Here is a 57,671-nt window from a genome sequence, read left to right as displayed (position 1 = left end):
GTGCGGCCGAGGCAATGGAAGACGTCCGCCTCGCCGATCTGGAAGCGACAATCGTGTCGATCACCGCCGACAGGCTCAATTTCTGCCCGGACCCGCCCTTCGACTTCGGCCTCGTCCAGTTCGATAACGGTGCGAGAGTTCTCATGGAAATGGTCAACCGCCCGGCCGACGGCTTTCGCGTGGGCGACCGTGTGCGGATGCGGCTGCGGATCAAGTCCCACAATCGCAGTCTGGGTTTTCGCACTTACTTCTGGAAGGCGGCGCCGCTGGCGCGGCCCCTGCTTGGAGACGCCTGATGGCTACGGGTATTCGCGACAAGGTCGCCATCGTCGGCATGGGCTGCACGCGCTTCGGCGAGCGCTGGGACATGGGTGCGGACGGACTGATGGTCGAAGCCTTCACCGAAGCGCTGGCCGATGCCGGGATCGAGCGCGCGCGAATCGAGGCTGCGTGGGTCGGCAATGCGCTCGACGATATCAACGTCGGCAACAGCGCGCTGCCTGCGGCCCATGCCCTGCGGCTTGACAAGGTGCCGGTCACCCGCGTCGAGAACATGTGCGCCACGGGAACCGAGGCGCTGCGCGGCGCGGCCTATGCCGTGGCGTCCGGCGCGGTGGATGTGGCGCTCGCCATCGGTGCCGAGAAGCTGAAGGACACCGGCTACGGCGGGCTGCCGCTGCGCACCAAGGGCATGCAGAACGATCTGTGGATGCCCTATGGTTCGGCCCCCGGCACGTTCGCGCAGCTCGCGGGGGCCTATGCCGCGCGACACGGTATCGCTCCCGCCGATCTGAAACGCGCGATGGCGCATGTTTCGTGGAAGAGCCACCAGAACGGCGCGCTTTCGCCCAAGGCGCACCTGCGCGGCGCGGTCGATATGGACAAGATCCTCAATGCGCCGCTGATCGCCGATCCGCTGGGGCTGTTCGATTGCTGCGGCGTTTCGGACGGCGCAGCGGCGGCCATCGTGACGACGCCGGAAATCGCCCGCGCGCTCGGCAAGGCCGATCCGGTCATGATCAAGGCGATCCAGCTTTCGGCGAGCAATGGCTGGGAAATGCAGTTTGGCGCGTGGGATGGGGCCTCGGTGCCCAACACCCGCGCGGCCGCCGCGCGCGCCTATGCCGAAGCGGGTATCCGCGATCCCCGCGCCGAGCTCGACATGACCGAAGTGCACGACTGCTTCTCGATCACCGAACTGGTGATCATGGAGGATCTGGGGCTCTCCGACGAGGGCCGCGCTCCGGCCGACATCCTCGATGGGCGCTATGATTCGGGCGGCGCGATCCCGTGCCAGCTCGATGGCGGGCTCAAGTGCTTCGGCCATCCGGTCGGCGCTTCGGGCCTGCGCATGGCGTATGAAGTTTACACCCAGCTTCAGGGCCGGGCGGGTGAGCGCCAGCGGGGCAAGGTCGATTTCGGCCTGACGCACAACCTTGGCGGATCGCCGTTCAACAGCGTGGCCGCTGTCGCGATCCTTGGCCGGCTGAACTGAGAGGAAGAGGCAAATGGCGGGTCTTTGGTTTGACGAATTCACCGTGGGGCAGGTGTTCAGGCATGAGGTGCGCAAGACCGTGCTGGATTACGAGAACAGCCTGTTTTCATCGCTCACCTACAATCCGGCGCAGATCCACATCGATCACGCTTACTGCGAAGGCACCGAATTCGGCCAGCCGCTGATGAACTCGATCTTCACGCTGGGTCTCGTGATCGGGCTGAGCGTGCAGGACACGACGATGGGCACCACGGTCGGCAATCTCGGCATGACCGATACGACCTTCCCCAAGCCGGTCTTCTCGGGCGACACCCTCCGCGCCGAAACGCGCGTGCTGGAGCTTCGCGAAAGCAAATCTCGCCCGACGCAGGGCATCGTGACGTTTGAGCATGTCGGGCTCAACCAGCGCGACGAAGTGGTGTGCCGTACCGTGCGCAATGCGCTCATGATGAAGAAGCCGGTGGCATGAGGCTGCGTTCGCTTCTGTTCGTGCCCGGAGACAGCGAGCGCAAGTTCGCCAAGGGCCGTGCGGCCGGTGCGGACGTGCTGATCCTCGATCTCGAGGATGCCGTCGCGCCTTCGATGAAAGCGGCGGCGCGCGAGCTGGTCGCGGGATGGCTGGGTGAGGCGGGCGATATCGAGGCCAGCCTCTTCGTGCGGGTCAACCCGCTCGACACCGGGCTGACCGCCGATGATCTTGCCGCCGTGGTGCGCCCCGGCCTTGCCGGCATTCTCGTGCCCAAGGCCAACGGCGCGCACGATATTGCCACCATTGCGGCGATGATTGATCCGCTGGAAGCCGCCGCCGGGATGGCGCCGGGCACGGTCAGGATCATGGTCGTCGCCACCGAGACCCCGCAGGCGATGTTCGCCCTCGGCAGCTACACGCCGCCGCATCCGCGCCTTGTCGGCCTGACCTGGGGGGCGGAAGACCTGGCCGCTGCCATCGGCGCGACGGACAACAAGGAACCCGATGGGCGGTGGACTGAGCCCTATCGCTACGCGCGCTCGCTGTGCCTGTTCGCCGCCGCTTCGGCCGGGGTTGTGCCGGTCGATACGCTCTATGCCGATTTCCGCGATGCCGAGGGGCTTGAGACCGATTGCCGCCGCGCCCGCCGCGACGGGTTCCTTGGCCGCATCGCCATCCATCCCGATCAGGTCGCCACGATCAACCGCTGCTTCACGCCGTCCGAGGCGGAAGTCGCCCATGCCCGCCGGATCGTGGACGCGTTCGCCGCCAATCCCGATGCGGGCACGCTGGGGATTGATGGCAAGATGGTCGATATCCCGCACCTCAAGGCCGCATTGAAGACGCTCGCCGCTGTCGGAGAAACCGAATGACCCAAGCCCGTCCGCTTCCCACCGAGGAAGACCTTCAGGCCATCCGCGAGGGCGTCCGCGCTGCCTGCGCGCCGTTTGGCGATGATTATTGGCTGGCCCGCGACAATGACGGCCAGTTCCCGCGCGAGTTTCACCGCGCCATGGCCGATGGCGGCTGGCTCGGCATCACCATGCCCGAGGAATTCGGCGGTTCGGGCCTTGGGGTGACCGAGGCGATGACCATGATGAACGAGGTTGCGGCCTGCGGCGGCGGCTTCGCGGCGGCTTCGACCATCCACATCAACCTGTTCGGCCCGCACCCCATCGTGGTGAAGGGCACGCCCGAGCAGAAGGCGCGCTGGGTGCCGCGGCTGGTCGCGGGCGAGGACCAGTGCTGCTTTGGCTTTACAGAGCCCGATGCGGGGCTCAACACCACCCGGATCAAGACTTTCGCCGAGAAGGTGCCCGGCGGCTACGTGGTGCATGGGCAGAAGGTCTGGACCTCCACCGCGCAGGTCGCCAACAAGATCATGCTGCTGACCCGCACGACCAAGCTGGAAGACTGCGCCCGGCCGACCGACGGGATCACCATTTTCTACACCGATCTCGACCGTTCGAAGATCGACGTGCACCTCATCCCCAAGATGGGCCGCAAGGCGGTGGATTCGAACGCGATCTTCATCGACGGGCTGTTCATTCCCGAGGAAGACCGCATCGGCGAGGAGGGGAAGGGCTTCGGCTATATCCTCCACAGCCTCAATCCCGAGCGCATCCTGATCGCCGCCGAAGCCATCGGCATCGGCCGCGATGCACTGCGCCGGGGCGTCAACTACGCCAAGGAGCGCGTGGTGTTCGATCGGCCCATCGGCATGAACCAGGGCATTCAGCACCCGCTCGCGGAAAAGTGGATGTACCTCGAAAGCGCCTGGCTGATGACCCAGCAGGCAGCACGCCTCTATGATCAGGGCCTGCCCTGCGGGGCCGAAGCCAATACCGCGAAGTTCCTTGCCGCGCGTGCTTGCCATGATGCGGCTTGGCAGGCCGTCGCGACCCACGGCGGCTTCGGCTACGCCAAGGAATACCATGTCGAGCGGCTCTACCGCGAAAGCGCACTGACCCGGCTCGCCCCGATCACCGAGCAACTGATCCTCTGCTTCATCGCGGAGAAAGTGCTCGATCTGCCCAAGAGCTATTGAGGAACATTCCATGGGATTGATGGACGGTAAGGCCGTGCTCGTGACGGGCGCGGGGCGCGGCGTGGGACGCGGGATCGCGCTGGCGATGGCGGAGGCCGGCGCTGCGGTCGTGGTCAACGATCTGGGCGTGGCGCTGAGCGGCGAGGGCGCCGATGAAGGCTCCCCCGCAGAGCAGGTCGTGGAGGAAATCCGCGCGGCGGGCGGCAAGGCCATCGCCAATCACGACAGCGTGGCCGAATGGGACGGAGCCTGCCGCATGGTCAAGGCCGCCGTCGATGGCTTCGGGCGGATCGACGGGGTGGTCAACAACGCGGGCAACTTGCGCGATGTCTACTTCCACAAGATGAGCCCCGAGGATTTCCGCGCGGTGATCGACGTGCACCTGATGGGCAGCTTCCACACCAGCCGCGCGGCGGCCCCGTTCTTCAAGGAGCAGGGCAGCGGGGCCTATGTCCACATGACTTCGACCAGCGGCCTGATCGGCAATTTCGGGCAGGCCAACTATTCCGCCGCCAAGCTGGGGATCGTCGGCCTCTCGAAGTCCATCGCGCTCGATATGCAGCGCTTTGGTGTCCGCTCGAACGCCGTCGCGCCGTTCGCTTGGACGCGGATGATCGATTCCATTCCGACCGATACGCCTGAGCAGCAGAAGCGGGTCGATGGCCTCAAGAAGCTCGATGCCAACAAGATCGGGCCGCTGTGCGTCGCCCTGTGCGGCGATGGCGCGGCCAAGGTTACGGGGCAGATCTTCGGCGTGCGCAACAACGAGATCTTCCTGTTCTCGCAGCCGCGCCCGATGCGTGCCGCGCACACGGCGGAAGGCTGGACGCCAGAAGCGATCACCGAGCGGGTCTTCCCCCAGTTTGCGAACGACTTCTATCCGCTGCACCGCTCTGCCGATGTGTTCAGCTGGGATCCGGTGTGATCCAGCCAGCTGCGATCCTCGCGCATGATTTTGGCCGGCCGGAACAGACCTATGGCCCGCGCGATGCGATCCTCTATGCGCTGGGCGTGGGGCTGGGCTGCGATCCCTGCGATGCGGCCGATCTGGCGTTTCTGGACGAGCGGGCGCTTTCGGTCCTGCCGACTTTTGCGGTCACGCTATGCTCGCCGGGGATGTGGATCAAGGAACCTGCGCTGGGCGTCGATTTCGGCAAGCTGGTCCATGCCGCGCAGTCCGCAGAATTCCTCGCCCCCCTGCCGCCCTCGGCGCGCGTGCGGGGTGAGGCGCAGGTCATCTCGCTGACCGATCGCGGCGAAGGCAAGGGCGCGGTGCTCGTGCTCGAGCGGCGGATCTTCAATGCCGACGGCGGCGAACTGCTCTGCCGGCTTGAGCAGACCTTGCTTCTACGCGGAGACGGCGGCTTTGGCGGCCTGCCCGCGCCGCGCAGTGTCGATGCCTTGCCCGAACGCAAACCCGATCTGATGGCGCGCTTTGCGACGAGCTCGCGCGCGGCGCTGATCTACCGGCTCTCGGGCGACTGGAACCCGTTGCACCTCGATCCTGCCGTTGCGGCGAAGGCCGGTTTCCCCAGACCGATCCTGCACGGCCTTGCAAGCTACGGCGTCGCTGGCGCAGCCATATCGCGCGCGCTGGGCCGCGATCCGGCGGGGCTCAGGCTGCTGGCCTGCCGCTTTTCGGGGGTGGTCATGCCGGGCGACGAACTCGACTGGTGCATCTGGCGCGATGGCAATCACGCCGCCCGTTTCACCGCCCATGTCGGCACGCGCAAAGTGCTCGACGGCGGGCAGATCGCTTGGAAAGTGAAACCATGACAATCGCCTTGCCCAGCCTATTCAGTCCATTGCAGATGGGCGCGCTGGCGCTGCCGAACCGGGTCGTCATGGCTCCGCTTACGCGCGCCCGTGCCAGTGTGGACAATGTGCCCACTGCGCTGATGGCGATTTACTATGCGCAGCGTGCCGATTGCGGGTTGATCGTGTCCGAGGCGACGGCCGTCGATCCGCTCGGCATGGGTTGGTACCGCGTCCCGGGAATCTGGACCGATGCAATGGTCGAAGGCTGGCGCGCAGTCACCAATGCGGTCCATGCTGCGGGAGGGCGTATCGTACTTCAGCTGTGGCATATGGGGCGATTGGTCCTGCCCGACTACATCGGCGGTGCGCAGCCGCTGGGGCCATCGGCCATCGCTGCCACGGGCGAGACGTTCGCCCCGCCCGGCGAAGGGTATCAAGGCGGTTTCCTGCCGATGAAGCCCTATGTCATCCCGCGCGAGATGGACACCGCAGACATTGCTCTGCTCGTCGAAGCGTTCGGGCAAGGTGCCGCGCGCGCCCGGGATGCGGGTTTCGATGGGGTCGAGGTCCACGGCGCCAACGGCTACGTGATCGACCAGTTCCTGCAAAGCGCGAGCAACCGGCGAAGCGATGACTATGGCGGCAGCCTTGCCAACCGCACACGGCTGCTCGAGGAGGTGCTGGAGGCGGTGACGTCCGAGATGCCGGCGGATCGTGTCGGGCTGCGGATCAGCCCGACCAGCGCGCGCAAAGGCATGGGTGATGAGGATCCGGGCGCCCTCGCCGAAGGGGTAGCCACGATAGCAGGCCGTTTCGGTCTTTCCTATGTCCACCTCATCGAACCCATTGCTTCGGGTTTCATGGAGCGCCCGGACAATCCTGTGGTCGAACGGGTACGCAAGGCCTTCCCTGGGGTCACCATTCAGAACGGCAGCTTCGATGCGGCCAGTGCCGATGCCTGTATCACCAGCGGGCAGGCCGATGCCGTGTCGTTCGGACGCCCCTACATCGCCAATCCTGATCTCGTGCGCCGCATGCGCGAGGGGCTTCAGATCGCGGCACCCGATTTCGATTATGCCTATGTCGGGGAAGCGCGGGGGTACACCGACTACCCGGTGCTCTAGGAGATGCTGCGGTTCTCGCCTGCCCACCAGGGCGCGCGGAGGTCTTTCTTTGATATCTTGCCGCTGGGCACCAATGGGAAGCTTTCCATGAAAACCACGCGCTTGGGCGCCTTGTAGGCGGCAAGCAGGGTTCGCGCATGGGCGATGAGTTCTGCCTCGTCGGCCGTGCTCCCCGGGCGGAGCATGATGCAGGCCAGCACTGCCTCTCCCCAGCGCGCATCAGGCACCCCAATCACCGCGACTTGCGCGACCGCAGGGTGGGTCGACAGCGCGTTCTCCACTTCGGCGGAATAGATGTTCTCGCCGCCGGAGACGATCATGTCCTTCAGCCGGTCGACAAGGTAGTAGAACCCTTGCGCATCGCGCCGGGCGATGTCTCCGGTACGGTACCAGCCATGCTGGATCGCCTTTGCGGTTGCCTCAGGCTGCTTCCAGTATCCAGCCGTGATCGCAGGCGCGCGTACGACCAGTTCACCCGGCTCGCCATCGGGCACGTCCTCACCCTCGCTATCGATGATCCGGAAGCTGATGAGTGGCAGTGGCCGTCCGCACGATTGCAGACGGCCCTCATCGTTCAGATCGTGTTCGTCCGGCCGCAGGATCGAGAACGCTCCGCCAGCTTCGGTCGATCCGTAGAACTGCATGAACTGCCCTGGCATTCGCTGGATCGCCCGCCGAATGAGCCCGAGCGAAATGGGCGAGCCGGCATAGAGTGTCAGGCGCACCGAGGAAAAATCGGTGTGCTCCGCTGACGGATGGTCGATCAGCATCTGGATCATCGTGGGTGTCAGCGTCAGCAGCGACGGTCGGTCGCGCTGGATCGCGGCACACATCACGGCTGGATCGAACTGGCGCAGGATCCCGACTGCAACGCCGTTGTAGAGGCACTGGATCGCGATGCCGAGCGCAAGCAGATGGAAATTCGGCAAGGGATTGAGGAACAGGTCGTCGTGCTGCCACTGATAGGCCGGTTCCAGATGCTCGCACAGGCGCATTCGGTTAAACCCGCCGTGGCTCAACATCACCCCCTTGGGTACGCCGGTGGTGCCTGAGGTATAGAGCTGGAGCGCGATGTCCTCCTCGCTTACGGCGACTGCAGGATAGCTGTCCAGTTCGCCAGCGAACCGCGCTTCCAGCGTGTCCTCGTCATCGAACCATACCGTCTCGACCTCGCTGCCAGCCATTGCAAGAGCCTCCCGCCAGAGCGGCTCGAGGGCGCGCTCGGCAAAGACCAGCCCTGTTTCGCAATCGGCGATCAGAGCGGCCAGTTCGGGTGCAGCAAGCCGCCAGTTGAGCGGTACGAAAGTTGCGCGTGTACGCGCCGTGCCGATCAGCGCGAAGTAGAGGTCCGGACTGTTGAGACCGAAAAATCCGATGCGATCGCCAGCACCGACGCCTCTTGCGAGAAGTCCGCGTGCGATGCGGTTGGCGATGCGGTCGAACTCGGTGAACTCGATGGTGCGTGAGCCGTGTACCAGTGCTCGCCGATCCGGTTCGTGTCGTGCGAAATAGGCGATGGTATCACCGAGCGTGCGCACTTCTGGATAGAGCCACATATCCTGGTCCCGTGTCAGCCAGCGGCTTTGGCGATAGGCATCGAAACGTCTCCCGGTGAGCCGGTCCGCAGCAGCGTTTCCGCGTGCTCTTGACTATGTGACTAGGGTAGGGTTCAAAAAATGTCAACTGATTTACCAAATTCAAGGAGCCCATGACTGTACTCGATCCATCGTGTGCCGATGTCCCGCTGGGCTATCCGGCGCTCGAACGCGGCACCCTTGCGATTCCCGCCGAACAGACGATCGCCACTGGTCAACTGGCTATCGCGCCAATCTATTGCAGTGAACACGTCGTGGGCAAAGCCATGCGCAAAGCCGCAGTGCTGCGCGAGGAACTGCTCCCCACAACCAAGTTCTGGAATTCCAGCAGCCGTCCTGAGGAGGCGCTGTCGGCTTTCGACCGGACAGTCGATCGGCATGGCTCGAAACGGTCGCTCTCTACCTGCTGCGCTGGCGACTGCCTACCCGCAAGAACTACGTTGAGCCCTGGAAGGCACTGATCTGGCTGCGCGACGAGGGCAGAGTGCGCGCCATCGGCGTCTCCAACTTCCGGCACGAGCATCCTCGGCATCACGAGGTCGATCGAGAAGAGCATGCGCGCTTTCGCACTGATGGACGGCGGCGCTTCTGTGCAGTTGTAGCCTTGCGCTAGGATCTCTCATTCGCGTTGCGGCAGTATCCTGTTGTGATGGTACATCAGTTCAACAGCCGAAACTCTATTCATCTGATCGCCGAAACATACGATCGCAGAAACGAAGTTCGCGGGGGTATTGGTGGGGGTATTTGCGCCTGTTCTAAGATAATGAATAACAACATCAGATGGTTAGAGCTGCCTTATAGATCCCTCCTCCGCTACCAATCGCTTATCCGGAAGCTTCCAGATGCTTCCGGGCATTCCAAGAAGATCAAAGAAGAGCAGAGGTTTGCGGGTGATTCGGGTCCGCATGCGCCTGGTGCCTTCCTCGTGCAACCAAATTTGGCGTGAGTGGTGGGCACCGGAATGACAGACACTGGGGTTGCGAGCCTGTCAGCTGGAATACGCCAAGATTAAAGTCTTCTAACGCGCGCTTCGCCGCAGTGGGGTTGCTCATCCGCAGCTGTGGACGGCTCGGACCGGCCAGCACGAAACAAGCCTCCGGCCCTTGGACCGGAGGCTTGCCCTGCCAGCCCGCGGCGTTGGGGCTCCTCGGCCAGCACTTGCCCCAGATTGATCAGTTTGCCCCCGGCTCGGCGGCGCACGATCGCTCCGTCTTCGACGGTAGCGATACCGGCTGAGGCATACCCGCGGTATTGGTGCCGACGTAATGCTGTGAACAGGCAACCTTCAACAGGCTGGCCACTGACGATCCCCACAATGCCACACATGATAAGTCCCTTCGCCGCATAGAGCATGGCTGTTGGTTATCCCTTTCGGCATGGGCTCTCTGCGCCTGCGGCCTTTGCGGCGGCTTTTCTGGCGGGTTACGAATGCGTCATGTTGGCAGGACAGGGCCAGGTCTCCGCAGGAAGGCCACAACCGGGGTGCCTGCCGTTTGATCCGATCCGGACATGATTTGCCACAAGGCCATTGCAAGACATGTTGCGATGAGACTATGGGCGCCCGCATTCGTTACCGGCAGGCTGGACCTCTGCTGGGCATGTCGTCAATTTGACAGCAGGCAGCAGAGATGGTCCGATTTTTGTCCCTTACGCGACAGTTCTGGTGGGTTGCCGTTGCTTGCAGCCTGCCAGGAACCTCTTTCGCACAAGCCGGTCCTTCAACCGCCGATCAAGCCGCTGTTTCGAAGCTGACGTTGGAAGCGGCCATGCTGGCTGCCGAGAACGACAACATCGATGTGCTCCGTTCCCGGCTCGCAGTCCGAACCGCAGAGGCAAACCGGAAGATCGCCGATACCGCACCCAACCCCAACCTGAATCTCAGCGCAGTCCAGATCCGTCCGAACCTGATCGGTACGAGGCGCGTGGACCAGATCGCCGATACGCTGGTCAGCGTGGACATGGTGCTGGAACGCGGTGGCAAGCGCCGGGCGAGGACCGCTGCGGCATCCGCCCTGCTGGCGGCAAGCCGAACCGATCTGGCTGCAACCCGGCGCGATATTCGCGAGGCCATCTTCGACAGCTACTTCGATCTCAAGGCTGCCGAACAGCGGGTCGACCTGCTTGGAAACATTGCGGCCAGCTATACGCAGGGCCTGCAGCTGGCCGGCCTGAAAACGCGTTCCGGTGCCATTTCCGGTGCCGATCTGGCACGCCAGAAGGTAGAGGCATCGCGCGCGAACACCGATCTTCAGCAGGCCCAGGCCGATCTGCGGAGCGCGCGCCTCGTTCTTGCCACTCTGATCGGGCAGGAGCGATTGGCCGATACGATCTCCACCACATCGGATTGGCCCGGCAGCGATGTTTCCGGCCAGCCGGCGCCTGCCGATCTGCTGGCATTGCAGCGACCCGAGGTGCTGTCGGCGCAATCGCGGCTCAGCGCGGCCCAGCGCAGTCTCGACGGGGCCAACGCGCTGCGCAAGCAGGATGTCACGGTCACGCTCCAGTATGAACGCGCACCCGCATCGCTGGGCATCGGCAGTTCGGTCGGTTTTGGCGTTTCGGTTCCGCTCGCGATCCGCAATCGCTATCGCGGCGAGGTCGATGCGGCGGGGACCCAGCTCGTTCAGGCCGAAGCCGAACTGCGCAAGGCGACTGCCGTGGCCACTGCCGACATCGTGATTGCCCGCAATGCCTACCAGCAAGCAGCGACCCGGCGCCAGACGATCGAGGACGAGCAGCTTCCTGCGGCCCGCCACGCCGCCCAGATCGCCGAGTTCGCCTACGGCAATGGCGCTACATCGCTGCTTGAACTGCTCGATGCGCGCCGCTCCCTGCGCGCGGTCGAGCTTGATGCAATCGACGCACGCAATGACGAGGCCCATGCCTTTGCCCGCTTGAACGCGGCGCAGACTACAGCGGATGACAACTGAAATGCGCGCTACCACCCTGTTTTCCGGAACCGTTCTGCTCGCGCTTGCCGCCGGCTCGCTGGCCGCCTGCGGCAGTTCCGCTCCGCCCGAAGCGCCGCCTGCCAAGACCGAACCCGGGGTGATCGCCTTCGCTCCGGGGTCGGATGAGCTCAATGCGGTCACGGTTCTCACAGCCAAGTCCAGCCCGCTGCCGGTATCGGCAGACCTCAATGCCCGGCTCGTGGTTGACGAGACGCTGACCAGCCGGGTCGGCACCCCCGTGGCCGGACGCGTGACGCAGCTGCTTGCCGATATCGCCGAGCCGGTCCGAGCCGGGCAGGTTCTCGCCACGATCGATGCGCCCGATCTGGGCCAGGCGCGGGCCGATGTGCTCACGGCGCAGGCGGTCAGCGCCCAGAAGGCGCGCGAGATGGCGCGCTCGCGCGTGCTGTTCCAGGGCGAGGCGATCGCCCGGCGGGATCTCGAGGCGGCCGAGGCCGACTCCGCATCCGCCGCCGCGGAACTCGAGCGCGCCCGGCTCAGGCTGCGCAATCTCGGTGGCGGGCGCGGGGACAGCCTGGCGCTGACCAGCCCGATCGCTGGTTACGTCGTCGATCGCCAGCTCAATCCGGGGCAGCAGGTCAGCGCCGGCCAGGGGCCGCTGTTCACCGTATCCGACCCGACCCGCCTCTGGCTTCTGATCGACGTTCCCGAGGATGCGGCTGCCCGCGCCAAGGTGGGCGAGATGGTTGAGTTCTCCGTACCCGCGTGGCCGGACCGGACGTTCACCGCGCGGGTTACCAAGGTGGGGCTGGCAGTCGACCCCAACACCCGCCGTGTGCAGCTGCGTGCCGAGCTTGCAAACACCGATCTGGCCCTGAAGCCTGAGATGTACGCCCGCGCCCGACTGGTGACCGATGACGGGCGCACTGCCATCAAGGTGCCGAATGCCGCAATCGTCGAAGCCGGGATCAAGAGCTTCGTGTTCCGTGTCGAGGGCCCGGGCCGGTTCCGCCGGATCCCGGTGCAGGTGGGCGAGCGGGGCGAGAACTTCTCGTTCGTCACCGCAGGCCTGAAGGACGGGGACAAGATCGTCGGTGAGGGCGCGCTGCTGCTCAATGCCCAGATGACCGGGAACTGAGTCCCATGCTGGAGAAACTGGCGACCTTTGTCATCGAGAAGCGCATTTTCGTCCTTCTCATGGTGGCTGCTCTCGTCTTCATCGGGGTCCGGGCTGTCTCGACCTTGCCGATCGAGGCCTTCCCCGATGTGCAGGACGTGCAGGTCGTCGTGATCAGCCAGCAACCCGGTCAGGCGCCCGAAGAGATCGAGCGCGCGATTTCGCTGCCGATCGAGCGCGCGCTGGCGGGCACCCCCGGCGTCACCGACATGCGTTCGGTCTCGATCACCGGCCTGTCGGTGGTCACGCTGATCTTTCGCGACGGGACGGATGACTACTTCGCCCGCTCGCAGGTACTGGAAAAGCTGCGCGACGCCGACTTGCCCAATGGCGTGACGCCGAGCCTTGCCCCGCTTTCCACGGCGGTCGGTGAAGTCTACCGCTATGTTCTCGACAAGCCTGCGGACATGCCGCTCTACGAAGCGCGCGCGATCCAGGACTTCGTGATCCGCCCGCGCATCCGCATGGTTTCGGGCGTGGCCGACGTTTCGAGCTTCGGCGGCAGCATCAAGCAGTATCAGGTTCTTGTCCGGCCCGACCAGCTCAAGCGTTTCGGCGTCACGATTGCCGATGTCCAGAATGCGGTGGGCAACGCCAATTCCAATGTCGGCGGCGGGTTCATCCGCAAGGGTGACGAGGATGTGGTCGTTCGCGGCGTCGGGCTGTTCGCCTCGATCGACGATGTGGGCCAGACGGTCGTCAAGCAGGTCAACGGCATACCGGTGCTGATCCGCGACGTGGGCGAGGTAAAGATCGGCAGTCCCGAGCGGGCCGGCATCGTTTCTTACGACCGCCAGAACGACGTGAGCGAGGGCATCGTCACGGTCGTGAAGGGGCAAAACGCCGCGCTTGTCGTCGCGGATGTGCGGCAGGCGGTCGACGAGCTGAACGCGCAGTTCCGGCTCGACGCCCAGCGGTCCGGCAGGCAGCCGATCCAGATACGTCCGACCTACCAGCGTACCAAGCTGCTTGACCGCACGGTCGAGACCGTGAGCGAGAACCTCCTCGTCGGCGCAACGCTCGTGACGGTGATCCTGCTGGTCTTCCTGCGCAACTGGCGCGCGGCCATGGTGGTCGCGGCGATCATCCCGCTTGCCTTGCTGGCAGCGTTCACCGGCCTCAGCCTTGCCAACGTGCCGGCCAATCTCATCTCGATGGGGGCGGTCGACTTCGGCATCATCATCGATTCCGCAGTCGTCCTGATCGAAGCACTGATGGTCGCGCTCGCGATGGAGGCGGCACGAACCAAGGGACAGGAGCCTGACATTGCGCAGCGCAAGGAAGTGCTGCGCAATGTCGTAGTCGATCTGGCGAGGCCGATCCTGTTTTCCAAGGCCATCATCATCATGGCCTTTGTCCCGATCTTCGCGTTCCAGCGAGTCGAGGGCAAGATGTTCCGGCCGGTCGCGCTCACGCTGTCGTTCGCGCTGGCCTCGGCGCTCATCCTCACGCTGACCTTCCTGCCGACCGTGCTCAGCTTCCTCGTCGAGCGCTATGACATGGCCGAGCGCCATCTGGCCTGGATTGACCGGATGCGCGATTTCTATCGGCGCGTTCTCGATTGGGCGCTGGTGCGGACCAAGGCGATCTTCCTCGGATCGGGCGCGCTCCTGCTGCTGACCGTCCTCCTCATCCCGCGCCTCGGCACCGAATTCCTGCCCAAGCTTGACGAAGGCAATATCTGGCTGACGATCCAGCTCACGCCCTCGGCGGCGATAGAGACGACCCGCAAGGTCGAGGCGCAGGCTCGAGCTATCATGTTGTCCTATCCTGAAGTCGCCCACGTCGGCACCGAGACCGGCCGCCCTGACGACGGCACCGACCCGAAGGGCCCGTCGAGCCTCCAGATGTTGATCGAGCTCAAGCCGCGCGGCGAGTGGCGCCCCCAGTTCCCGACGAAGGCGGCGCTGGAAGACGACATGCGCCGCAAGTTCGCGGCCATGCCCGGCGTGCCGACCAATTTCAGCCAGTACATCGAAGACAACGTCGAAGAGAGCCTGTCCGGTGTCAAAGGCGAAATCTCGATCAAGATCACGGGCGATGATCTCAACGTGCTCGAAGAGCTTGGCGAGAAGACCTCCGATGTCGTCAGCAAGGTGCCCGGGGCCTCCGACGTCGATGAAGTCAAGATCGGCGGGCAGACCGAAGTGCGCGCCATTCTCGATCGCGGCGCAATGGCCCGCTACGGCATCAACTCCGACGATGCCAACAACGTGGTCGCGACGGCCTTCGGCGGCGCGGTTGTCGGCACTGCCTACGAGAAGGACCGTAACTTCGATATCGTCGTCCGCCTTGCCGGCGACCAGCGCAATGCGGTCGATGACCTTGCCCAGCTGCAGGTGCCGCTCCCGGCAGGTGGCACGATCTCGCTAGGCCAGATCGCCCGCATCGAATTGCTTGTCGGCGCTTCGCGCATCAGCCGCGAGAACGGCAGCCGCAACGTTGCGGTGAAGGCCAACGTCGATGGCCGCGATCAGGGCGGCTTCGTGGCCGAAGCACAGAGGACCGTTGCCGAACAGGTCAAGCTGCCTGCCGGCTACCAGATGACCTGGGGCGGCCAGTTCGAGAATCAGCAGCGGGCGATGAAGCGGCTCGAATTGATCGTGCCGATCGCCTTGCTCGGCGTGTTCGTCCTCTTGTTTGGCGCCTTCCGGTCGGTGCGCTCGGCCGCACTCATTCTTGCCATGGTGCCCTTTACCAGCATCGGCGGCGTTGCGGCGCTCGGCGTTGCCGGATTGCACATGTCGGTCTCCGCCGCTGTCGGGTTCATCGCGGTGGCGGGTATCTCGGTGCAGAACGGCGTGGTGATGCTCGAACATATCACGCACCGGCTCCAGTCGGGTGATGCCTTCCACACTGCCGTGATCGAGGGCGCTGTCGACCGGCTCCGCCCCATTCTGATGACCGCGCTGATGGCTGGCCTCGGGCTTCTGCCCGCTGCGCTTTCGACCGGGATCGGTTCCGAAACCCAGCGCCCGTTCGCCTGCGTGATCGTGGGCGGGATCGTCACGGCGACGCTGTTCATGCTGGTGCTCCTGCCGCTGTCGCTCGTCTGGCTCGAGAGCCGCCGCAAGCCTGAACCGGGCGAAGCCATGCCGGAGCCTGCGGCTTGATCCACCGCCGATCAGCGCCGGGGCATGGCCGAACGGGTCGGCCGGGCGCTGCCTGGCTGGTGCTGGCACTTGTCCTTGCGCTGCTGGGCCAGAGCTTTCTGGCGCAGACCCACCACCACTTCGATACGAACCCTGTCGCAACCGCCCCGGCGCATCCCGCGCCTGCGGCAAGCGATCATCATGGCCCGGCTGACCCGAGCAGCGATTGCCCGATATGCCTCGGCCTCAGCCACCTCGGCGCCTACCTTACGCCCCCGGTCCAGAGCCTGCCCATCGTGCTGGCCGTGGTCTACCGGGCATTCCTGCCACCTGCGCTTCCGTTCGTCTGGAAGCGGCGCTATCTGCTGCCTCGCAGCCGCGCGCCTCCTCCCGGATTTCTCTCGTGATCCATTGATGGCCGGCTTGGGCCTTGCGAGCGTGGCTCCACGCCAGCGCGGGCAGGCTGGTCCTCTCCGTTCAAGAGAATTCCGAAAGTAATCCCATGCGTCATGCCCTCCTGCTCGGCGCCGCCATCGCGGCGCTTCTCCCCCCTTGTGCCTTTGCCCAGGCCGCACCCGCACCCGCACCTGCCACAGATGGATCGGGCAATCCCGCCAGCGAAATCGTCGTCACTGCCAAACGGCTCGACGATGCGCGCGATGCGATCCGACCCTCGCTCGGCGCGAGCGACTACCAGATCAATCGCGCCATGCTCGATACGCAGCCCGGTGGCCCGAACCGCAGCCTGGCCCAGGTGCTGCTGCAGGCACCCGGCGTCACGCTCGACAGCTATGGCTCCATCCACGTCCGCAACGAGCATGCCAATCTGCAGTACCGACTGAACGGAGTGATCGTGCCGGAAAGCATTTCCGGTTTCGGGGCGACGTTCGATCCGCGCATCGCGGATTCGATCGATCTGGTGACGGGCACGCTTCCCGCGCAGTATGGCTATCGCACCTCGGGCGTGGTCAATATCAAGACGGCCGCAGGCCGCTTCGACAACGGCGGCGAGATCGGCGTCTATGGCGGCAGCCATGGCACGATCCAGCCCAGCGCCTCGATCGACGGGACATCGGGCAACCTCAGCTATTTCGCCTCGGGAAGCTTCCTGCAGAACGATCTGGGCGTCGAGAACACGACTAGCGCGCGCAATGCGATCCATGATCGTACCCAGCAGTATCGCGGTTTCGGCTATGTGTCGGACGTTCTATCGGACACGAGCCGGATCACCGCGTTCGGCGGCACATCGATCGGCTATTTCCAGATCCCCAACAATCCGGGCCAGCCGGGCCAGTTCACGCTCAATGGACAAAACGCGTTCGATTCGTCGCAGCTCAATCAGAACCAGCGCGAGATCACGCACTACGGGGTGCTGGCCTATCAGTATGGCGCCGGTGATCTCAATTTCGAGATTGCGCCGTTTGTCCGTTATTCGCAGACCCGCTATCTGCCCGATCCGCAGGGGGGCGATCTGATCCTGGCGGGCGTGGCCGATACGACGCGCCTTTCGAGCCTCACGGCAGGCCTGCAGGCGGATGGCAGCTACAAGCTATCCGACCAGCACACGCTGCGCTTCGGCCTGTTCTTCCAGAACGAGCGGACCCGCTCCAACGTGGTGTCGCAAGTCTTCCCGGTCGATGGCAGCGGCAACCAGACCTCCGATGCACCGCTGACAATCGCCGACAGCAGCAGTCGCAATGGCCAGCTCTACGGCATCTACCTGCAGGATGAATGGTCGCTCACCCCTGAGCTCACGCTCAATTACGGTGCGCGTTTCGATGCGGTGCGGGCCTACACCCGCGAACAGCAGCTCAGCCCGCGCGTCAACCTCGTCTGGCGGCCTGCCAGCGGCACGACCTTCCACTTGGGCTATGCGCGCAATTTCACGCCGCCGCCGCAGGAGCTGATTGCCTCGCCCACGCTTGCCCTGTTCGCCGGCACGACCAAGCAGACCGAGATCACGACAGCAGACCCCGTCCGCGCCGAACGCGAGCATTATATCGACGGCGGCATCGAACAGATCGTGGCGCCGGGCTTCAAGCTGGGGCTCGATGCCTATTACAAGAAAAAGCGCAACCTGCTCGATGAAGGCCAGTTCGGGCCTTCGCTGGTGCTCTCGCCGTTCAATTACGCCGATGGCTTTGCCTGGGGCGTGGAACTGAGTGCCAGCTACGTCCACGGCCCGTTCGACCTGTTCGCCAACGTTGCGCGCGGTCAGGAGAAGGGACGGAATATCATCTCCAGCCAGTACTTCTTCGCGCCGGACGAGCTGGCCTACATTTCCAGCAACTACATCTTCACCGACCATTCGCAGCGCTGGACGGCCTCGGGCGGGGCTTCGGCCACCATCCAGGACGGGCTGGGCCGGCTCATTCCCTCGATGACCTTCCTCTATGGCGATGGCCTGCGTGCGGATGATCCGGCCGGAATCGTGCCCAATGGCGGCAAGCTTCCGTCCTACTTCACCGCAAACCTGGGGATTTCCCAGAAGATTGATCGCGAAGGTCCGTTCAAGGGGCTGACGATGCGGATCGACGTGGTCAACCTGTTCGACAAGACGTACCTGCTGCGCGATGGCTCCGGCGTCGGGGTCGGCGCGCCGCAATATGGCGCGCGGCGCGGGATCTTCTTCGGCATCAACAAGGCGTTCTGACGCCGACCCCGCTTCCGTCCTGCGCAGTTTCAGCTCCTGGCATGCGCTCTGTCCGGTTTCGGCGGAGACATCGCCAGGGGCTGGCCTGCCCCGGCAGGAGAGGATGCGGCATAGCCCGGGAGCATGGAAAGCACGTGCTCACGCCCAAGGAGCCCGCGTCCGCCTTTCGCAACCTCGACCGGCGCGCTTCGCAACAAGGGCGGCAACCGCAGCCCGGAAAAGCATGCCTTTCTGGCTAGCATTGATGCGCGCGCCAGTGGTGTTGTGATCTTGCGGAAGTCCCTCCTGCGCTACCAACCATGGGTCATTTGGGGGTTCTGATATCCGGCATCATTCCCGGTCATTTTTCGCGCGACTTTCCTTCGCGCTTGCTGCGGGTCTCGTCGGGCTCGTGGCGGCGGAAGCGGCCTGTGCACCCGAATGGTTCAGCATGGCCGAAGCCGCCGACGCCGACAAGAACAGCCAGCCGGTCGCGCTGCACTTCCGACGGGAAATCGCGTTGGCCAAGGTGCCGAGGCAGCTCACCGTCCGGGTCAGCAGAACGGTGCAAGCCCGTTGAGCAGCATTCGTACCAGCTCCGCCTGCCCGCTGGTGCCAGTCTTGGCGTAGATCCGCTTCGAGTAGTTCCGGGCCGTTTCCGTCGTGAGTCCCAGCCGCCTGCCCGCTTCCGCGATCGGTTCGCCCAGTGTGATCGCGTGGGCAAGCGCCGCCTCCCGCGCCGACAGCCCGTGGACTGCAGCGATCGTCCGGATGGCCGCGGCCATGTTCTCGTAGCGGTCGAGGCGGAGGGTGCCGATCACGGCGGGGGCGGCATGCGGCCCGTCGAGCGCGAGATCGGCCTTGCGCAGCAGGACCCAGAGATCGCGGCGTTCGTCGAGAAGAAGTGCGGCAGTCGTTCCCTTCTGTGCGGTGCAAAGAGCTGCACATTGTGCTTCGAGCTGGCGACCGGTTTCCGGCAGCAACTGCAGCTTTCGACCGGTAGTCCCGCCGGCGCCTGCGGAAAATGTCAGCAGCCGTTCGGCTTCGCGATCTGCTGCCATGACATGGCCGGCGGCATCGAAGGCGATCTGTCCCACCCCGATGCGCGCAAGCGCATCTTCAGCCAGTGCGGTCTGCAGACGCTGAGCAACCAGTGCGCAGAAGGTGCGCAGCGCTGCGGCGAGATGCGGCGCGATCATGTTCATGGTCGAGACCGCCGATGCGCTGAAATCCTCGCGCTCGCGCGCCAGAACGAGCCATGCATCGGCGGCTCCGGGAGCAGTGATGCGGATCCATCTGCCGTAGCGAATGCCCATTTCCTCGAGCGCCGCGCGCTGGTTGGCCAGTTGCTCGGGCCGATCATAGTCGAGCATTTCGTCAAGGCTGTAGACGCGCTCAGGACGCATGCGGCCGTGTGGATGCAGTCGCAGATTGTCGAGGCGCGTCATGTCGAGTGGCGGTTCGCTGGCGGCACGGGGTGCCGTCACCTGAAGTACGGTCGGGGCCTGATCTGCAGGCGCATTCGCGAGCACAATGACGAGAAATGCTCGGCGTGCGTAAGTCCGTGCAACCAGATTGCGCAAGAAGGCACCCCACGGCGGGTTGTCGTGGATGCCGTCGATAAGCGGCAGAAACAGTTCTCTCTGATCAGCGGGAAGAAAGTTCATGTACCTTGCTCCCACATGGGAGCTTGGCGGTCAATGCGCCGAGACGACAGGAGGATCGATGGGAACCCGCCGGTGCGGACCCATGCCCGGATCGCGGAAGACCTGCGTCGCGCGCGTTTCGGAACACTCGGGATTGGGCGTCTTCCAGATGTCCTGCGTGTCGACAAAGCTGGTTTCGGTGAGATGGACGCAGCCGATGCGGGCGATGTGGGCGGTGAGGAATTCCGCTGGCGAAAGACCGGTGACGTTCAGGTGGGCGAGGTCGCGGTTCGGTTCCTGATGAAGGCGGTTGATCAGATCGAGGCTGATCGCGATCGTTTCGGCGTTCATGACGAAGGTCCGTTCGTGGGTCTGCCGCGCTGCCGGCAAGGTGGCAGACGCTGTTCTCGGCTTTTCGCAGGTGCGGCTCAGTGGCCGAGCGTTTCCCGGGTTAGCGCGAGGGACTGGTCCATCGGCAGGGTCGGGAAGTACTCCAGCCCGATGGCACCCTGATAGCCAAGGTCCCGCAGGGTCTCCACGGTCTTCGCCCAATCGACGCTGCCCGTGCCCGGCTCGTGGCGGTCGTCCATGTCGGCGACCTGTACGTGGGCGACAAGATGCATGCGCCCGGCCAGCACATCGGCGATGTCTTCGCCCATGCAGGCGCTGTGCCACACATCGTAGAGCAGGCGCAGGTTCGGGCTGCTCACCGCCTCGATCAGATCGAGGCCGAGCTTGGTGCTGACGAGGTACATCGCCGCGAACAACCGCGTGTTGAGCGGTTCGAGCAGCAACGTGACACCGGCTTCCTCGGCGAGATCGACCGCCGCGCGCAGCGCGCTCACGGCATTGGCGAAGTGCTCCTCCTCGCTCATCCCCTCGATGCGGAAACCCGAGGCGACGATCAGGTCCGGCTTGCCGAGGCACGCCGTCGCCGCGATCGTTTCCCGCACGGCATTGACCATGTCTGCGCGCTCGGCGGGGTCGACGATGGACCGGCGCGGATCGACGCATACACCGGTCAGGCGCATCCCCGTCTCGTCCAGCGCCTCGGCCAGCCCGGCCACGGGCTTGTCGCGCCAGAGATGGAATTCGGCGAGTGCGAACCCGGCTGCCTTTGCCGCGCGAAGCCGCGCGTCGAGCTCGCCCGCTTCGGTGAATTGCCATTCGATACAGGATGATAACTGGTACGCCGCAGACATAGGATCCCTTTCCCATTCTACGGCCCCGTCGCGCCGCAGCGCTCGTTTGCCTGGCGGGTTCTATTCCCGCTATTTTGTGCGCGCTGCATCGCGCAGCTGCGGCCAAAAATCAAGCAGCCTGTCAGCTCGCTCCACGTGCAGTCCTGGCGGGCGTGCCGATCGATCTGCCGGTCATTGCTCTGACCGGCAGGTCGACGACGCCCGATGTCGTTGCGCGTCAGGCGACCTGTCCGCGGGAACCTTGCAGGCCGAGCCAGCGTGCCGCCGCAGGCAGGCGGCGCAGCACGGCGAACTCGGCCGCCAGCATCAGCGCCATCGAGATCGCCAGCAGGGGCAGGAGTGCCGCAAGGACAAGGATGATCACGACAACACCGCCCATGCGCGGCGGCACGGTGGCAAGGGGCGGGGCGCCCAATCGGTCTGCCGGCTTGCGCCGCCGCCAGAGGACAAAGCCCGTCACCGACATCGTGACGAGCATCAGCGCGGTCGCCACGCCGATCAGCTGGTTGAGGAGGCCGAAGAGCTGGCCTTCATGCCAGGCCACGCCATAGCCGACGACGCGGTCGATGACGTGCTTGTCGGCAAAGGCCTCGCGGGAAGTTTCGTGGCCGGTCATCGGATCGAAAGTCAGCGAAACCCGCAAGGGCCGGTTCTGCGTATCGGAGCGGACCGACCAGGCGCTGCTCCGCTTGCCTCCGAACGGCTGTGCGCCGCCGGGAGGCGTGACGATGACCGGGAAGGGCAGGTGCCGGCTTTTCGCTTCGGCCACGATTTCGCTCAGCGAGACGCCGGACATGGCCGGCCCCGCCATCAGGGTGCCATCGGGCATGCGATGCATGCCGGCCGGCATCGCGCCTGCCATGGCGCCGGTCATCGCCGCCATCGCGCCGTGATCGTGCTCGGCGTGCTCGTCCGCAGCCGCAGCGGCGCCGCCAATGGTCCAGTCCTGCCGGCCCTTGACCCACCCGAGCTCGGCGCGCACGGCCTTGAACGCACTGCCCCAGACATCGGCCCAGGGCAGGCCGGTGACCAGCAGCACCATCGCGAGCCCTGAGACCCAGAAGCCGGTGACGGCGTGAAGATCCCGCCACACCACCTTGCGTCCGCCGCCCAGCCGCGGCCATACGACCCCGGCGAGGCCCCGCCCGGCGGGCCACCAGAGGTAGAGCCCGCTGAGGATCATCACGATGGCCCAACTCGCGGCGAGCTCGACGATCCAGCTGCCCCGCTTGCCGATCAGCAGCTGCCCGTGGATGTCATGCACCACCTGCATGATCCGCCATTCCGGATCGAGCGAGCCGACGACATGGCCATCCGGCGCGACGAACACATCGCGCATGGCATGGTCCGGGAGGGTGATGTGGACGAGGGCCGCATCGCGTTCCGCCCGCGGCAGGCGGTAGGAATGGAAACGGCTGCCGGGGAAGGCGGCAAGTGCGGCCCTGACCTGCTGATCGGCCGAAACCGTGGTGGCCGCCGGGAGGCCGCGCCAGGCGCGTTCCTCCCAGGCATCGACTTGCGGCTTGAACAGATAGGCCGCGCCGGTGAGGGCAAGGATCACGACCATCGGCATGACGAACAGCCCGGCATAGAAATGCCAGCGCCAGATGGTGCGGTAGAGCGATGTACGGTCCATGGTCAGAGCCTCCAGCCCGCTTCGATCAGGAACGTGCGATGGGGATAGGGGTGGAACACCCAGGCGCGATCGTTGGTGAGGTTGTCGACCCCGGCGGACAGGCGGAGCTTCTCGGCGACCTGCCAGTTGAGCCGCAGATCGAGTGCGAAGAGTTCGGAGGTAAAGCCGAAGGTATCGCCGCGCTGGAGGCCGAACAGATCGGTGTTGGGCCGGCTGGCATAGCGCAGGCCAAGCGATCCCTGCAGCTTCGGGGTCAGGTCGTAGCGAAGGTTCGCGTTGACCCGCCACTTGGGAATGCGGGGGAACTGCACGCCCTCTGCAGCAGGGGCGGACGGATTGCGCAGTGTCTTGCTGTCGATGTACGCCGCGTTGAGATCGATGTTCATGCCCTCCACCGGCCAGTTTCGCGTCTCGGCGATCCCCTCGAAGCCGAACTGGCGGGTGAGATCGATGTTCTTGAACGTCGAGGTCGTGATCCCGTTCTGGTTGAAGCCCACGAACGAGAAGATCGTGTCGTCCACCCGCTGTAAGAAGGCGGAGCCTGTCAGCTTCATCCAGCCGAAATCATGCGCGACGACGAGGTTGGCATCCTTGCTCCGCTCGGGCTTCAGCCCCGGATCGAAGCTATTGGGATTGAAGCTGCCATCGCCGTTGAGGCTGCCCTGGAACAATTCGCCGACGGTGGGATAGCGCGTCGCCATCGCAAGGCTGAGCTGAAGGCTGGTGTGTGCGCCCACGGCATATTCGAACGAAAGGCTGCCGTTGACAGAGTCATTGCTGCGCGGCGCATAGGCGTTGGCTACCGCCTGGCCCGCCAGCGCCCCCGTGCCGAGCCGCGCCAGCCCGCCATCATAGGCACGCCAGTTGTCATAGCGCGCGCCGACGGTGACCGTCAGCGCAGCGAGGAACACCTGCGCTTCGCCCCAGGCCGAGAGCTGCCGGGTCTTGCCGAAGGTGCGGCTGGCGAAGGTCTTGCCTGCTGCGCTCGTCCAGTCGGGCAGATTGCTGCGGGTCTGATCGGTGCGATAGGCATTGGCGGTGAGCCCCAGCGCAAAGGCCCGGCGCGCTGTCTTGTTCTCGAGCGCAAGATCCCCGGTCCACCAGCCGGTCGGCCCCTGCGCGGCGAGGGTGCCGGGGCCATTGGACTTGCCCGCCAGATATCCGTTCGAGGTGAAGGTATCGGTGCGCGGGATCTGATAGGTCGAAACGGCGAGCCGCGCGGTGGTGTTGCCCGCTATCTCGGCCGCCAGCTTGACCCCCGCGAGGTACTCGTCGCGGACCGTCCGCGACCAGTTGGCGCCGGAGGCGGTGTAGCTTTGCGTGCCGATGCGCACGCGCCCTTCGCATACGGCGTTGCCGCCTGCATCGCGCAAGTAGCAATCGGGCGCGGTCTGGCTGTCCTCGTTATGCCAGTAGGCGAAGAGGAACTGGCCGGTTACGCTGCCGTTGTCATAGCCGATCTTGAGCTTGGCCTGCTCCTGCGTGATGCGGGCAGGGGACTGCGCGGCGAAATAGGGATTGGTTGCCGTGCCCGGCGCGCCGGGAATGCCGGTTCCGGCCGCGGCGGCGCGGACATGTTCGGGATCGACGATGGCACCGGTGACGACCGTGCCGCCGCCGCCGGCCACCGGGTTCAGACCGAGGAAGGTCATCGGCTGGCCGGTATTGCGGAAGAAGCGGCCGGTCAGGCGCAGCGACCACGGTCCGTCCTTCTGCTTCAGGCCGACACCCGCTTCGGCCGAGAAGCCACGGAAATCATCGCGCGTGCCGAACTGGCGATAGGGCTGGACGAAGCCCTGCAGCGTCGCGAAGGCCTCGGTCCGTTCGGGATCGCGGGTGGTGATGTTGACGATCCCGCCCATCGAGTTGCCGATGTAGCGCGAGGAGTAGGGTCCGTAGACAATATCGAACTGCCTGACTTCGCCGGGGCCGACCACGCCCCACTTGGGCGCGAAACCGAAGCTGTTGCCGAGGAAGTTCGAGACAACGAAGCCATCGACCATGACCAGCGTGCGTGCGCTCTGGACCGAATGCGTGCCGCGAAAGCCCGGTACACCGTTGCTGTCGCCAGAGTAGCGTTTGCGTACGAAGAAGTCGGGCGCGTACTTCATCAGGTCTTCGGTGTTGAAGGCATTGACGGCCTTGAACTGCTCCGCGCCAAGGCTGACCGCGAGCCCGCGCGGGGCGATCTCGATCGGCGCCTCGCGCTGGCCGACCACGAGGATGGAGTTTTCCGCAGCTTCTGCATCAGGCGCGACGGAGTCTTGCGCCCATGCGGGCGCGGCAAAGCTCAGCGCGAGGCCGAGCGCAAACAAGGATGATTTCACGAGCTGTGTCCACTGCCCGGCACGCGCGAGCGCGCATGCGGGTAATCTGTCAGGAAGCCTCACGCGCGGTGGGGCCGTTCAGTCTGTCAGATCAGCGCGGGTGGTCCGCGCAATGGTGGGCGGACGTGGGTGAAGCCTGCCAGCACGGGAATGCGCACCGGCGCAAATCCGAGCAGGAGCAGGAATGCGATCGCCAGCGCGACGAATACCGGGAGCTGCGCATCGAGCGAAGCGAAGGACAGCGACGCGTAAGGGCAGGATTCGGCGGCTTTCGCGTGGCCTTCCGACTTTCCGGGAAGCGTGATCTGCTTCGCCATGCGCTCACCGGTGGCGTCGCCGCAGACGAGGATCGTGAGGGACTGGCCCTGGCTCCCCACCATGTAGCCAGCAGGCACGACGGCCTTGATCACGAGCGCCAGCACGACCAGCAGCATGGCCAGCCGAAAGTGATCGTGAATGTATGCGCGCCAACGCCCCATGCGCGCCCCCTACACAATGAGCACCGGTCTGTCATCATCCTGCGCCAGCAAGCGTGACACGGATCACGCACGCCAGTAGGATAAGCTCATCGTGGACAGCCGCATTCGGACAGCCTTGGCGAAAGCCCATCCGGCACTCTTCGCGGCGGTCGCCGGCATGGCCGGATTTTCCGCCTATTTCGCGATGTACGCCTTTCGCAAGCCGTTCACCGCGGCGACGTTCGACGATGTGCCCGGCTGGCACCTCGCGCTGAATTACAAGATCGCGCTGATCGTCGCGCAAGTGGCGGGTTATGCGCTTTCGAAGTTCATCGGCATCAAGGTGATCTCCGAAATCCACCCACGCTACCGGGCGGCGGCGATCCTTGGCTTGATCGCGGTTTCGTGGCTGGCGCTCGTCGGCTTCGCGCTGATCCCGGCGCCGTGGAACGTGGCTATGCTGTTCCTGAACGGCGTGCCGCTGGGGATGATCTGGGGGCTGGTCTACGGCTTCATGGAAGGGCGGCGGATCACCGAACTCCTCGCGTCGATGATGTGCGCCAGCTTCATCGTCTCTTCGGGGGTGGTGAAATCGGTCGGCACCTGGCTGATGGGTGATTGGCACGTGGACCGCTTCTGGATGCCGGCAACCACCGGCGTGCTGTTCATGCCGTTGCTGCTGATCTCGGTCCTGATCCTGAACCGGTTGCCACCTCCGAACGCGCGCGACGAGGCCGAGCGGGTGAGGCGCGCGCCGATGGCGGCTGCCGAGCGGAGGAGCTTTCTGCGCGCTTATGCGCCGGGCCTGATCGCGATCGTTTTCGCCTATGTGATGCTGACTGCCTTTCGCGATTTCCGGGACAACTTCGCGGCCGAGCTCTGGAGCGCGCTCGGCTATGGCGGTGACCCGGCCGTCTTCTCGGAAAGCGAGATACCGGTGGCCGTGATCGCGCTGGTCTGCATGGCCGCGGTCATCATCGTGCGCGACAATCGCCGCGCGCTGATGGTCATTCACGCGATGGTGGCGGCGGGTTTTGCGCTGCTCGGGCTGTCGACGCTGGCGTACCAGATGCACCTCATTTCGCCGCTGGCCTGGATGATCCTGACCGGATCGGGGCTCTATATCGCCTACAATCCGATCAACGCGGTCCTGTTCGATCGGCTGGTCGCGGCAAGCGGGCGCGTCGCGAATGCGGGTTTCCTGATCTATGTGGCAGACTCGGTCGGCTATCTGGGCAGCGTGGTGCTGCTGCTGTGGCGCAATTTCGGGCAGTCCTCGCTCGACTGGCTGCCCTTTTTCATACGCGGAGCCTATATCACGAGCATCGTCGGAACAGCCGCGACGATCCTGGCCGCGCTCTATTTCTATCGCCGATCTGCCGACGCCGGGACCGGCGCCGGGGCGGCCATGACGCTGCCAGGCCTGTCCGGGGCCGCGGTTCCCGATGCAAGTGCGTGACAAGGATTGCCCATTGAACACCGCGATCTCCGCATCACCCCCCACATTGATCGACAATGGTGCCGCGCTGACGGTCGAGCTTGGCGGAACGCCCCGGCGCTTCCACGCGATCTGGCTGCGTGACAATGCGCAGGACCCGGCGACGCGCAGTGCGGGCAATGGGCAGCGCCTGATCACTTTGCGCGACATTCCGGAGGACACCCGGATCGTCGCCGCGGAATGGTCAGGCAGGCACCTCGAAGTGCGCTTCGAGCCCGAGGGCAAGACCGTGGCGTTCGAGGCCGATTGGCTTGCGGCGCACAGCTACGACCGCGAGGAGACGCGCGGCGCCGGCTGGACCGACGAAGCGATCACGCGCTGGGACGCCGGGCTCTCGGGCACCGTGCGGGCCGCTGATTATGGCGAGGTGCGCGCCAATCCGGCCGTGCGGCTTGATTGGCTGCGGACGATCAGATGCTATGGTTTCGCCCGGCTCTCCGGCCTGCCAACAACTGACGGCATCCCGGCCGAGATTGCCGCGCTGTTTGGCCATGTCCGCGAGACCAATTACGGGCGGGTGTTCGACGTTCGTGCCAAAGTCGATCCGAACAACCTCGCCGATACCAATCTCGGACTGCAGGCGCACACCGACAATCCCTATCGCGATCCTGCACCGGGGGTGCAGATCCTCGCGTGCCTGCGCAATGACGTCGAGGGCGGGGAATCGATCGTGGTCGACGGGTTCGAAGTCGTGGCCCGGCTCAAGGCCGAGATGCCCGAAGGCTTCGCGCTCCTGGCAGGGCACAGCGCAAGGTTCGAATTTGCCGGGACGCGGGACGTCCGGCTCCAAGCGAAGAGACCGCTCATCGAGCTTGGTCCGGACGGCGAGCTGCTCGCGGTGCGTTTCAACAACCGCTCCGCCGCTCCGTTCACCGACGTGCCGTATGAGGCGATGGCGGGCTATTACCGGGCCTACCGCCGCATGGCCGAACTGATCGACGATCCGGCGCTTGCCGTGCGGTTCAGGCTTGCGCCCGGTGAGGCCTTCGTCGTGGACAATCTGCGCGTGCTCCATGCCCGCAGCGCGATCACCAGCAGCGGCAGCCGCCATCTTCAGGGCTGCTATGCCGACAAGGACGGACTGCTTTCCGCCATCGCAGTGCTCGAAGCACAGGGTGCGACGGCATGAGCGCAACTGCGGAGGAGGCGGGCGGCATCGTCGCCCGGATCGCCGATATCTTCGCGCGCCGCGGGGCGGAGGCCTATCTGGGCGAGGCGGTCACCATGGCCGAGCATATGCTGCAGACGGCGACGCTGGCCCACGCGTCGGGTGCGCCGGTTACGCTCGTCGCGGCGGCGCTGCTGCATGACATCGGCCATTTCACCAGCGAGTTCGGCACCTACTCCCCCGACGACACGTTCGACCGGCACCATGAGGACGCCGGCGCTGCCATGCTGTCCGGTCATTTCCCGCCCTGCGTCGTCGAAGCCGTGCGGCTGCATGTCGCGGCGAAGCGCTATTTGTGCGCGGTCGAGCAATCCTATCATGATGGCCTGTCGGATGCGTCGAAGCATAGCCTTGCCCTGCAAGGTGGTCCGATGAGCCCGGACGAAGTCGCCGATTTTCGCCGCCTGCCATACTACAGCGATGCGGTGCAGATCCGGCGATGGGACGATGCGGGCAAAGTGGCGGGCTTGCGCACGATGTCGTTCGAGCAGTTCCGGCCGATACTGGCGCGGGCTGCCCTTCGGGACTAATCGGCCGATCCCCGCAGCCCCGAACGGACTTGCGCCCTGTCAGCTTGGTGAAGGTATGCTAACCATATCCGGTTAGGGCGATGGCGGGATTTGCACGGGGCCGTGGGGGATCATGACTGAAACGCCGGAACAGGCCGGAGCAAGTGCGGACGAAGCGGCTGCCGGCATGCCTTCGGCACCATCGGCAAAGAGCGGGCTGGTGCGGTTTGCGATCGGTTCGGCGGCCATCGCGTTCATCCTCTCGCTCACGTTCCGGCCCTTCAGCAATGTGTCCGCATTCCTGCTCCACCGGCAGGATCGCTGGCTCCTGTTGGTAGCAGCCGTGCTCGTGCTACTGGCCTGCATCCGGCCAGCACAACGCATCGCCCTGCCGGCGGTGCAGCGCGGCACGTGGCTGGCGGCCGCGCTAATGCTGCTGGTGGCGGCCAGTGCCGGGCATTTCCTGCTGCTCAGTGGCTATGACCTCAGCCGAGACGAGCAGATGGCGACGTTTGATGCCGCCGTGTTTGGCGCAGGTCATCTGGTCGCACCGCTGCCCGCGTTCTGGCGCGATCATGCGGATGTGCTCAACACGCTGTTCATGTATCCCGCCCAGCCGCGCGGAGCATGGATATCCTCCTATCTTCCGCTCAACGCCGGGCTGCGGGCTTTGTTCGGCCTGATCGGGGCGCCCTGGCTCGTCGGGCCGCTGATGGCGGCGCTGGGGGCGGTCGCTTTGTTCGGTTGTGTGAGAAGGCTGTGGCCGGATGACCGCGAGGCCGGGTTCGTCGCGCTGGTGCTCTATGCGGGCTCGGCGCAAGTGCTGTTTGCCGGGATGACGAGCTATGCGATGCCCGGCCATCTCGCGCTCAATCTGTGCTGGCTGTGGCTGTTCCTGCGCCGCGACACCCTGTCGGACTTGGCGGCGCTGGTGGTGGGTTTCGTCGCGACCGGGCTGCACCAGCCCTTGATGCACCCGATGTTTGTGGGGCCGTTCATCCTGGTGCTGCTGGCACAGCGGCACTGGCCGCGGGCGGCGCTCTACATCGCGGGCTACGCCGTGATCGGGGCATTCTGGCTGTGGTGGCCGACGTTCATCTCCTCGCTGGTGCAAGTCAGCGCGCAGGCCCCGCGTCCGGAAGGGACCGATTATGGCACGCGCCTGATGGGCATCCTGCGTGATCGGGACCCGATGGGCATGCCCAACATGGTCGCCAACGGCCTGCGCTTCATCGCGTGGCAGCATCTGCTGCTGGTGCCGCTCCTGTTGGCGGGGGCGCGGCGCTATCGCACCGATCCGATGATCGCGGCGCTGGCCGGGGGCATGGTGCTCACCTTGCTCGTTATGGCGATCCTGCTGCCCTATCAGGGGCATGGCTTCGGCTATCGCTATCTGCACGGCCTGATCGGCAACGGCGTGCTGCTCGCGGTCTATGGCTGGAAGACGCTGGGCAGCGAGACCGGCCAGTGGCGCACGCTGCTGCTGCGCACGACGGTGGCGGGCGTGCTGGTCATCCTGCCGCTGCAGGGCGTGATGGCGCATCAATTCTACGCGGCTTCAGCGCAGGTATCCGCCCGCCTTGCCACCATCGACGCTGACTACGTGGTGCTGGGGCGCAAGGACGTCGCGACGGCGGTCGATCTCGTCCACAATCCGCCCGACCTCGGGACCCGCCCGGTTCGGCTGCTGCGCGATGAACTGAACGACGGTGCGATTGCCGCGATCTGCGCCGGTCATCCTTCCATCGCGCTGATCGGCAATGCCACGCTTGCGCCGCTGGGCGATTACTACGGCTTCGGCGAGCCGGTTGCCGATAGGCTGAATGGCGATGTGGCCCCGCGCCTTGCCCGCGCGGGCTGCCGGGTCAGCCGCGTCGGCTGAGTGCCTGCCCGACCGAAGCAAGCCGCGCGGCAAACCCGGCCCACGAATAGTGGCGCTGGCTGTAGTCGATCATGGCTTGCCGGGATGACGCGTATTGCGCCTCCAGCCCGGTGAGGATCGCGCAGACGCGGTCGGCGCTGCCCGCGATGTCCTGCAGATCGACGTCTACCCCTTGGAGCCACTCGCTGGCGGCGGGATCGGCGCGGGCGCTTTCCTCCCCGCAGATCACGCGAAGACCGGCTGCCATCGCTTCCTGGATGACGAGCGGATAGCCTTCGCCGACGCTCGGCAGCAGCAGCGTGTCCGCACTGCGAAACAGTGCGGCGATGCGTCCGGGGGGCAAGGATCCGAGCAGGTGCACGTTGGGCAAGTCCCACTGGCGGGGATCGATCGGCCCCGCACCGGCCAGCGCGAACGAGATCTCCGGGCACCGCCGCGCGACGGCCTGCAGGATCGAGAGACCCTTCTTCTCCACAAACCGCCCGACAAAGGCCACCAAAGGGCGCCCATCCGGCAGGCCAAATGCACCGCGCTCCGGGGCGCCGGGATGGAAAATCGCGGTGTCCACGCCGTTGAACTGCAGCAGCGGCGCGCGCTTCATGCGGGCGCCTGCAAAGAACTGACGAACCGTGTCGCTGATGAACACCACCTGATCGGCGCTGCGCAGCATCGGCCGGGTGACGATCCGGTTGGCGAGTGCCATCACTCGCCGCATCATCGCGCTGGCGAAGGCGATTTCGGCCACGTGCTGGATCAGGATCACCGGCCTGCGCTGCAGCTTCGCAAACACCATCGCGAGGATCGAAGTGCAGTAGAGCGCATCGTGGATCACCACCACATCGGCGCCCTTGACCGCCGACCACAGGCGGACGGTGCCGCGCGGGCCGGGGATCGGCATGGGCAGGCCCGTCAGCGCCTCGGTCGGATTGATGCAGGGCAGGGGGAGGGCTTCCACCCCCCGTTCATCGAGCAGGGTATCGCCTGCGCTCGCGGCCCAGCTTGCGACATGGCCCTGCGCGGAAAGATGGCGGCAGATCTGCGCGGCAACCCGCTCGATCCCGCCGCCGTGGCTTTCGAAGAAATGCGTGACCGTCAGGAAGCGCAAGGGCGCTCCCCGATCACGAGCAGGCACGAAGGCCGGTCGGAGTTGTCTTCCCAGTCGAGGCCGCTGGTGATGACGCCCGCCAGCAGCCGCGCCACGGGTTCCGGCATCATCGTCGAATTCTGCAGTGCGCGCAGCTTGAGCGCGCGCTGGATCTCGATCGGACGGCGGCGTCCGGCGGACAGCGTGTGGAGCAGGCCGCCGGTCATGCGCGAGAGTGATTCCCAGCGCTGCGTGGTCCGCTCGCCAAGGTAGCCCGAGAAAGAGAGAACCTTCAGGCCATTGCGCTCGCAGATGGCGTTCCAGTCCTGCTCGGCAAGGTAGTTGAAATGGGCAAGACGCTTGTCGAGCTCGGAGAGGTACTTGTCGCGCGGCACACCCGGCAGGACGCTGCCCGAGAGGTTCTCGTGGAAACCCGGGCACGGCACGGTGAAGAAGAACTTCCCGCCCGGCTTCAGCACGCGGCCCAGCTCGGTGATAACGGGCTCGAGATCGGGGATGTGCTCCAGCACCGAGTTCGAGATGGCATAGTCGAACGTCGCGGCCTCTTCCGGAATGGCATTGCCGCCGACGGTGTGGATGCGTTCGTAGAACGTGTACTTGCGCGCGGCGTCCGTTTCCAGCGGATCGGGATCGATGCCGACCAGCCGCGGCGTGCGGTTCATCCGCTTGAACAGGATGTCGGTGAGGATGCCGTCGCCGCAGCCGAGGTCAAGGCCGAGGCCTTCGGGAATGCCCGCGCGGGCGAGCACGTCGATCTCGATCCCGCGCCAGAACGCGGTGGCGGGCTGCGCGGGGTAGCGCGCGACGAATTCGGTCATGAGCTGCTTGTCGATCTTCATGGTCACAACCTTTCGGCGTTGGAAATGATGTCATGTTGCAGGGTCAGCACGCGCTGCGCGGCAGAAGCGTCGATCGGGGCCAGCGCGGCCTTGTCGCCGGCGACGCCCCTGGCGAAGCGGTCGAAGACATGGTCGTTGCCATAGCGCAGCTTGCCCAGCACGTGGAGCAGACCGCTCGTGCCGTGCTGCGCCCAGTGCTGGGCGGTGGCGGCAAAGCTGGTGCGGATCACTTCGGCGGTGGCGTGGCTGCCGTCGTTGGGCAGGCGGATGTAGATGTCGCGGAAGATGTCGACGATGGCGACGCTCTTCTCGCCGTGGACGAGGAGGTACCACTCGGACACGCTGGCCTCGAAGCAGCATGACATCGTGACGGGAAAGTCGCTGTCCGAACGGAACCACGCGTCGATCTGATAGGGCGTTGCCTGCCCGTCGGGATTGTTCACGCAGACCGCCTTGGCCAGCGAGAGCGGCCCCGCGACGCGCGAGAGCAGATAGAGCAGGTGCGGGCTTTCATCGTAGAACAGCCCCAGCGGCAATTGCTGATACCACGTCGGCAGGCGGCGCGAGGGGTTGCCCAGTTGCAGCGCGCGCACACCGCGGATCTTGCCGAGGCGGCCCGAGGCGATGTCGCGGTCCAGCTTTTCCATCGAACGAGCGAACTGGAAGTTGTGCACCACCGCGAGCGTGCGGTCCGCTTCTGCAGCGGCGGCGACCATCGCGGCGCCTTCGCCCGGCGTCATCGCAAAGGGCTTTTCGGTGATGACATGAAGTCCGCGCGCGAGGCCTTCGCAGACGAGATCATGGTGCGCCATCGGCGCGGTCGCCACCGAGATGGCGTCGACCTCGTCGATCCAGTCGATGGCGGCCAGCGTCTTGGCCTGACAGGCGCGCACTTTGCCGTTTGCCTTGGCAAACTGGGCGACACGTTCGGCACTGCGGTCCGCCACGCCGACCAGCTCATAGGCGGGATTGGCGCTGATCGTCGGGATGTGGCGAGCGCTGCCGACCCAGCCGAGGCCGACGACACCCATGCGAAGCTTGCGGGGTTCAGGCAACGGAAGTCTCCCCGGTGCGCTTGAGGGCAAAGTAGCTGGCGGCATAGTTCCACATGTAGAGCGCGAGCGAGGACAGCGGGGCGGCGACAAGCATCGGCAGCGCAAGCTGGCCGCGCAGCAGCCAGATCAGTGCCAGCGCGATCGGCAGGTTGCTGATGAGGACCACCGAATAGCTGGCAAAGGCGGTCCAGCTGCGGCAGGTCTGGAAGATGGCACCGGACATCGTGAGATAGCCGACCGGCAGCAGCACCGCCGCGCTGGCAAGCTGGCAAAGCACATAATGCACGCCCAGCGCATCTAGCCCGATCATGATGCCGTTGTGGAGCAGGGCGAGGGCGAGCGCGGCGACCGTGTAGAGCGGAATGGGCCGGATGAACCGGGCGACCTTGCCTTCAGCGGCGAAGCCTTCGGGCGCGGTCAACCCGCTCAGGAAGTGGGCCTGGTGCCCGCTGATCACGGCCAGCAGGAAGCCGGCGAACAGGGTCTGGATGCCGATCGAGCCGAGCATGCCTGTGATCACGACGGGCAGCACGGTCGATAGCGGCTGGTAATGGATCGAGGACCAGTACCCCGCGATCGTGATGATACCGGCCAAGGCGGCGCCCAGCAGGCCGATACCCGCCAGAATGAAGGACTCGAGCGACAGCAGCGGGCTCAGTGCGAATATCCAGCGCGCCGGCGGCGACCATCCGGCGCGGCTGGCGTGGAGGTGCGTCGCCAGCGCCATGGTCATGCCAAGGTGCCCGCCGGAGACGAGCATCGCGCCGATCACGGTCCAGCTTTCACCGAACGGCGAGTACTGAAGGATGCCCATTTCATGCAGTGTCGCGATGCTCAGGATCATCAGGCCGAGCGCTGCGATCAGCGCAGCCGGCACGCCAAACGCCCAGGTCGGACTCAGCATGAACAGGTAGCGCAAGTGCCGCCAGCCGTCGCGCCACGGGCGCAAGTGCGGCGCGCGGTCGCGCAGGTCCGGCGAAAGCGTTGCGGGGACCTGATCGATCCGCATGCGGCGCAGGCTGGCCTTGATCACCATCTCGCTGGCAAATTCCATGCCCGAACCCTGCAGGCCGAGCGCAAGATAGGCGTCCTTGCGAATGGCGCGCAGGCCGCAGTGGGCATCGTCGATGCCGGTGCGGAAAAACAGGTTGAGCACGCCGGTCAGCACCGGGTTGCCGATATAGCGGTTCTTCCACGGCATCGCGCCGGGGGCGATCCCGCCCTGAAAGCGTGATCCCATGCACAAATCCGCGCCTTCCAGCAGCTTGCCGATCATCGGCACGGCATTGGTGAAATCGTAGCTGCCGTCGCAGTCGCCCATGATGAGGAAGCGCCCATAGGCGTCGTTGAAGCCGCCGATGATCGCCGCGCCGTAACCCTTGCGGCTGACATTGACCACGCGCGCGCCGAGCGAGGTTGCCAGCGCCTGGCTGCCATCGGTCGAGCCGTTGTCGGCGATCACGACTTCGCCGGCGAGCCCGTACTGGCGGTAAATGCGGTCCAGCGCATCAAGCGCATTGGCCATGCAATGGGGCAGCGACTGCACTTCATTGAGGCACGGCATCACAATCGTCACATCGAGCGGGGCAATTTCCGCTTCGAATGCCTGTGCGGCCTGCAGTTCCATAGCGCCCCCGAAAACCTCGCCAAATCCTTACCGGGGGATAGTGCGGAATGGTTAGCAGCCGGTTAATTCTTCGAGGGGACCTCAATTTGCCAAGGCGAGCCGTTCGATCAGCAGATCGACCAGCGCGCGCAGCCGGGGCAGACGCCTCAGGTCGCGGTGATAGCCGAGCCAGGTGTCGCGCGTCGGCGGCTCGGCGCCGATATCCAGCGCCTCGATTCCGGGTGTCGCATCACCCAGCGGCCGGGGCAGAACGGCAAGGCCGGTACCCAATGCACAAAGCTGCGCCTGCATGTCGCGGCTGTTGCTGCGGGCGGCGATGCGGGCGCCGGGCAGCGTCTGCATCAGCCAGCCGACATCGGGCATCGAGGCGAACGCGGTGTCCATCACCACGACCGGGTAGGGCGTCTCGTCACCAGCATGCGGCTGCCAACGGCCGGGCTGGCCATAGACGGCATAGGGCACCGTCAGCAGGCGGCGCGCGATCACTTCGGGTTCGTCGAAACCGGTGATGCGGATCACCAGATCGGCCTCGCGCCGGCTGAGGCTGTAGACGCGCTGGTCGGTAAGCGTCTCGACGATCACACCGGGGTGCAGGCGGTTGAACTCGGCGAGAACGGGAGCCAGCACCACCCGCCCGAACCAGTCCGAGCACGTGAGCCGGAGCATGCCTTCGAGGCCCGCGCTGCTCCCCGCCAGCTCGCGCGCGAGCGCCTGCGCTTCGGCTTCCATGCGCTCGGCGTGGCGCAGCATGACTTCGCCCTCGTCCGTAAGGATGAAGCCGTCGCCGGTGCGCTGGAACAAGGTCAGCCCCGTCGCCGCTTCGAGCGTGCGGAGGCGGCGGCCCATGGTCGGCTGCGATTGGCCCAGCTTGCGCGCGGCGCGGCCGAGTGTGCCTTCGCGCGCAATGGCGAGGAAGACAGGGAGATCGCTCCATTCCATCGGGGGGCCGGCCATCAGGTGTTCCATTCAATAGCGCATGGATAGCATGCGATCATTTGGATTTCCGATCAAGTTTGAAGGCGGCACTCTCCGGCCATCGCAAAGGAGATTGCCATGACCACTTCATCATCCATGCTTGCCGCCCTCGTCGATACCAACGACGGTCCCTTCAACCTCCGCGAGATCGCGCGGCCCACGCCGGGTGCGGGCGAAGTCCTCGTCCGCGTCGCGGCGGCGGGAACCAACCCGCTCGATACCAAGATCCGCGCCGGCCAAGCAGCGCATGCCCGCCATCCGCTCCCGGCTGTGCTCGGCATGGATCTGGCCGGCGTGGTCGAGAAAGTCGGCCCCGGCGTGACACGGTTTGCGCCGGGTGACGAAGTCTATGGCTTCACCGGCGGCGTGGCCGGGATGCAGGGCTCGCTCGCACACTATGTCGCGGCAGATGCGCGGCTGCTGGCGCACAAGCCGGCCAACCTTTCGATGCGCGAAGCCGCGATCCTGCCGCTGGTGGTGATCACCGCGTGGGAAGGCCTCGTTGACCGCGCGCCGCTCAGGGCCGGACAGACCGTTCTGGTGCAGGGCGGCGGCGGCGGCGTCGGCCATGCGGCGGTGCAGATCGCCGTGGCGCTGGGCGCCAAAGTCTTCGCGACCGGCTTCAGCGGCGATCTCGCCTACATCGAAAGCCTCGGCGCCATCCCCATCGACGCCAATGATCCAATCGAGGACTATGTGGCCAGACATACCGGCGGCCGCGGCTTCGATGTCGTCTACGATACGCTCGGCGGCGCTGTGCTCGATGCCTCGTTCAAGGCGGTGCGCCGGTTCGGCCATGTCGTGAGCTGCCTCGGCTGGGGCACCCATGCGTTGGCGCCGCTCTCGTTCAAGCAGGCGACCTATTCGGGTGTGTTCACGCTCCACGCCTTGCTGGCGAACGAGGGCCGCGAACACTACGGCGATATTCTGGCCGAGACCGCCGTGCTGGCCGAGGCCGGAAAGCTGCTCCCCCGCCTCGATCCGCGCGTGTTCACGCTGGCCGAAGCTGGAGCTGCCTATGACGCGGTGCTCGGCGCCAACGGAGCGGCGCGCCAGAAGGGCAAGGTCGCCATCTCGATCGCTTGATACGGGGCAGCACACGGCCGGAGTGGGAGATACGTCTCTCGGCGGTCGTTTGCTGGCCGCTAGCGCCCGGCCATCAGCCCCCGCGATTCGTTGATCTGCCACACCAGCAGGGCGAGCGCGCCGATCACCAGATCGCGCGCGCGCTTGGCCAGCGAGAGCGCCAGCGCTGCTTCTGGCGCCAGCCCGAACAGCGGCGCGACGAGCACATAGGCGGCTTCCTGCACACCGATGGCGCCGGGAATGACAAAGGCCATGCTGCGCAGCGCGAATATGACGCCTTCGAGCGACAGCACTTTCCACAGCGCGATATCGCTGCCCATCAGCTCGAGCACGAACCACGCGCTGACCCCGCTGGCGGTCCAAGCGGCGAGATTGAACAGGAAGGCGGCTATAACTCGGCCGCGCTGCGCGTAGATGCGCGTGAGCTCGGCCTGCACCTCGCCGATCACGGTTGTCTCGGGCAGGAACTTCGCGGCGATGCGCACGGCGAGCGCCAGTACGACCTTCTGCATGCGCATGAACAGGAAGATGCAGGCGACCATCACGGCGGTGCCGCCGATGATCGCCGGACGCAGCCCGGCCGCGCCCGCACCCATCAGCAAGGGCGCCATCGCGAGGAGGCTGAACAGGGTATAGACGAGCTGGCTCGCCATTTCGGTGGTAAGGTCGACCACGAACGAGGCGTAGACGCGCGGGGGCGCGACACCGGCGCGGGTCAGCGTGCGCACGCCGATATAGATGCCGCCCAGTTCGGAGAAGGGCAGCAGGTTGGACACCGCATCGCGTACCAGCCGGGCCCAGGCGAAGAGCAGGACAGGCGGCTCCGGCTCGCCCGGCGCTGCCGCGTGCCAGGCGCCGCCGAGCAGCCACGAGGTGACGAGCGACCACGCGCAGATGGCGAGGAAACCCCCGGGGCCCATCCGCTGTGCCGTCTGCACGATGTCCTTGAGGCCGACATCGCCGATCGTCCAGACCGCGATGGCGAGGCCCAGGACAGTGGCAGCAAGAATGCCGACCCGGCTCCAGAACTTCAGCGGCTCGCTCCTGCCTTGGGCGCTTTGAAGAACCGCAGCACGAAACGCATCACGCCGGGCACGAAGCGAGGGCGAATAAGGCGCTGGTCATAAATGGCAAGCCGTCGGTCATTTTCGGCAAGGCAGATCCGCGCCAGCTCGGGGAAGCTCACTTCGACGCCGAGTTCCTTCGAACCGTTGAGCGTGAAGTTGTTGTCCTGCGCGCGGGTGTTATTGCCCATGCCCTTGGCCATGTCGATCCGTTCCCAGATCAGGCAGAACCACACCGCGATCACTTTGGCCTCGAACAAGGGGCGCCGCCACCACGGCATGTTGCGGCGCCACCACGCGACCCAGTTCACGAAGAACAGGATATGCCGCCCTTCCTCGCGCATCACGGGTTCAAACGTGTCGACAAGTTCGGGCGGGAAGAAACCGGAATCCTTGGCGATCTTGAACAGACCGAAGCCGAAGAAGCTGTCGATGCATTCGGAATAGCCGGTGCGCATGAAGGCAAACTCGGGATCGCGCGGGCGCAGGTAGGCGGGTTCCTCCTCGAGCACGATGCCATAGGCCTGCACCATGTCGGCCAGCACCAGCTTGTGCCGCGCTTCCTCGAACGCGTTCATCTCGGTCGCCGCCTTGAGCAGCGGCTGGCGGATCAGTTCGGCAAAAGTCTTCACGTTCATCGACGCGCGGCCTTCTGTCGCCACGGCAATATCCCAGATCGGGAGCGAGGTGATCTTGTCCTGCGTTTCGGCATCGAGCTTGGGCCACTCGATCAGGGCAGGCCGATAGGGATCGTGCGTGTCGAGCAGCATCCGGCTCAGCACCGTCAGGTGCTCGCTGCTGCCGAGCCGGAAGCAGCCCTGCGGCAGCGGTGCCGCGCTGTCATAGTCGCCCCAGGTGCGTGCCATTTTCATGAGCATGTCCTGTCAAAAGTCAGTGAACCGCCCGCAGGTGATGCAATTGCGCGTGATCGCGGCTTTGGCAAGAGGGTCGGTCAGCGCGGCCAGTTCCTCGGCATAAAGGTAAGCCGGCGCGCTCCCGGGATAGGGGCCTTGCGCCGGATGGGCGTAGATTTCAGTCAGGCCCGGTGGCAACCGGTCCAGCAAGGGCCGCAGCTTGGCCGACGTCAGGGCGCCCGACCATGCGAGGCCAAAGACCTGGTCCGGTACCGTCACGCCGGCCTTGCGCAGGCGGCGGCGCAGGGCTTTCGCCCACAGATGCTCGATGCCGGCGCGGCGCGGTGTGCCGTCGATGGCTGCGATCACGGCGGGCGGCTCGATGGGTGCGCGCATCGCGGTCATGCCGTGGCGCTTGCCGGCGCGCAGGATCGCGGAAGCGATGGTAGGATGCAGGTGGAAGTGCTTGTGCGCGTTGACGTGATCGAGCTTCAGGCCTGTCGCTGCGAAGGCTGCGAACTGCGCTTCGATCTCCGCCGCCAGCTGCCGCCGCGCGGAAGGCGAGGCGAAGATGGTGAGCGCAGTGCGGACCATGTCCGTGCGGAACTGGCCGCTCGCGTCTACCAGCGCGGGGATCTGCTCCGGCGGCAGTATCGGGCGGCCTTCGACCAGCACGAGGTGCAGCCCGACGCCCAAGTCAGGCAGCCGCCGCGCGCGCTCGACGGCATCGCCCGCCGCATCGCCTGCCACCATCAGGCTGGCAGCGGTGAGTATCCCCTCACGATGCGCCTGCTCCACCGCCGAATTGACTTCGAGCGAGGCGCCGAAGTCATCCGCCGTGACGATGAGGCTCTTCGGGAGCCGTCCTCGCTTCTGCAATCAGGCAGCTTCCTTGCGGCGGCGCAGGAAGTCGAAGAACTCGACGCCCTCGCGCAGGCGGCGCTTCATCATGTCCCAGTCGCGGATCATCTCGCCAACGATCGCGCCGATCTTGCGCGGGCGGAAGTAGAAGCGCTTGTAGAACTCCTCCACCTTGTCGAAGATCACCTTCGAAGAGAGGTGCGGATAGGAGAGCTGCGCGATCTGGTTGCCACCGTCGGTCAGGAGGTGGTCGCTGCCGTCGAACCAGCCGTTCTCGGTCGCCTGCTTGTAGAGGAACGTGCCCGGATAGGGCGCGGCGAGGCTGACCTGGATCGTGTGCGGGTTGAGCTCGATCGCATAACGGATCGTCTCCTCGATCGTCTCCAGCGTCTCGCCCGGCAGGCCGAGGATGAAGGTGCCGTGGATCGTAAGGCCAAGGCTGTGCGCATCCTTGGTGAACTGGCGCGCGACCTTGGTGAGCAGGCCCTTCTTGATGTTGTGCAGGATCTGCTGGTTGCCGCTTTCATAGCCGACGAGCAGCACACGGCAGCCACCTTCCTTCATGGCTTTCAGCACCTTGTAGGGCACATTGGCCTTGGCGTTGCAGCCCCAGGTGACGGGGAAGCCCGGCTTGCCGAAGCCGAGCTTGGCGAGCTCGCCCGAAAGCTCGACGACGAAATCGTGCGCATCGGCCAGCGTGTCGTCGTCGAAGAAGATTTCCTTCACCTCGGGCATTTCCTTGAGGATGTACTGCACTTCCTCGATCACCTTGGGCACGCTGCGGTGGCGATAGCGGTGGCCCGAGATCGTCTGCGGCCAGAGGCAGAAGGTGCAGCGGCTCTTGCAGCCGCGCCCGGTGTAGAACGAGATATAGGGGTGGCGCTGGTAGCCGCCATAGTACTTGGAAAGATCGAGATCGCGCTTGTAGATGGGCGAGACCATCGGCAGCACGTCCATGTCTTCGATCTGCGCGCGATCCTTGTTGCGCACGAAGCTGCCGTCCGCATCGCGCCAGGTGATGCCGTCTACTTCGCGCAAGGGGCGGCCCTCGGCGATCTCGACGATGGTGAAGTCGTATTCCTCGCGCGCGACGAAATCGATGTGGGGCGAGGCGGCGAGGCTCTTGTCCGGCTCGACCGCGACCTTGGCGCCGACGAATCCGATCATGATCTTCGGGTTGCGCTCCTTGATCAGCGCGGCGGTGCGGATGTCCTGACCAAAGCTCGGCGTCGAGGTGTGGAGGATGACGAGATCGCGCTCGTCGAACTCGTGCGCGATATCTTCCCATGAAAGGTCATGCGCCGGGGCATCGATCAGCTTCGAGCCTTCGACCATCGCGGCGGGCTGGGCGATCCACGTGGGATACCAGAAGGATTTGACCTCGCGCTTCATCTGATAGCGCGCGCCGGCACCACCATCAAAACCGTCGAAAGACGGCGCCTGGAGGAAAAGCGTGCGCATCATGACCTTGTATTCTCCACCGGGCGGATGATCTGCCCTTCGTGTTCCATTCTAAGCCTTGTTCCGCGCCAATCAACAACGCGAACGAAATAGCTTGCCACAAACACGGCGAAACTGAGTCCGTCCCGGACCGGTAGCAGCCAAAAGGGCGCAGTGCTGGTGCCCGCATGGCGGTCCACCACCCGCTTGGTGTACAGGCGCGCAGCGAAGGCGGCCACCATCACGTAAAGGCCGGGCAGGGGGTGAAACAGGCACCCCAGCATGGCCAGCGCCAGCGGGAAGCCGATCACAGACCCCGCATAGCCGCCCGGTTGCAAAGCCCGGATCGTCGCTGCCCAGCGCAGTTCCTGCCGCCAGACGTGCGCGAGGCCGGTTTCCGCCGAGGCATGCGCGAGCAGGACCGGAGGAATGGCAATGCCGAGGCCCTGCGCGCGCACCGCCGCGCCGATGGCGTGGTCGTCCGCCAGCACATCGGCAAAGGCCTCGAACCCGCCGATGGCTTCCAGCGTCGAACGGCGCAGCGCGATGGTCGAACCCATGCACGGCTCGGCAAGGCCCATGACCTTGCCGAAGACGAGGCCGACCAGGAACTGGTAGCTCGGCCCCGCCGCCGCCAGCCGCGACCAGAACCCGGCATCGCCGCGCCCGTGATAGAGGCAAGTCACCGCCCCGATGCCGGGCCGATCGAGCGCGGCGAGCACTTGCGCCAGATAGCTGGGCTCCACCGCCATGTCGCTGTCGCTCAGCACCACGATGTCGTGATCGGCGCGGGCCATCATGTTGATGAGGTTGCCGATCTTGGCGTTCGCGCCGTGGCGGGTCGTATCGATCACGAGGTCGATCCGCGCAGTGGGATGGCGGGCTTGCAATGCGCGCACCGTCTCGGCGGCCGGATCGTCTTCGCGCTGAACCCCGCAGACCATCTGCACCGGCCCTTGGTGCGTCTGGCGGAGAAAGCTTGAGAGATTGGCTTCCAGCTGTGGCTCGGCCCCGTAGAGCGGCTTCAGCAGGGTAACCGCCTCGGAGCGCGCGGCGGCAGGCCGTTCTCTCCGCAGAAACCGCGCAAGAACCCACGTCGCGATCGCCCAATAGAGCGTGCCGATCGCGGCAAGTGCCAGTACGAGCCAGCCGATCAGAGACAGGAGAAGGGCGCCTGCGGTCATCGTGCGACGTCCTAGCCCTGATCGCGGTTCAGGCAAAACATTTGCACAAAACCTGCGATCCGGATGCCAATACCCTTGCCACCGAAGCATGGCCGGTCAATCAAGCGGCCAAGGTGTCAATGAGAAGGGAATACGAGCGCTGATGGACGAATCGCGGGGTCTCGCGCTCGTGACCGGCGTGTCGGGCTTCGTCGGCTCGGCCGTTGCGCGCGAACTGGCAGCGGCCGGCTACCGCGTGCGCGGTCTCGTTCGGGCATCCAGTCCGCGCGGCAATCTCGGCGATTTTCCGGGCGATCTGGTCGAAGGCGATGCGCGCGACGAGGCCAGCGTTGCCCGCGCTCTGCAGGGGGCCCGGTTCCTCTGCCATGTCGCCGCCGACTACCGGTTGTGGGCGCCGGACCCGGAAGAGATCGTGCGCAACAACCTTGCCAGCACCGGAGCGGTGATGCGCGCGGCCTTGCAGGCGGGGGTTGAGCGCGTGGTCTATACGAGCAGCGTCGCCACGCTGAAGCCTTCGGATGAGGGCCCGGTCGACGAGCGCCATGCTGCCAGCCCGGAGCAGGCTGTGGGCGCCTACAAGCGCAGCAAAGTCGTCGCCGAGCGGCTGGTCGAGCAGATGGTGTCGGAGCAAGGGCTGCCCGCCGTCATCGTGCTGCCGTCCACGCCCATCGGACCGCGCGATATCAAGCCTACGCCGACCGGGCGGATCATCGTCGAGGCGGCGAACGGCAAAATGCCCGCATATGTCGATTCGGGGCTCAATCTCGTCCATGTCGACGATGTGGCAGCAGGCCACCGGCTTGCGCTGGAGCAGGGCCGGGTGGGCGAGCGCTATATCCTTGGCGGGCAGGATGTGATGCTGCGCGACATGCTGGTGTGCATTGCCGCCGAGATGGAGCGTCGCCCGCCGCAAGTGCGCCTGCCCATCGCGCCGCTGATGCCGCTGGCGTGGCTGAATGAGGCTTGGGCGCGCGCCACCGGCAAGACCGACCCGTTCCTCACACTCGATTCGCTGCGCATGTCGCGCCACCGGATGTTCTTCCGTTCCGACAAGGCGCAGAGCGAGCTGGGCTACCGCGCGCGGCCATGGGGCGATGCGGTGCGCGATGCGATAGGCTGGTTCCGGCAGGCAGGCACGATCCGATGATCCCCATCGCGCTCGGCACGCTTTCGCTGGCGATCTGGCTTGTCATGCTGCTGGGTCGCGACATGTTCTGGCTGGCGCGCGAGCGGGATACGCGGGGCATGCCGCCGCAGCCGCAGGCGTGGCCGGAAGTCGTGGCGGTGGTCCCCGCGCGTGACGAGGCGGACGTGATCGCGCGCTCGGTCGGCAGCCTGCTCACGCAGGACTATCCGGGCCGCTTCCGCGTCATCCTTGTTGATGACCAGAGCAGCGACGGCACCGCCGATATTGCCCGCGCACTGGGCTCCGATCGGCTCGAGGTGCTGAGCGGTGCACCGCTGTCGCGCGGGTGGACCGGCAAGCTCTGGGCCGTGTCGCAAGGCGTCGCGCGGGCAGGGGAAGCGCCGCGCTACCTCTGGCTGACCGACGCCGATATCGAGCACGCGCCCGATACTTTGCGCATGCTGGTGACGCGCGGCGAAGCCGGTAAACTCTCGCTCGTCTCGCTGATGGCGTTGCTTCACTGCGAGACGCCGCCCGAGCGCATGCTGGTCCCGGCCTTCGTGTTCTTCTTCCAGATGCTCTATCCCTTCGGCGCGGTGAACCGCCCGCAAGGCCTTGGCGCGGCTGCGGGCGGCTGCATGCTGGTGCGGCGCGATTCGCTGGAGAAGGCGGGCGGGATTGCGGCAATCCGGGGCGCGCTGATCGATGATTGCACGCTGGGCGCACTGCTCAAGCGGCAGGGGCCGGTGTGGCTTGGCCTTACCTACCGTTCGCGCAGCATCCGGCCCTATCGCGGTTTCGCGCCGGTGGCGGCGATGATTTCGCGCTCGGCCTACGCGCAGCTGCGCTATTCGCCGGTGCTGCTGGCCGGGACTGTGTTTGGCATGGCGCTCGTCTACCTTGCGCCGCCCGCGCTCGGATTGTTCGGTGAGGGCCCCTCGCGCTGGCTGGGGCTCGGCGCATGGGCCATCATGGCTCTCACCTTCCAGCCCATGCTGCGCTTCTACCGGCGCTCACCGTTGTGGGGTGTCGCGCTGCCCGGCATTGCGGCTTTTTACCTAGGCTGCACCATGCTATCGGCGTGGCAGCACTTGCGCGGACGGGGCGGCATGTGGAAAGGGCGGGCCCAGGCGGCGGCAGGCCAGCAAGCGGCGGAATCGTGATGGACTCGAATACCTTAGCCTCGGGCAAGGGCGACCGCGACGAGAACTTTCCCGTCGCCAGCTTCCTCGTCAAAGCCGAGCATCGCGGCCTCATCAAGGCGTTCTATACGTTCGCGCGCGCCTCCGACGATATTGCCGATCATCCCACCGCGACGCCCGAGCAGAAGCTCGCGCTGCTGGGCGCGATGCGCGCCGGTCTGGACGGTGAAGGGGCGCCGGAAGCGAAGGCCTTGCGCGCGGCGATGGCCGAGCGAGGGATCGATCCGGTCCACGCGCACGACCTGCTCGAAGCCTTCACGCGCGACGTGACGGTGACTCGCTACCAGACCTGGGACGACCTTATCGACTACTGCCGCGTCTCGGCCATGCCGGTCGGTCGCTACGTGCTCGACGTGCACCGCGAGAGCCGGGACACCTGGCATGGAAACGATGCGCTTTGCGCGGCTTTGCAGGTAATCAACCACCTGCAAGATTGCGCCAAGGACTACCGGCAGCTCGACCGGGTCTACATTCCTCTCGAAACAGGGATCGACGTGGAAGAACTCGGTGCTGACAAGGCGAGCGCAAAGCTGCGCGGGATCATTGCTGATCTGGCCCGGCGGACGCGGGGTCTGCTGGCCCAATCCGCGCCGTTTTCGCGGATGATCCGCGATCGCCGCCTCTCGGCGGAAGTCGCGGTGATCCAGCGGCTTGCGGAAAGTCTTTGCGACCGTCTCGAACGCCGTGACCCGCTCAGTGAGCGCGTCCACCACAGCAAGGCCGAAGCGCTGTGGCTGGCGACCGGCGCGGCGCTGCCGGTGCTGCTGAGGCGCGCGGCATGAGCGCGCCGGACGGCCAGACGCAGGCAAGCCGCAGCTCGTTCTATGCCGGCATGCGCGTGCTGCCCAAAGATGAGCGGCTGGCGATGTACGCGGTCTACGATTTCTGCCGTATCGTCGACGACATTGCCGACGACCAGCAGGGGGATCGCGCGGTGCGCGCGGCCGAGCTGGATGCATGGCGGGCGGATATCGACGCGCTTTACGCCGGGCGCGCTCCCGGGCGTGCGGCGTTTCTGGCAACCGCTGTCCACCGCTTCGCCCTGGAGAAGGCGGACTTCATCGCCGTGATCGACGGCATGGCGATCGACGTCGAGCGTGATGTGCGCTGGCCGACCGAAGCCGAACTCGACATCTATTGCGACCACGTTGCCTCGGCGGTGGGGCGGCTTTCGGTCAAGATTTTCGGGATGGACGAAGAGCCGGGCCTTGCGCTGGCGCATCACCTTGGCCGCGCGCTCCAATACACCAACATCCTGCGGGATATCGACGAGGATGCCGCCATCGGCCGCGTTTACATGCCTTTGGAAGCACTGCGCCATGCCGGTATCGAGCCGACCACGCCCGAGGCCATCGCCACCGATCCGCGCATGGATGCCGCCGCCCGGCGCGTCGCGGCCCGCGCGCAGCAGCACTACAAGGAAGCGGCAGCCATCCTCGCGGCCAAGCCCAAGGGCCACCTGATCGCCCCGCGGCTGATGGAAATCGCCTACTCCCGCCTGCTCCGGACCATGGAGCAGATCGGCTGGGCGCCGCCGCGCGCGCGGGTGAGCACGAACAAGCTGGGGCTGCTGCTCACGGTCTTCTGGCTGCTGGCGACCCGCTGACCATGGGTGCTGACCATGGGTAGGGCGATTGTTGTGGGCGCGGGCCTTGCCGGACTGTCGGCTGCCGTGCGGCTGGTCGAGGCGGGCTTTGCGGTCGAGATCGCCGAAGCGGCGGCGCAGGCAGGCGGGCGGTGCCGGTCGTACCACGATGCCCAGCTTGGCCTTACCATCGACAATGGCAACCACCTCGTGCTGGCAGGCAATCACGCGGTCGAGCGGTTCCGCCGGACGGTGGGGGCCGACACGCCGCTGGCGGGGCCTGACCATGCCGATTTCGCCTTCGCCGATCTTGCTACGGGTGCGCACTGGACCATTGGCATCAACGATGGTCCGCTGCCGTGGTGGGTGCTCTCCACCACCCGCCGCGTGCCGGGCAGCCGGCTTTCCGATTACCTCCCGCTCGCGAAACTGCTGGCGAAGGTGCCCGGTCAGACCGTCGGCCAGCGCATCAGCGCAAAGGGTCCGGTGTGGGACAGGCTGCTCGAGCCGGTGCTGCTCGCCGTGCTCAACACGCCGCCAGCGCAAGGCTCAGCTGCGCTGACAGCGGCGGTTCTGCGGGAAACGCTGCTGAAGGGCGGCAAGGCCAGCCTGCCACGCATTGCCGAGCCGACGCTGGCCGCCGCTTTCGTCGATCCGGCGGCGGCTTGGCTGGCGCAGCGCGGCGCGCCCGTTGTAATCGGCAAGCGGCTGCGTGGGCTCGAGACCGAGGGTGACCGCGTCAAGGTGCTGGACTGGGGCGATAGCAGGCAGGTCGTGACGGACGAGACCATCGTGCTCGCGGTCCCGGCATGGATCGCAGGGGGCCTGCTGCCCGGGATCAGCGCGCCCGACGTGCACAATTCCATTGTCAACGCGCACTTCGCGATAGCCCCGCCTTTAGGAGCGCCGCCGATGCTGGCGCTGCTGGGGGCCAAGGCGCAGTGGCTGTTCGCGTTCCCGGACCGCATTTCGGTGACCGTGTCCGCCGCCGAGGACATCGTCGGGCTCGACCGGGAGGAACTGGCGCGTACGTTCTGGGACGAAATCCAGCGCGCCTATGGCTTCTCCGCGAGCATGCCGGCATGGCAGGTCGTGAAGGAAAAACGCGCCACCTTTGCCGCCACGCCCGATCAGGACGCCAAGCGCCCTCCTGCGCGTACCCGCTGGCGGAACCTGCTGCTGGCAGGCGACTGGACGCAGACGGGCCTACCCGCCACCATCGAAGGCGCGCTGCGTTCGGGCGAGACGGCAGCGGGCTTGGCGATTGCGGCAAAGCGAGGCTAGAAGGCGCGGCATGCTGGATACACTCGAAGCCCCGACCCGCCTTGATCTCGGAACCGTCGATGCCGCAGTCGACCGTGCCGCCTCTGCGCTGACCAAGGCGCAGCGCCCGGACGGCCACTGGGTGTTCGAACTCGAGGCCGATTGCACGATCCCTGCCGAATATGTGCTGCTGCGCCATTACCTTGGCGAGCCGGACGATCTTGAACTCGAAGCCAAGATCGGCCGCTATCTCCGCCGGATCCAGTCCGCCAAGCATGACGGGTGGAGCCTGTTCCACGACGGCGCCTTCGATGTCAGCGCCAGCGTGAAGGCCTATTTTGCGCTCAAGATGATCGGCGATCCCGTCGATGCGCCGCACATGGTCCGTGCGCGGGAAGCCATCCTCAAGGCGGGCGGGGCCGAGGCGGTCAACGTGTTCACCCGCATCCAGCTGGCGCTGTTCGCGGCCGGGCCGTGGTCCGAAGTGCCGACGATGCCGCCCGAGCTGATCCTGCTGCCGCGCTGGTTCCCGATCCACCTCTCGCGCATGTCGTACTGGGCGCGAACGGTCGTCGTGCCGCTGCTGGTGCTGTGCGCGCTGAGACCCTGTGCGCGCAACCCGCGCGGGATCAAGGTGGACGAGCTCTACAGCGGGCAGAAGCCTCGCCGCCTGTCGCAGGCGGAGGACCCCAAGTGGCTCTGGACCACCGGCTTCAATGCGCTTGATCGCGTGCTCAAGGCGGGCGATGGCCTGTGGCCCAAGGGCCTGCGCAAGAAGGCGATCGATACCTGCGTGAGCTGGGTCGTCGAGCGTCTGAACGGCGAAGACGGCCTCGGCGCTATCTATCCGGCGATGGCGAACAGCGTGATGATGTTCGATCTGCTCGGCTATCCGGAAGACCATCCGCACCGCGCGATTGCACGCAAGTCGGTCGAGAACCTGCTCGTGATCCATGAGGACGAGGCTTATTGCCAGCCCTGCGTCTCGCCGGTGTGGGATACCGCGCTCGCCTCGCACGCGATGATGGAAGCGGGCGGCGAGGCCAATGTCGCGCGCGCGCAGGCAGGGCTCGACTGGCTGAAGCCGCTGCAGGTGCTCGATGTCGAGGGCGACTGGGTCGACCAGCGCCCCGGCGTTCGCCCCGGCGGCTGGGCCTTCCAGTACAACAACGCGCACTACCCCGATCTCGATGATACCGCCGTCGTCGTCATGGCGATGGACCGTGCGAAAGTCGCGGACCGCATGCCGATCGAGCGCGGCCTTGAATGGACCGTCGGGCTGCAGTCCAAGAACGGCGGCTGGGGCGCCTTCGATGCCGACAACACGGCGGACTACCTCAACAACCTGCCCTTCGCCGATCACGGCGCGCTGCTCGATCCGCCGACCGCGGACGTCTCTGCGCGCTGCGTCTCGATGCTGGCGCAGCTCGGCGAACCGCTCGACAGCCCGCGCATGGCGGCGGCCATCGACTATCTGCGGCGCGAGCAGGAACCGGAAGGCAGTTGGTTTGGCCGCTGGGGCGTGAACTACATCTACGGCACCTGGTCGGTGCTTTGCGCGCTGAATGCCGCGGGCCTGCCGCCGGAAGATCCGACCGTGGCCAAGGCGGTGGCATGGCTGAAGTCGATCCAGAACCCGGATGGCGGCTGGGGTGAGGACTGCGACAGCTATGCGCTGGATCGCAAGGGCCACACGCCTGCGCCTTCAACCGCCTCGCAGACCGCATGGGCCCTGCTCGGCCTGATGGCAGCGGGTGAGGCGGATGCGCCCGAAGTCGAGCGCGGGGTGGCCTGGCTCGCGGCGAACCAGGGAGCGGACGGGCTGTGGGGGCAGGAGCACTACACCGGCGGCGGCTTCCCGCGCGTGTTCTATCTGCGCTATCACGGCTATCCGAAATACTTCCCGCTCTGGGCGATGGCGCGCTACCGCAATCTCAAGCGCTCGAACGACCGCCGCGTTTCGGTCGGGATGTGAAATACTTAATCGGGACCCCGGCGGCGGAACCTTGGGTGCTCGTCTGCGGTATGAAGGCCGAAGCGAGGCTGTTCGCCAATCCGGGATCGTGTCGGGAGGTGATCGTCGGAGGCGGCGATTCCCGAGCGTTGGAACGGCGATTGTCGGTGGCTCCCGCTTGGCCCATCCTCTCGATCGGGATCGCAGGTGCGCTCGATCCAGCTCTGGCCGTTGGCGACGTGGCCATCGACGGCGAGCCTGAGTTGCTCCAACGGCTACAGGCGGCTTGGCCCGACGCAAAAGCTGGCGTCATCCACGGCCAAGACTCCATCGCCGCCACGGCGGAGGGCAAGGCTGCGTTGCGACGAGCGACCGGCGCCTTGACCATCGACATGGAAAGTCATGTCGCTCGCGCGGCTGCCGAGCGTCAGGGCGTATCCTTCGCGGCGGTCCGCGTCATTTCGGACACGGCCAATGACACACTCCCCCCCGCAGCCCTCGTCGGCATGAAGCCCGATGGCGGCATGGCGCTGGGCGCGGTGCTCGGCTCTCTGGCGCGTGAGCCTCGACAACTTCCCGCGCTGATCCGCACCGGGATCAACGCGGGCAAGGCGATGCGCGTGCTAGCCCGCGTTCACCACGCGCTTGAGCGCAGCGGGGTTTTCCGCCTTGATCTTCGCTAGTTCGCGCTCGAGGTGTGACGAATAGACGTCCTCGGCGGGGCGCGCCTTGGAGAGATCCACGTCCGGTGCCATCGGGCCTTCGGTGCGCACGCCCTTGCGGCCGATCTGGAACATCTTGAGCGGATTGCGGATCGCGTCCGTCGCGGCGGTGCCTTCGAAGCCGCAGTGCGTCATGCAGTTCGAGCACTTCTCGTACTTGCCGACGCCGAACTGTTCCCAGTCGGTGCCTTCCATCAGCTCCTTGAAGGTCGAGACATAGCCTTCGCCGATCAGGTAGCAGGGCTTCTGCCAGCCGAACACGGTGCGCAGCGGCATCGACCACGGCGTGCATTCGTAGGTCTGGTTGCCGGCGAGGAAATCGAGGAACAGCGGCGAATTGGTGAAAGTCCAGGCCTTGCCGCCCTTGCCGCGCTTGAACACGTCGCGGAAGAACTGCTTGGTGCGCTCGCGGTTCAGGAAGTGCTCCTGGTCCGCCGCACGCTCATAGGCATAACCGGGCGAGATGGTGATCTCGACGCCGCGCTTTTCCATCTCGTCGAAGAACTTCGCGAGGCGTTCCGGATCGGCGCCGTCGAACACGGTGCAATTGACCTGCACGCGGAAGCCCTTGGACTTGGCGAGCTCGATCGCCTCGAGCGCCACTTCGTAGGTGCCTTCCTGATCGACCGCGTGGTCGTGCATCTGCTTGTCACCATCGAGGTGGATCGACCAGGTGAAGAAGGGCGAGGGCTTGTAGTCGTCTATCTTCTTCTTCAGCAGCAGCGCGTTGGTGCACAGGATCACCAGCTTCTTGCGCTCGATATAGCCTTTGACGATACGCGGCATGTCGCGGTGGAGCAGCGGCTCGCCGCCCGCGATGGAAACGGCAGGCGCGCCGCATTCCTCGATCGCTTCCATGCACTGCTCGAAGCTCAGGCGCTGGTTGAGGATCGCGTCGGGGTAGTCGATCTTGCCGCAGCCCGGGCAGGCCAGATTGCAGCGCAGCAGGGGCTCCAGCATCAGCACCAGCGGATACTTGCCGCCCTTGATATGCTGCGTGAGGGTATAGGCGCCGATACGGGCAAGCTGGGAAAGCGGAAGAGTCATCGGGTATCCTATTCGGCTGCCACGCGCAGGGTGCGAGCATTGGCAGCAGGGGCAGGCCGGCGCAAGATGGCCGGAAGGCTGAATTCGATGTTCTCGTTGACCCCGTCCAATTGCGTGATCGAGACCTGTCGCAAGGTGTGCAGGCGCCGGATCACGCTATCGACAAGGGCATCCGGGGCGGAGGCGCCGGCGGTAATGCCGACCGAGTCGACACCGCCCAGCCAAGCGGGATCGACATCGTCCCCGCTGTCGACGAGATAGCTGCGAATGCCCATCTCGGCGCCGATTTCGCGCAGCCGGCTGGAATTCGAGCTGTTGCGCGAGCCGACGACGATCAGCATGTCGCTGACTTCGGCGAGCTTGCGCACGGCAGTCTGGCGGTTCTGCGTGGCATAGCAGATGTCATCGATATCGGGCCCCACGACATCGCTGAAGCGGGCATGCAGCGCGGCGATCACACCGCGCGTATCGTCCACGCTCAGCGTTGTCTGGGTGATGTAGGCCAGCGGCGTCGCCGGATCGAGCGGCAGGGCCGCGACGTCGTCAGGGGTCGAAACCAGCAGGACCGGCGCATCGATCTGGCCGATGGTGCCGACCACTTCGGCGTGGCCTGCGTGACCGATCAGCACGATCCGGCGACCGGTCTTGGCATAGCGGCGGCCCTGGATATGGACTTTGGTGACCAGCGGGCAAGTCGCATCGATCACCGGAAGCTGCCGCCGCTCTGCCTCATCCTCGACCGAGCGGGCGACGCCATGCGCGCTGAGCACGGTGGTGGCCCCATCCGGCACATCGGACAGCTCGTCGACAAACACCGCACCCTTGTCGCGCAGTTGATCGACCACGAAGCGGTTATGCACGATTTCATGGCGCACGTAGACAGGAGCGCCGAAGCGATCGATCGCCCGCTCGACAATATCGATCGCGCGCGTCACCCCGGCGCAGAAACCGCGCGGATTGGCAAGAATGACACGAAGCGGCTGCAGCGAACCCGGACGTGAAACTTCCTGCAATGCCTCATACTCCTTGCAGCACCGGGTCAACTCTTCGCTCTATAAGCGGTTGTTCATGCTACGGGAAGTGCAGTTGACCGGCTTGGACCATTCGATGGCGGCGGCCCCTGCTGCAAGTGCGAGCCGAGTCCGCCGTTCATTCCCCGTTCGGTTCGCAGCCGCTAGTCGTTACAAACCCCGATCACGTCCGCCCCGGACTGTTTTGTTCCGCGCGGACTAGCAGGCTGGAGCTGAAAAGTGCAATCTCGACTTGTCAGAATGCTGCCGAACACGCTTTACGCTTGGCAGCATCGAGGGCGGGACGGGGCAGTTTGCAGCACAGTGTCATTCCCGGTCGCTCTTACCAGAACAAGGCTTGATATGCTACGTACCCTTCTTGCGATTGCCTGCCTCACGCCCCTTGCGGCGGCTGCGCTGCCTGCGGCTGCACTGGCGCAGGCGGCCGATCCGGCGCTCTCCACGGTCGAGGAACTGGATGCCGGGCTGCTGCGCACCATGCGCACCGGCGGCACCCCGCAGGCCCGCAGCAAGGTCATCGCGCCGGTGCTGGAGCGGACTTTCGACCTTGGCTTGATGACGCGGCTTGCCGTTGGGCCGGAATGGGTGAAGCAATCGCCCGCAGACCAGCAGGCGCTTGTCGATGCATTCAAGCGCATGACCATCGCGCAATACGCCCGAAATTTCGACAGCTTCGGCGGCGAGAGCTTCGAGGTCTCGCCCCGGGTGGAAACGCGCGGCGGTGACAAGGTCGTGCGCACCACTCTGAAGATTCCCAAGGACGCGCCGGTCGCGATCGCCTATCGCCTGCGCCAGAGCGGGGGGAGCTGGAAGATCATCGACGTGTTCTACAAGAACGCCATCAGCCAGATTGCCACGCGCCGGTCGGACTTCGGCACCGTGCTCCAGAAGGGCGGCGCCAAGGCGCTGGTCGCGCGGATGAATGCCATCGCGGCGAAGGGCGATTAATTGCTGATCATTCCGGCACTGCTGGCCAGCGCTCCGGTCGCGCTGCCGCCTGAGGACCGCGCGCCGGTGGAAGCATCGGCGGCGGCGGCGGTGCTGCAGGAGACGCCCGCAGCCGAAGCAAAGCGCGAAACCGACCCGCCGGCACCCGCAGCGGGAAAACGCCGTCGCCATGCGCCCGGCGATTCGCTCGAAGGCTTCAACCGCGCGATGTTCGGCACCTGGCAGGTGCTCGACAAGGCCATCTACCGGCCGGCGGCGATGGGCTACAAGCATGTCGTGCCCAAGCCGCTGCGGACCGGTATCCGCCATGTTCTGAGCAACCTTACCGAACCGCTGGTGTTCCTGAACTTCCTCCTGCAGGGCAAGCCGCGCAGCGCTTCGCGCACGCTCGCGCGGTTCGTGCTCAACTCCACTGTCGGCGTCGGCGGCCTGATCGACGTCGCGAAGGACAAGTCGATCAATCTGCCGCATCGGAACAACGGGTTCGGCACGACTCTGGCGCTCTACGGAGTGGGTCCGGGGCCCTACATCTTCCTGCCCTTCCTGGGCCCGAGCACTTTGCGCGACCTCGTTGGAAGCTCGTCGGAAGGGCTTGTCCTGCCGCTGGCGGTGGGAAAGCCGTTCGACACGATCGAGTACCAGCTATCGACCGCCGTCGTCGGCGGGCTCGATCTGAGGGCCGAGTCCGATGCCGGGCTGCGCGCATTGCTGTCCGGCGCGGTCGATCCCTATGCCACCTTGCGCTCGACATGGCTGCAGGACCGGGCGGCAGAGATCGAGGCGATTCGCCACGGCGACAAGGGTCCCGAGGCTTCGCAAGGTGAAACCGAGCTCGATGACCCGCTGGCGGACCCGGCCAATACCGGTGAGGCGAAGCAGCCCGTCCCCGAACTCAGCGATCCGCTCGAAGACCCCGCCGTCACGCCCTAGGCGCGCTTGCTCCGCGCCTCGGGCGAGGGGCCGAGCAGCGCCGGTTCGAAGATCAGCGCACAGATCAGCGTCCAGATCAGCGAGATCATCAGGATCTTGCCCATGCTCGCGGTGCCCGGATGGGTCGAAAGCCAGAGGCTGCCGAATGCCGTGCCGGTCGCAAAGGCGCTGAACATCACTGCCCGCGCGAGGCTCGATTGCAGCAGGTTCTGCGCGCCCACGCTCCACGCCATCACGAAGTAGATGTGGAACGCGACACCCACCCCGAACAGCAGCGGGAAGGCGATGATGTTGGCGAAATTGATCGGCTGGCCGATGACCAGGCAGCTGCCCAGCGTGAGAAAGATCGAGAGGATCACCGGCGCCAGCGTAAAGGCGACTTCGCGCACCGAACGCAGGACGAGGAACAGCAGTCCGCTCACCAGCACGAAGGCGATGATCCCGGCCTCGACAAAGGCGAACGCGACCGTCGAGGCGGCGGCCTGCGTCGCCACCGGCAGGCCGGAGATCGACGGCGTGACCTTGGCCACGGCATCGCGGAAGCGGCGCAGCACGCGGTTGTCGTGCGCGTCGCCGCTGGGGAAGACCTGCAGGCGCGAAAGGCCGCTGGGCGTCTCCCAATCCTGCGCGAAGTCGGCGGGCAGGCTCTCGCGGGTGATCGGTTCCGCCTGCAAGGCGGAGCGCATCTGGTTCAACATCACGCCGAGCGGCGCGGTCAGCATGCGATCAACCGCGCTGCGCTGCTCCGGCGTGGCCTTGGCGAGCCGGTCCAGCGCGGTGTCCAGCTTGCGCGCGGCGGTGCCATCCGGGCCGGGGTGCGCGGACAGTACGGCGGCGAGCTTGGCGCGGGTGCCTTCAGTTGCGGCGATCATGTCCGCATCGGTCGGCGCGGGTAGCACATCGAAGGGATTGAGCGTCACATCGAGCAGGAGCGAGGCGTCCTGCAGCACAGCGAGCTTGGCATCCTGATCGTCCGGAATGAACGTGCCGAGCGCAACGACGTGCGAGACTTCAGGCAGGCGCTCCAGCTTCGCCTTCAGCGCCTGCGCTTCAGCAGGCGTTTTCGCCAGCACGTCGATGGTGTTGGGCGTGCGGTCAGGGTCCTGCGTCAGGTCGCTCAGGGTGCGCATGGCGGGCGCATTTGGGTCGCGCAGATGGAGCGGGTTGAAGTCGAACTGCACCCACGGCAGCGCGGCGATGCTGAGGCCCATGGCGAGCGCGAACGACCACAGCACCCAGCGCCGCTTGCGCTCGAGCAGGCGGTCAACCGGGGCGAGCCAGGGGAAGCCCACTTCATGCCGGGGCGCGGAGGGGCCGAGCACAACGATCAGCGCCGGCAGCAGGGTCAGGCTGGCAAACAGCGCGATGATCATGCCGAGCCCGGCAATCACGCCAAGCTCGGTAATGCCGATATAGGCCGTCGGCAGGAACGCACCGAAGCCGACGAAGATCGCGCCTGCCGCGAGGGAAAGCGGCGCTCCGAGTTCGCTTGCCGCTTTCTTGAGCGCTTCCGCCGCGTCCGCACTATCAGGCCGTTCGGCGTTGAAGCGCACGCAGATCTGGATGCCAAAATCGACACCAAGGCCGACGAACAGCGGGATAAAGGCCACCGAAATGAGGTTGAAGCGACCCACCGCGAGCAGCCCGACGGCAGCGGTGACAATCAGCCCGGCGATGATCGCAACCATGATCGCGGCAACCAGCTTCACCGAACGGGTCGCCAGCCACAAGGTCAGCAGCATCGCGCCGAGCATGACCATTGCCACCGCGCCGATGTTTTCCTGAAGCGTGGCGAATTCCTCATCAGCCAGTGGCACTTCGCCTGTCAGGCGGACGCGGACGCCATGCGCCTCATCCAGCTTGAGCTCTCGTGCCGCGCGCATCACGCCGTCCGCCGCGTTCTCGCCCGCCATCAGCGCGGCGTGGTCGAGGACGGGCTGGACAAGGATCAGGCGCCGCTTGGGCACGGCCAGCCCACCACTGCCCCCACCACTGCCGTTGTCGAACAGCTCCTGCCACGAGAAGGCCGGGTTCTTCCCTGCAAGCGAACCGTCGATGGCCGTGGCCAGCGCATTCAGCGGCTTGTCGATCCGGCCCAGCGTCACTTCGCCGCGGTTCACCCCATCGAGCATGGTCGACAGTGAACCGGCCACCCCGCGCAGCGAAGGATCGGCGGCAAGCGGTCCAAGCAGCGGCTGCGCGTCGACCATCGTCCTGGTCGCGCTGCGCACATCCTCGACCGAGCCGAACAGCAGGCCCTCGCGCGCAAGGAAATCGCCGCCGTCCGGGCGCGTCACGCGGCGGAAGGTCTTGCTATCGGCCGCAAGAGCGGCGGAGAGCCGGGCAGCGCCGTCCTCTGCGAGTTCCGGCGTCTTGCCGTCGATCAGCACCAGCATCACGTCGCGCAGCTGCGGGAAGGCCTCTTCCATCCGCCGCTCCTCGACGCGCCAGGCGACATCGGGGGAGATCAGCTGTGAGGTGTCCGTGGTGATCGCCATGCGCTGCATCGCGGTGAGCAGCGCGGCGATGGTGACCAAAAGCGCGAGGGCAAGCGTCAGCCAAGGCCGCCTGAGGCTGACCGTGACCAGCGAGGCTGGCACCGTCTTGAGCAGGGAATGCGCGCTGCTCACTTGGCGGCTGGCGGTCCGCTGGGGCCGAGGAAGTAGCGCAGCTTGAAGCCGATCGACGCGTTCTGGCCGCCATGGCTGAACACCGCGCTCTTCCAGCTGGGCGGGCCGAACGAGATGCGCGCGTCGTTGGAAAAGCCAACGCCTTCCTTGGGAATGCCGAACAGCGCGCGGTCTACCTTGCTGTTGCTGTTCTCATCATGGAACGCCTGCGCGGCATATTGGCCCGGCGGCAGATCGCGCACGATCACTTGTGTCGTGCCGAGCCGGGCCGGAGCCTCGCCCGCCCACTGGCAATCGTCCTTCAGGAACTTGTCCTGCGTGCAGATGTCGACGTGGATGCGCCCCTTGGCGTTGCGGACGTTGCCGACATTGATCGTCAGCATATGCCCGGGCGCCTGCGCAAACACGGCCGCCGAGGCAGTGCATCCGATCACAAGGGCAAGGATCCAGCGCTTTCCCATCAGGCCCTTGCTTCCTGCACGCCTGCGCTGTTGTGGCGCAGGGCCTTGAGGACGG

Annotated in this window: 50 protein-coding genes (1 of these 50 running past the window's edge); 29 read left to right on the top strand and 21 right to left on the bottom strand. The window is 65.8% G+C overall.

All coding sequences use genetic code 11. From position 1 onward, the window contains the following. The 8 genes in view from IP83_RS06005 to IP83_RS05970 are tightly spaced (at most 19 nt apart) and all read left to right on the top strand, a layout consistent with a single transcriptional unit that may run on beyond the window. Positions 1–296, top strand: partial view of an OB-fold domain-containing protein gene (locus tag IP83_RS06005; RefSeq protein WP_197274293.1) — the end only. 1,186 nt of this gene lie to the left of the window's left edge; the window shows 296 of its 1,482 coding nt (coding positions 1,187–1,482); its start codon lies beyond the left edge, outside the window; it ends in the stop codon at positions 294–296. Beyond that, entirely contained in the window at positions 296–1,495 is a 1,200-nt protein-coding gene (locus IP83_RS06000; RefSeq protein WP_054121302.1) for an acetyl-CoA acetyltransferase, read from the top strand. The genes IP83_RS06005 and IP83_RS06000 overlap by 1 nt, the downstream gene beginning before the upstream one ends. 13 nt (positions 1,496–1,508) lie before the next feature. Further along, positions 1,509–1,964 carry a MaoC family dehydratase gene (locus IP83_RS05995; RefSeq protein ID WP_054121301.1) on the top strand — a complete coding sequence of 152 codons (456 nt, stop codon included), beginning with the start codon at positions 1,509–1,511 and terminating at the stop codon, positions 1,962–1,964. Beyond that, a complete protein-coding gene (locus IP83_RS05990) occupies positions 1,961–2,836 on the top strand; it encodes a CoA ester lyase (protein WP_054121300.1) in 876 nt (291 codons plus the stop codon). Before IP83_RS05995 ends, IP83_RS05990 begins: the two co-directional genes overlap by 4 nt. Next, on the top strand, positions 2,833–4,011 hold the full coding sequence (locus tag IP83_RS05985) for an acyl-CoA dehydrogenase family protein (RefSeq protein WP_054121299.1): 1,179 nt from the start codon (positions 2,833–2,835) through the stop codon (positions 4,009–4,011). The genes IP83_RS05990 and IP83_RS05985 overlap by 4 nt, the downstream gene beginning before the upstream one ends. Before the next feature lie 19 nt (positions 4,012–4,030). Then, positions 4,031–4,936 (top strand): SDR family NAD(P)-dependent oxidoreductase, encoded by a 906-nt coding sequence (locus IP83_RS05980; protein WP_369816998.1) that lies wholly within the window; start codon positions 4,031–4,033, stop codon positions 4,934–4,936. Then, a complete protein-coding gene (locus IP83_RS05975) occupies positions 4,933–5,787 on the top strand; it encodes a MaoC/PaaZ C-terminal domain-containing protein (RefSeq protein WP_054121297.1) in 855 nt (284 codons plus the stop codon). Before IP83_RS05980 ends, IP83_RS05975 begins: the two co-directional genes overlap by 4 nt. After that, positions 5,784–6,893, top strand: a complete 1,110-nt coding sequence (locus IP83_RS05970) for an alkene reductase (protein ID WP_156309600.1) — start codon at positions 5,784–5,786, stop codon at positions 6,891–6,893. Before IP83_RS05975 ends, IP83_RS05970 begins: the two co-directional genes overlap by 4 nt. On the opposite strand, the gene IP83_RS05965 is transcribed toward IP83_RS05970, so the two are convergent. Continuing rightward, complete coding sequence (locus tag IP83_RS05965; RefSeq protein ID WP_054121296.1) at positions 6,890–8,449, bottom strand: long-chain-fatty-acid--CoA ligase; 1,560 nt, start codon at positions 8,447–8,449, stop codon at positions 6,890–6,892. The genes IP83_RS05970 and IP83_RS05965 overlap by 4 nt on opposite strands. A 152-nt stretch (positions 8,450–8,601) precedes the next feature. Between IP83_RS05965 and IP83_RS19885 the strand changes: the two genes are divergently transcribed. The 7 genes from IP83_RS19885 (at position 8,602) to IP83_RS19880 (ending at position 18,881) form a co-directional block, all read left to right on the top strand. Further along, complete coding sequence (locus IP83_RS19885; RefSeq protein ID WP_156309599.1) at positions 8,602–8,949, top strand: hypothetical protein; 348 nt, start codon at positions 8,602–8,604, stop codon at positions 8,947–8,949. Between the two features lie 1,305 nt (positions 8,950–10,254). Next, the gene (locus tag IP83_RS05955; protein WP_054121294.1) at positions 10,255–11,418 is read left to right on the top strand and encodes a TolC family protein; all 1,164 of its coding nucleotides are present in this window, start codon (positions 10,255–10,257) and stop codon (positions 11,416–11,418) included. Position 11,419: 1 nt separating this feature from the next. After that, the gene (locus tag IP83_RS05950) at positions 11,420–12,538 is read left to right on the top strand and encodes an efflux RND transporter periplasmic adaptor subunit (protein ID WP_054121293.1); all 1,119 of its coding nucleotides are present in this window, start codon (positions 11,420–11,422) and stop codon (positions 12,536–12,538) included. Between the two features lie 5 nt (positions 12,539–12,543). After that, positions 12,544–15,690 carry an efflux RND transporter permease subunit gene (locus IP83_RS05945; RefSeq protein ID WP_054121292.1) on the top strand — a complete coding sequence of 1,049 codons (3,147 nt, stop codon included), beginning with the start codon at positions 12,544–12,546 and terminating at the stop codon, positions 15,688–15,690. 59 nt (positions 15,691–15,749) lie between these two features. Continuing rightward, a complete protein-coding gene (locus IP83_RS05940) occupies positions 15,750–16,076 on the top strand; it encodes a DUF2946 family protein (RefSeq protein WP_054121291.1) in 327 nt (108 codons plus the stop codon). Positions 16,077–16,171: 95 nt separating this feature from the next. After that, a complete protein-coding gene (locus tag IP83_RS05935) occupies positions 16,172–18,322 on the top strand; it encodes a TonB-dependent receptor (protein WP_054121290.1) in 2,151 nt (716 codons plus the stop codon). A gap of 391 nt (positions 18,323–18,713) precedes the next feature. After that, positions 18,714–18,881 carry a hypothetical protein gene (locus tag IP83_RS19880; protein ID WP_156309598.1) on the top strand — a complete coding sequence of 56 codons (168 nt, stop codon included), beginning with the start codon at positions 18,714–18,716 and terminating at the stop codon, positions 18,879–18,881. On the opposite strand, the gene IP83_RS05930 is transcribed toward IP83_RS19880, so the two are convergent. From IP83_RS05930 to IP83_RS05905, 6 genes are all read right to left on the bottom strand, one after another. After that, entirely contained in the window at positions 18,856–19,968 is a 1,113-nt protein-coding gene (locus IP83_RS05930; RefSeq protein ID WP_054121289.1) for a hypothetical protein, read from the bottom strand. The two genes, IP83_RS19880 and IP83_RS05930, sit on opposite strands and share 26 nt — an antisense overlap. Positions 19,969–19,998: 30 nt before the next feature. After that, on the bottom strand, positions 19,999–20,298 hold the full coding sequence (locus IP83_RS05925; RefSeq protein ID WP_054121288.1) for a hypothetical protein: 300 nt from the start codon (positions 20,296–20,298) through the stop codon (positions 19,999–20,001). A 77-nt stretch (positions 20,299–20,375) separates the two neighbouring features. Then, positions 20,376–21,149, bottom strand: coding sequence for a TIM barrel protein (locus IP83_RS05920; RefSeq protein WP_054121287.1), 774 nt, complete (start codon positions 21,147–21,149; stop codon positions 20,376–20,378). A gap of 217 nt (positions 21,150–21,366) precedes the next feature. Next, positions 21,367–22,785, bottom strand: a complete 1,419-nt coding sequence (locus IP83_RS05915; protein WP_054121286.1) for a PepSY domain-containing protein — start codon at positions 22,783–22,785, stop codon at positions 21,367–21,369. 2 nt (positions 22,786–22,787) lie between these two features. Then, positions 22,788–25,112: a TonB-dependent receptor gene (locus tag IP83_RS05910; RefSeq protein ID WP_231624926.1), complete on the bottom strand. Its 2,325-nt coding sequence runs from the start codon at positions 25,110–25,112 to the stop codon at positions 22,788–22,790. A gap of 86 nt (positions 25,113–25,198) precedes the next feature. Next, positions 25,199–25,546, bottom strand: a complete 348-nt coding sequence (locus IP83_RS05905; protein WP_054121285.1) for a DUF2946 family protein — start codon at positions 25,544–25,546, stop codon at positions 25,199–25,201. Positions 25,547–25,682: 136 nt separating this feature from the next. Between IP83_RS05905 and IP83_RS05900 the strand changes: the two genes are divergently transcribed. The 4 genes from IP83_RS05900 to IP83_RS05885 all read left to right on the top strand — a co-directional run bounded on the left by IP83_RS05900 (position 25,683) and on the right by IP83_RS05885 (position 30,627). Then, positions 25,683–27,029 carry a DUF5690 family protein gene (locus IP83_RS05900; RefSeq protein ID WP_197274291.1) on the top strand — a complete coding sequence of 449 codons (1,347 nt, stop codon included), beginning with the start codon at positions 25,683–25,685 and terminating at the stop codon, positions 27,027–27,029. A 13-nt stretch (positions 27,030–27,042) separates the two neighbouring features. Beyond that, positions 27,043–28,197, top strand: coding sequence for a TauD/TfdA family dioxygenase (locus IP83_RS05895; RefSeq protein ID WP_197274290.1), 1,155 nt, complete (start codon positions 27,043–27,045; stop codon positions 28,195–28,197). Further along, the gene (locus IP83_RS05890; RefSeq protein WP_054121283.1) at positions 28,194–28,766 is read left to right on the top strand and encodes an HD domain-containing protein; all 573 of its coding nucleotides are present in this window, start codon (positions 28,194–28,196) and stop codon (positions 28,764–28,766) included. The genes IP83_RS05895 and IP83_RS05890 overlap by 4 nt, the downstream gene beginning before the upstream one ends. Before the next feature lie 112 nt (positions 28,767–28,878). Then, entirely contained in the window at positions 28,879–30,627 is a 1,749-nt protein-coding gene (locus IP83_RS05885; protein ID WP_054121282.1) for a hypothetical protein, read from the top strand. Here IP83_RS05885 and IP83_RS19875 read toward each other — a convergent pair. From IP83_RS19875 to IP83_RS05860, 5 genes are all read right to left on the bottom strand, one after another. Further along, positions 30,611–31,732 carry a glycosyltransferase family 4 protein gene (locus tag IP83_RS19875; protein WP_054121281.1) on the bottom strand — a complete coding sequence of 374 codons (1,122 nt, stop codon included), beginning with the start codon at positions 31,730–31,732 and terminating at the stop codon, positions 30,611–30,613. The two genes, IP83_RS05885 and IP83_RS19875, sit on opposite strands and share 17 nt — an antisense overlap. Then, positions 31,720–32,571 (bottom strand): bifunctional 2-polyprenyl-6-hydroxyphenol methylase/3-demethylubiquinol 3-O-methyltransferase UbiG, encoded by an 852-nt coding sequence (locus IP83_RS05875; protein WP_054121280.1) that lies wholly within the window; start codon positions 32,569–32,571, stop codon positions 31,720–31,722. Before IP83_RS05875 ends, IP83_RS19875 begins: the two co-directional genes overlap by 13 nt. Positions 32,572–32,573: 2 nt before the next feature. Next, entirely contained in the window at positions 32,574–33,626 is a 1,053-nt protein-coding gene (locus tag IP83_RS05870; RefSeq protein WP_197274289.1) for a Gfo/Idh/MocA family protein, read from the bottom strand. Continuing rightward, positions 33,619–35,253, bottom strand: a complete 1,635-nt coding sequence (locus IP83_RS05865; RefSeq protein WP_156309596.1) for a glycosyltransferase family 2 protein — start codon at positions 35,251–35,253, stop codon at positions 33,619–33,621. Before IP83_RS05865 ends, IP83_RS05870 begins: the two co-directional genes overlap by 8 nt. Before the next feature lie 81 nt (positions 35,254–35,334). Further along, positions 35,335–36,207 carry a LysR family transcriptional regulator gene (locus tag IP83_RS05860; protein ID WP_231624925.1) on the bottom strand — a complete coding sequence of 291 codons (873 nt, stop codon included), beginning with the start codon at positions 36,205–36,207 and terminating at the stop codon, positions 35,335–35,337. Positions 36,208–36,306: 99 nt separating this feature from the next. Here IP83_RS05860 and IP83_RS05855 point away from each other — a divergent pair, with 99 nt between their 5' ends. Then, positions 36,307–37,314, top strand: a complete 1,008-nt coding sequence (locus IP83_RS05855) for a zinc-dependent alcohol dehydrogenase family protein (RefSeq protein WP_082364517.1) — start codon at positions 36,307–36,309, stop codon at positions 37,312–37,314. A gap of 59 nt (positions 37,315–37,373) precedes the next feature. Here IP83_RS05855 and IP83_RS05850 read toward each other — a convergent pair whose 3' ends face one another. The 5 genes from IP83_RS05850 to hpnI are packed head-to-tail and all read right to left on the bottom strand — an operon-like array spanning position 37,374 to position 42,717. Further along, positions 37,374–38,324, bottom strand: a complete 951-nt coding sequence (locus tag IP83_RS05850) for a lysylphosphatidylglycerol synthase domain-containing protein (RefSeq protein ID WP_054121277.1) — start codon at positions 38,322–38,324, stop codon at positions 37,374–37,376. 20 nt (positions 38,325–38,344) lie between these two features. Continuing rightward, a complete protein-coding gene (locus tag IP83_RS05845; protein ID WP_054121357.1) occupies positions 38,345–39,244 on the bottom strand; it encodes an aminomethyltransferase in 900 nt (299 codons plus the stop codon). Between the two features lie 18 nt (positions 39,245–39,262). After that, positions 39,263–40,111, bottom strand: coding sequence for a hopanoid biosynthesis-associated protein HpnK (hpnK, locus tag IP83_RS05840; RefSeq protein WP_054121276.1), 849 nt, complete (start codon positions 40,109–40,111; stop codon positions 39,263–39,265). After that, positions 40,112–41,557, bottom strand: a complete 1,446-nt coding sequence (hpnJ, locus tag IP83_RS05835; RefSeq protein ID WP_054121275.1) for a hopanoid biosynthesis associated radical SAM protein HpnJ — start codon at positions 41,555–41,557, stop codon at positions 40,112–40,114. After that, the gene (hpnI, locus tag IP83_RS05830; RefSeq protein ID WP_054121274.1) at positions 41,554–42,717 is read right to left on the bottom strand and encodes a bacteriohopanetetrol glucosamine biosynthesis glycosyltransferase HpnI; all 1,164 of its coding nucleotides are present in this window, start codon (positions 42,715–42,717) and stop codon (positions 41,554–41,556) included. The genes hpnJ and hpnI overlap by 4 nt, the downstream gene beginning before the upstream one ends. Positions 42,718–42,859: 142 nt before the next feature. On the opposite strand from hpnI, the gene hpnA reads away from it, so the two are divergent. From hpnA to IP83_RS05795, 7 genes are all read left to right on the top strand, one after another. Further along, complete coding sequence (gene hpnA / locus IP83_RS05825; RefSeq protein WP_054121273.1) at positions 42,860–43,864, top strand: hopanoid-associated sugar epimerase; 1,005 nt, start codon at positions 42,860–42,862, stop codon at positions 43,862–43,864. Continuing rightward, positions 43,861–45,006: a glycosyltransferase gene (locus IP83_RS05820; protein WP_054121272.1), complete on the top strand. Its 1,146-nt coding sequence runs from the start codon at positions 43,861–43,863 to the stop codon at positions 45,004–45,006. Before hpnA ends, IP83_RS05820 begins: the two co-directional genes overlap by 4 nt. Further along, positions 45,006–45,827: a squalene synthase HpnC gene (hpnC, locus tag IP83_RS05815; protein ID WP_054121271.1), complete on the top strand. Its 822-nt coding sequence runs from the start codon at positions 45,006–45,008 to the stop codon at positions 45,825–45,827. The genes IP83_RS05820 and hpnC overlap by 1 nt, the downstream gene beginning before the upstream one ends. Further along, on the top strand, positions 45,824–46,651 hold the full coding sequence (hpnD, locus tag IP83_RS05810) for a presqualene diphosphate synthase HpnD (protein ID WP_054121356.1): 828 nt from the start codon (positions 45,824–45,826) through the stop codon (positions 46,649–46,651). Before hpnC ends, hpnD begins: the two co-directional genes overlap by 4 nt. A gap of 15 nt (positions 46,652–46,666) precedes the next feature. Then, positions 46,667–47,914 (top strand): hydroxysqualene dehydroxylase HpnE, encoded by a 1,248-nt coding sequence (hpnE, locus tag IP83_RS05805; protein WP_054121270.1) that lies wholly within the window; start codon positions 46,667–46,669, stop codon positions 47,912–47,914. A gap of 10 nt (positions 47,915–47,924) precedes the next feature. After that, complete coding sequence (gene shc / locus IP83_RS05800; protein WP_054121269.1) at positions 47,925–49,868, top strand: squalene--hopene cyclase; 1,944 nt, start codon at positions 47,925–47,927, stop codon at positions 49,866–49,868. Positions 49,869–50,014: 146 nt separating this feature from the next. After that, positions 50,015–50,530, top strand: coding sequence for a phosphorylase (locus IP83_RS05795; protein WP_231624924.1), 516 nt, complete (start codon positions 50,015–50,017; stop codon positions 50,528–50,530). Here the strand turns inward: IP83_RS05795 and hpnH are convergent. After that, the gene (hpnH, locus tag IP83_RS05790; RefSeq protein WP_054121268.1) at positions 50,471–51,616 is read right to left on the bottom strand and encodes an adenosyl-hopene transferase HpnH; all 1,146 of its coding nucleotides are present in this window, start codon (positions 51,614–51,616) and stop codon (positions 50,471–50,473) included. The genes IP83_RS05795 and hpnH overlap by 60 nt on opposite strands. 8 nt (positions 51,617–51,624) lie before the next feature. Beyond that, complete coding sequence (gene ispH, locus IP83_RS05785) at positions 51,625–52,629, bottom strand: 4-hydroxy-3-methylbut-2-enyl diphosphate reductase (protein ID WP_054121267.1); 1,005 nt, start codon at positions 52,627–52,629, stop codon at positions 51,625–51,627. Positions 52,630–52,989: 360 nt separating this feature from the next. Between ispH and IP83_RS05780 the strand changes: the two genes are divergently transcribed. Beyond that, a complete protein-coding gene (locus IP83_RS05780) occupies positions 52,990–53,595 on the top strand; it encodes an ABC transporter substrate-binding protein (protein ID WP_054121266.1) in 606 nt (201 codons plus the stop codon). Beyond that, positions 53,596–54,525 (top strand): VacJ family lipoprotein, encoded by a 930-nt coding sequence (locus IP83_RS05775; RefSeq protein ID WP_054121265.1) that lies wholly within the window; start codon positions 53,596–53,598, stop codon positions 54,523–54,525. On the opposite strand, the gene IP83_RS05770 is transcribed toward IP83_RS05775, so the two are convergent. Together IP83_RS05770 and IP83_RS05765 are read right to left on the bottom strand one after the other, a co-directional pair. After that, the gene (locus IP83_RS05770; RefSeq protein ID WP_231624923.1) at positions 54,522–57,155 is read right to left on the bottom strand and encodes an MMPL family transporter; all 2,634 of its coding nucleotides are present in this window, start codon (positions 57,153–57,155) and stop codon (positions 54,522–54,524) included. The genes IP83_RS05775 and IP83_RS05770 overlap by 4 nt on opposite strands. Continuing rightward, positions 57,152–57,616 (bottom strand): DUF2141 domain-containing protein, encoded by a 465-nt coding sequence (locus tag IP83_RS05765; protein ID WP_231624922.1) that lies wholly within the window; start codon positions 57,614–57,616, stop codon positions 57,152–57,154. Before IP83_RS05765 ends, IP83_RS05770 begins: the two co-directional genes overlap by 4 nt. Between the last annotated feature and the right edge of the window lie 55 nt (positions 57,617–57,671).

The sequence above is a fragment of the Novosphingobium sp. AAP93 genome (assembly GCF_001296055.1).
GTDB lineage: Bacteria > Pseudomonadota > Alphaproteobacteria > Sphingomonadales > Sphingomonadaceae > Novosphingobium.
Note: the sequence above shows the minus strand (reverse complement) of the source record. Positions and strands in the feature narration are given on the sequence as shown.

Coding starts and splice junctions, on each gene's coding strand:
- IP83_RS05970 (WP_156309600.1), top strand. CDS start 5,784: ATGACAATCGCCTTGCCCAGCCTATTCAGTCCATTGCAGATGGGCGCG.
- IP83_RS06000 (WP_054121302.1), top strand. CDS start 296: ATGGCTACGGGTATTCGCGACAAGGTCGCCATCGTCGGCATGGGCTGC.
- IP83_RS05955 (WP_054121294.1), top strand. CDS start 10,255: ATGCTGGCTGCCGAGAACGACAACATCGATGTGCTCCGTTCCCGGCTC.
- IP83_RS05915 (WP_054121286.1), bottom strand. CDS start 22,785: ATGGACCGTACATCGCTCTACCGCACCATCTGGCGCTGGCATTTCTAT.
- IP83_RS05855 (WP_082364517.1), top strand. CDS start 36,307: ATGACCACTTCATCATCCATGCTTGCCGCCCTCGTCGATACCAACGAC.
- hpnE (WP_054121270.1), top strand. CDS start 46,667: ATGGGTAGGGCGATTGTTGTGGGCGCGGGCCTTGCCGGACTGTCGGCT.
- IP83_RS05905 (WP_054121285.1), bottom strand. CDS start 25,546: ATGCTGCTGGTCGTGCTGGCGCTCGTGATCAAGGCCGTCGTGCCTGCT.
- hpnI (WP_054121274.1), bottom strand. CDS start 42,717: ATGACCGCAGGCGCCCTTCTCCTGTCTCTGATCGGCTGGCTCGTACTG.
- IP83_RS05780 (WP_054121266.1), top strand. CDS start 52,990: ATGCTACGTACCCTTCTTGCGATTGCCTGCCTCACGCCCCTTGCGGCG.
- IP83_RS05765 (WP_231624922.1), bottom strand. CDS start 57,616: ATGGGAAAGCGCTGGATCCTTGCCCTTGTGATCGGATGCACTGCCTCG.
- IP83_RS05950 (WP_054121293.1), top strand. CDS start 11,420: ATGCGCGCTACCACCCTGTTTTCCGGAACCGTTCTGCTCGCGCTTGCC.
- IP83_RS05920 (WP_054121287.1), bottom strand. CDS start 21,149: ATGTCTGCGGCGTACCAGTTATCATCCTGTATCGAATGGCAATTCACC.
- IP83_RS05945 (WP_054121292.1), top strand. CDS start 12,544: ATGCTGGAGAAACTGGCGACCTTTGTCATCGAGAAGCGCATTTTCGTC.
- hpnC (WP_054121271.1), top strand. CDS start 45,006: ATGGACTCGAATACCTTAGCCTCGGGCAAGGGCGACCGCGACGAGAAC.
- IP83_RS05995 (WP_054121301.1), top strand. CDS start 1,509: ATGGCGGGTCTTTGGTTTGACGAATTCACCGTGGGGCAGGTGTTCAGG.
- IP83_RS05985 (WP_054121299.1), top strand. CDS start 2,833: ATGACCCAAGCCCGTCCGCTTCCCACCGAGGAAGACCTTCAGGCCATC.
- shc (WP_054121269.1), top strand. CDS start 47,925: ATGCTGGATACACTCGAAGCCCCGACCCGCCTTGATCTCGGAACCGTC.
- IP83_RS05990 (WP_054121300.1), top strand. CDS start 1,961: ATGAGGCTGCGTTCGCTTCTGTTCGTGCCCGGAGACAGCGAGCGCAAG.
- IP83_RS19885 (WP_156309599.1), top strand. CDS start 8,602: ATGACTGTACTCGATCCATCGTGTGCCGATGTCCCGCTGGGCTATCCG.
- hpnD (WP_054121356.1), top strand. CDS start 45,824: ATGAGCGCGCCGGACGGCCAGACGCAGGCAAGCCGCAGCTCGTTCTAT.
- hpnA (WP_054121273.1), top strand. CDS start 42,860: ATGGACGAATCGCGGGGTCTCGCGCTCGTGACCGGCGTGTCGGGCTTC.
- IP83_RS05845 (WP_054121357.1), bottom strand. CDS start 39,244: ATGGCACGCACCTGGGGCGACTATGACAGCGCGGCACCGCTGCCGCAG.
- IP83_RS05890 (WP_054121283.1), top strand. CDS start 28,194: ATGAGCGCAACTGCGGAGGAGGCGGGCGGCATCGTCGCCCGGATCGCC.
- IP83_RS05980 (WP_369816998.1), top strand. CDS start 4,031: ATGGACGGTAAGGCCGTGCTCGTGACGGGCGCGGGGCGCGGCGTGGGA.
- IP83_RS05930 (WP_054121289.1), bottom strand. CDS start 19,968: ATGAACTTTCTTCCCGCTGATCAGAGAGAACTGTTTCTGCCGCTTATC.
- IP83_RS05865 (WP_156309596.1), bottom strand. CDS start 35,253: ATGGAACTGCAGGCCGCACAGGCATTCGAAGCGGAAATTGCCCCGCTC.
- hpnH (WP_054121268.1), bottom strand. CDS start 51,616: ATGACTCTTCCGCTTTCCCAGCTTGCCCGTATCGGCGCCTATACCCTC.
- IP83_RS05965 (WP_054121296.1), bottom strand. CDS start 8,449: ATGTGGCTCTATCCAGAAGTGCGCACGCTCGGTGATACCATCGCCTAT.
- IP83_RS05935 (WP_054121290.1), top strand. CDS start 16,172: ATGCGTCATGCCCTCCTGCTCGGCGCCGCCATCGCGGCGCTTCTCCCC.
- IP83_RS05820 (WP_054121272.1), top strand. CDS start 43,861: ATGATCCCCATCGCGCTCGGCACGCTTTCGCTGGCGATCTGGCTTGTC.
- hpnJ (WP_054121275.1), bottom strand. CDS start 41,557: ATGATGCGCACGCTTTTCCTCCAGGCGCCGTCTTTCGACGGTTTTGAT.
- IP83_RS05925 (WP_054121288.1), bottom strand. CDS start 20,298: ATGAACGCCGAAACGATCGCGATCAGCCTCGATCTGATCAACCGCCTT.
- IP83_RS05885 (WP_054121282.1), top strand. CDS start 28,879: ATGACTGAAACGCCGGAACAGGCCGGAGCAAGTGCGGACGAAGCGGCT.
- IP83_RS05860 (WP_231624925.1), bottom strand. CDS start 36,207: ATGGCCGGCCCCCCGATGGAATGGAGCGATCTCCCTGTCTTCCTCGCC.
- IP83_RS05875 (WP_054121280.1), bottom strand. CDS start 32,571: ATGAAGATCGACAAGCAGCTCATGACCGAATTCGTCGCGCGCTACCCC.